This window comes from Candidatus Ozemobacteraceae bacterium (genome assembly GCA_035373905.1).
Taxonomy (GTDB): domain Bacteria; phylum Muiribacteriota; class Ozemobacteria; order Ozemobacterales; family Ozemobacteraceae; genus MWAR01.
In genome coordinates this window covers 1-57,671 of record DAOSOK010000004.1, presented here as the reverse complement: position 1 = coordinate 57,671, position 57,671 = coordinate 1, and the positions used below count along the sequence as shown (strand labels likewise).

Below are 57,671 nucleotides of genomic sequence, written 5' to 3'. Positions count from 1 at the left end.
ATGCTCGACATCCTGTATATCTGGGCACGCCAGCCGCGGGGTCCGACCTGTCTCGCCCAGCTCTTCAACCAGCCGTTGTCTCTCCTCGAGCGGCTCAAACTGCGTCGTCCAAGTCTTTCGTCAGAGGAGCGGCAGAAGAAGGCCGAGGAGTTCAGGCATCATTTCGACCGTCTGCTCGAGCTGTTCAGCGACCCCGGCTGCCTCAACCTGCTGTCTGAGTTCGCCCTCAAGAACTACCAGGACCGCGAGGCGATCCTCCTGACCGAACTGATCGGTTCCCAGACCGAGAAGTTCCTCGCCTGGCTCCGGCATTTCCGGAAGCACCACGCCTGAACCGCCCGATCGCAAGAACCTAGAAGGAGTGGTTGAGCGCCCATTCCCAGCGGCGGTATCGGCGGTCGCCGCCGGCGGCTGCCTCGATACGCCTCCAATCCAGGTGGCTCGCGACGATGTCCACGCGGGGAGCCAGCTTGTATTTCATCGTCAGCAGGATTCCCTGCATGTTGTTCCGCTTTTCGTAGGCGACGAAGTTTCCGGGCACCGCATCGGCGCCGGCCTGGAAATACTGCGAAATGACCTGGAAGCGTCCCGCGCGTTTCATCCTGCCGAGCAGCAGCGTCGCGTTCCAGGCGTCCCCGCCCCGATGGAGGGGTCCGGGACCATCAGCCAGAAAGTTTCTCGCCCAGTCGAACGTCACCCGCACCTGAGAAGGCCACTCGGCGGCGACGTATCCGTTCACGATCCGATATCCGGGGGCCGTCGTCCGGGCCCAGCCTGCCGTGTCGATGCCGTACTGGAACCGGTCGATCCGCCACTCGAGCTGCGTCCGGCCGGCCTTCGGCTGTCCCATGGCGCCCATGACATACAGCCGGTCGCCCCTGAACCGGAGATCCCGGTGGATTTCGAAGGCGCCGCCGTGCCAGACGGCCTTCCTGCCGAGCCCGCGCGCCGGATGCTCGAGCCAGAAGCCGTCCCAGTAGATGTCGTTGTCCCACAGTAGCTCGCTCTTGAATTTCAGAAACGGCACCTGCGTCCGGCCGATCCTCACGGCCGTGCCATCCGGCAGCGACCATCGGCCATACAGATTCACGAACTGGAAGTCCCGGACGGTCAGGATGCGGGTTCCTTCGCGGGAAAGCGTCTTCAGTGACGACGCGAGATGACTGTTGTCGAGCGTGGAGAGCGACACATGCCACTCCCGGTCTCCGTCGGTCCGGAAGAGGTTCAACTGAGCCTTGGAGGCGAAACTGTGTTTTTCCTTGCCGGCCCCGGCGTTCGGTTCGGTCATGGTCTTCACCATGAACCGGTGGGAAAGGTCGCCGCTCATGAGCACCAGCCCCTCCCCCGGTTTCGCTTCCGCAACGCATCCCAGCAGAGCGAAGCCCGCAAGAAACCAATATATATTTATATATATAATATATTTTCCAAAGGAGGTGGCGGTCATAGATGTCATCCTTTGAGTGGCGTTGTATCCGATCGGCCGGCGCACGATCAACCGGCAGAAAAGCTCCATTCAATCACTACTATATGCTATCTCGTGCAATCTTGACAACTTTTTTCCTTCACGACCGAAAACGACGATGCCGGGTTTTCCGTTTTCGCGGAAAACCCGGCATCTGATCGAGCGAAGCCGGAACGGCTGCGCCGGAAGGAGTTTACTGGGCGCCTGTCGCCGCGGCCCCGGCCGTGATGGCTGCTTTGGCGAGATCCGAGTTGAGAATCTGGAGGCCGAACACCATGCCGAAGATGCCGACGGTTTCGATGATGCCGAGGGCGATGATCAGCAGACCGAAGCCCTTGCCGCCGTTCTCGACCATCGCGCGAATGCCGGCGGCGCCGATGAGGCCCTGATACCAGGCGGAGAAGAGTTCGATGATGCCGGTTCCGAGGGCGACGCCGAGGCACAACAGGGCGTTTTCCGGGTTGCCGGCGACTTTGATCATGGTCAGCATGACGATCATCGCATACAGCGTCTGGCTGATGGGCGCCGCAACCATGATGATGTACTGGAACGACAGGTTCTTGCCCGCTTTTCCTTCGCTTGCCCAGGCGCCGGCCGCCGCCGTGCCGGCAGAGACGATGCCGAGACAGCTTCCGATGCCGCCAAGGCCGAGAACGAGACCACACGCAAACTTGCCAAGCAGTTCAATCATGGTTTCAGCTCCTTACTTTTTGCCGAACGGGTCGTATACGCGGCCCGTCCATTCCATACCGAGATGATTCGAGAACTCGAGAAGGTTCAGCCGCACCCCGTGCGCGAAGATCGCGACGAGACCGAGCGCGAAGTTCAGCAGGTGGGCGGCGACCAGGATGACCGCCACGAGCAGCAGGGGAAGCGGCTTCACCATCTGGTTGAAACTCGCCGCCAGCACGCCTCCGGCCAGCCCGACGGCCCAGAGGCGAATATAGCTGATGATATCCCCGAGGAAGCCCGCCGCGTTGAGGGCGACGGCGCCAAGTCCTTTGCCGACCGCCGCGAACAGGTTCCACGAAAAGTCCGTGAACAGGACGATCATGACCAGGGAGACGCCGAACAGCGGCAGCATCCAGGACGGCGCCGGGCTCCCGTTCACAAGCACTTCGACCAGCGCCCACATCGCCCAGATGAACAGCACCCACCCGGCTTCCGCGATCGTCGCGAGGCCGAGCGCGGCGCGCCGGATCTTCCAGACATGCGCGACCGTCAGGTGAACGGCGCCGATCAGAAAACACAGCTGCTTCAGGAACAGTTCGTCCTTCTGCTGGTCGCCGGTCAGGATCAGCGCTTTGTTCATCAGCGGCGCCCCGAACCAGGCGTTCGTCAACACTCCCCACCCGGCGACGCCCGCGAACAGGATCGTGAACAACGTCAGGACCTGCTCCGGCACGCCCCTCGAAATCAGGGGTTTCCGAGCCGCCAGCAGGGCGACGAGCGCCACGACGCCGTATCCGGCGTCCGCGACGAGCATGGCGGTGAAGATCGTGAGGAACGGCAGGAACGCCGGGCTGATGTCGGCCTCGCGATACCCCGGCGTAACGCCGAGCAGGGAGAACAGACACTCGATGGGGCGCACCCAGGGCGAGTTCGCGAACGCCGTCGGCGGCGCCTCGTCGTCCGCCGGCGCCTGGGTCACGACGCCGACGGGAAGCCGGGTTCCCTCGAGAGCGGCGTGAAGCGCCTCGACCCGGTTTGCGGGCACCCACCCCTGCATGATGAAGACGGGACCTTCTTCCGCAAGCCCGGCCTCGACGTTCTGGAACGAGATGCGCTCTTTCAGCTCGGCCAGGTAGCTCCGCACGTCCTCTCGGCGCATGGCGAGCTCGCGGAGCTGACCGGACAGGCGCCGTTCCTCCTCCTTGAGAGTGGCGAGCGCCGCCTCGATCTCCGAGGCGTCCCGCGGCGGGACGGGAACCGCCTGCGCGGGCGGCCTGACCTCGACGGGACCGCGGCTCACGGCAAGCAACGCAGACACGCCGTCCGACACGCCGGCCTCATGCACAATATCTGCAAATATAGAATCTTGAACATACGCCGCCGGGCAGGTGCAAAAACGGACGGTAAGGCCCGCCGCGGCGAGTTTTTCCAGATCGGTCTGGCTGATACGGCCCCAGGGCTTCACCTGGGCAAGTTCGCGTTTGAGTTCCTGGCGGTCCGTGTGGAGGCGTTCGATCAGCACGAGCTGGGCATGCACCTCGTCGATCAGCCGGGCCGGAGTTCCCGGCGGCGCCGCAACGGTGTCGACGGCCGGCTCGACGGCGTCGATGGCCTGGAGGGCCTTCTCACCACGCGCCAAGTCATGCGCCAGTTCGGCGGACGGCTTCACCGCATCGGGGCGAGCCGGTTCGACATGCACGACCCCGGCGGCGAACAGGGCCGCAAGAACCGCCTGGCGATCACCTTGGCGGGCCGCGATATACACGCGACGCATTTCCTGAATCATGCGCCCTCCTCGCCGCCGGCGGATTTTCCCTTGGCGATCTTGGAGCGGCCGACGCCCGCGGTCTGTTCCTCGGCGAGATTGATCCGGATCGTGCGGATGTTCTCCTTCGCGCGGGGAATCATCACTTTTTCGAAGAGGTTCACCCGCTGGGTGACCTTGCGAAGCTCGGACTGGAGCAGTCGTTCCTGCTCGACGAGGATTCTGAGCCGTTCTCGCTCCTGGAGGAGGTTCTTCACGAACTCGACGCCGGCGTCGACCCAGGCCGGCATCACGAGCCGGCTGTAGGGGGCGACCTCGTATTCGACCTGCCGCAGAACAGGCAGACGGATGCCTGCGACGTTGATTTCGCCGCGCTCGAGGCTTTTCACGCGCACCAGATCCGTGACGCGGCCGGGCAGATCCTCGCTGAAAAGGATGAGCCACGGCTCGATCTGGCGGACCATGCGGTCGATCTCGTCCCGAATGCGCGTGCGCTGCGTGCGTACCTTCAGAATCTCCATCTGGATCTGCTGTTTCTTGAGGAGAAGCGTCGGCAGAAATCGCTGGAACAGGGCCAGCGACCGTCTCTGCTTCAGCAGCTCCGGACGGGTCTTCTTGATCTTTTCAGCCATCTGCGACGGTCTCCGGCGTTACTGGGCGGCGGGGGCGGCGGTCTCGACACCGGCGCCGGTCTTCTTCGGCCAGTATTTTTCGCACAGCGCCGACCGGATGCCGGTCTCGCGCGGTTCGAACACCTCGGCCAGAAGCTCCCAGCACCGATCGAGGGCGACGGTGAGGGTGTTGTTGACCGACAGATCCATCATCCGCTGCTCGAACTGCTCGCCGTATCTGAGCAGTTTCAGGTCCCACGGCGACATCTCGAAGCCCATGGCGCGCTTTTCACGCGTTTCGCGGCATTTCGAGTAGAGTTGGATGCAGCCGTCCATGATGGCGCGGTGGTCGTCGCGGGTGCGGCCGTTGACGAGCTGTTTGAGCCGCGAGAGCGAGCCGAAGGGTTCGATCCAGCCGCCCTTGAGGTAGAACTGGCCCTCGGTAATATAGCCGGTGTTATCCGGAACCGGGTGCGTGACGTCGTCGCCCGGCATCGTGGTGACAGCCATTGTCGTGAGCGAGCCGCCGTTGTCGAACACGACGGCCTTCTCGTACCGCGAGGCGAGCTGGGAATACAGGTCGCCCGGGTAGCCGCGGTTCGACGGGATCTGCTCCATCGTGATCGCGATCTCCTTGAGCGAGTTGGCGAAGTTCGTCATGTCGGTCAGCAGCACCAGCACGCGCTTTCCCTGCACGGCGAACCGTTCGGCCACGGTCAGGGCAATGTCGGGAGTGAGCATACACTCGACGACCGGGTCGGACGCGGTGTGGACGAACATGATGGTGCGCGAGAGGGCGCCGCCCTCCTCGAGCCGCTGCTTGAAGAACAGGTATTCGTCGTATTTGAGGCCCATCCCGCCGAGCACGATGACGTCGGCTTCGGCCTGGAGGGCGATGCGCGCGAGCAGTTCGTTGTAAGGCTCGCCGGGAATCGAGAAGATCGGCAGCTTCTGGCCCTCGACGAGGGTGTTGAACACGTCGATCATCGGAATGTTCGTGGCGATCATGCGGCTGGGCATGAGGCGCACGGCCGGGTTGACGGCCGGGCCGCCGACCTCGATCAGGTTCTCGGTGAGCGTGCTTCGGCCGTCGCGCGGCTCGCCGCCGCCCGTGAAGATGCGGCCGAACAGGTCTTCGGAGAAGCTGAAACGCATCGCCGAGCCGAGGAAACTCACGCGGTCGCCGGTGGACAGGCCGCGGGTTCCCGAGAAGACCTGGAGCGAAACGTCCTCGCCGGACACCTTGATGACCTGGGCGAGCGAGCGGCCGACGCGGCCCTCGATGATGGCGAGTTCCTCGAAACCGACGTTGGTCGCCTTGAGCATGGCGACGTTTCCGGCGATGCGGTCGATGCGGGTGTAGTATTTACGCATGGGCAGCCTCCTTGTCGGTCTGCAGGCAGGATGCGATCTTCGCTTCGGCATCCTTCATGGCATCCGAGCCGCTCTTCGCGTAGTTCCAGTTGCGGAACTGCTCGGTGAGCGTGAAGAACGTGTCGCGGGCCTCGTCCTTGTTGGCGAAGGAGAATTCGTGCCCGAGGACGCGGCAGACGCGGCCGAACAGGTCCTGCTGGCGCTCGGGGGGGCAGGCGGCGTCAACCTCATCAAACGAGTTCTGTTGCAGATACACCGAATCGAGGAACTCGCCCTTCAGGTAGACGACGTAATCGTCCATCGAGGTGCCTTCCTCGCCGACGACCTGCATCATCTCGAAAACGGAGCGGCCGCGCCGCAGGAACGAGCGCGCCCAGGCGACCTTCTTCTCGTCGATGATGCCATGGTATTTCGACCAGGACTCGAGCGGGTCGATCGCGGGGAAACGGCGCGCGTAGGAGCGGGCGTATGACAGACCGAGGAACGAGCCGACGACCTTGAGCGTGCCCTGCGTGACCGGCTCTTCGAAGTTGCCGCCGGCGGGACTGACGGCGCCGCCGATCGTGAGCGAGGCCTCGCGACCATCGCGCAGCTTCACCGAGCCGCCGCGTTCATAGAAGCGGGCGATGGAGCTTTCGAGATAGGCCGGGAAGGCCTCCTCGCCGGGGATCTCCTCGAGACGGCCGCTCATCTCGCGCAGAGCCTGGGCCCAGCGGGAGGTCGAATCGGCCAGCAGGAGCACGTGGAGCCCCTGGAGACGGTAGTATTCGCCGAGCGTCACGGCCGTGTAGACGGAGGACTCGCGGGCCGCGACGGGCATGCTGGACGTGTTGCAGATGATGATCGTGCGCTCCATCAGCGTCTTGCCGGTGCGCGGATCGGTCAGGTGCGGGAACTCGCGCAGCGTCTCGACGACCTCGCCGGCGCGCTCGCCGCAGGCCGCGGAGATGACGACGTCGACCTCGGCATGGCGGCTGGTGATCTGCTGCAGCACCGTCTTGCCGGCGCCGAACGGGCCGGGAATGCAGTAGGTGCCGCCGCGCGTGATCGGGAAGAAGGTGTCGATGATGCGCTGTTTCGTGACCAGGGGGGTCACGGGCAGAAGCCGCTCGGCGTAGTGCGTCAGCGGGATGCGGACGGGCCAGCGGTTTATCATATTGACCGAAATTGTTTTCCCGTCGGCGCCCTCGAGTTCGGCGATCGTCTGTTCGACCGTGTAGGACCCCGCTCCGACGAGGCTTTTGAGCTTCCACTCGCCTTCGAGATCGAACGGGGCGAAGATGTAATGGTCGAAGATGCTTTCCTGCACTTTGCCGAGCGCGTCGGCGGCGCGAACGGTCGAACCGGCCTGCGCGAGGGGGGTGAACTCCCATCTCGTCTCGCGGTTCAGCGGCTTGAAGTAGTTGCCGGGCTCGAGGAACTTGCCGACCTTTTCGGCAAACACCGGCAGGGGGTTCTGCAGTCCGTCGTAGATCTGGCCAAGCAGCCCGGGCCCGAGTTCGAGAGAGAGCAGCTCGTCCGTCACATCGACCGTGTCGCCGACTTTGAGACCGCGGGTCAACTCGAAGACCTGCATGTCGGCCCGGTTCCCGCGGATGCGGATGATTTCGGCCATCAGCCGAACCCCGTCGGCGCGGTGGCAGTAAGCGACGGCGTTCTGCCGGACAGCGCCGTCGAACTCGGCGGTGACCATATTTCCAAATATCGTTACGATGCGTCCGGATACGCTCACAGGACGGTGACCTCCTCGAGTGTCTTGAGCGCCGTGGCCCGGTCGAGAGCCGCATACCGGGACAACAGCCTGAGTTTCAACAGGTAGAAGACGAGTTCGTCGATCTCGAACGAGTAGCGGGTCGATTCCGAGGCGAGAAAGGCGCACCGGGCCTCGTCGAGCTTGTGCTCGCCGGTCATCGGGTCGGCGGCGTTGTGCCATTCGGCCACGAGCCCGTCGTAATCGAAGGCCGGGGCCTCGGGCGGAACCGGGCGTTCCTTTGCCGGGGCGGATTCCGCAGTATCACGGGCGTTCGCCAGATACACGGCGAGGGTCATTTCCCACGCGCTCCAGCGCTGAAGCAGCCTGGATCCGATGACGAGGCCCGTCCGGCGCATGAACTCGAACCAGGCGAAGCAGACGCTTTCGTGCCAGGCGACTTCCTCCTCCCGAGACGGCCAGACGGCGACCCGTTCCCGGATGCAGTCGGGGAGAAGCTCCATCAGATCGGCCGGCGGCTCGGACAGATGCCCCACCAGGCGGCTTTTCTGCATTGCGCGCAGGGCCGGTTCGACGGAAAAGCAATCCGCGAGAATGTCGAGCGCCGGGTTTTCCTCGGCGCGCATGGCCGCAAGCACCTCATCGAGGCTGCACGGGGGCGGCTCGCCGAACCCCGGCAGGGGCGGCAGGGCGGAAAGGAGGTAGTAGAGTCGCGCGCTCACGGTTGCGACTCAGGCTCCGGCGTTTTCGGACTTGTCCAGCAGAGCGCGGAGCTGGGGCGCGATCAGACGGCCGAAGGCGTCGGCGACCGAAGTTTCGGTCAGTTCGATGACTTCGCCGGAAGCGGTGTCGCGCAGGGTGAATCCGGCCGACTTGAGCGTCTCGCCAAGTTTCACTCGGCCGTCCGCGGTTTTGAACAGGTCGCTCAGCGCGGCTTGGGTCAGTTTCGCACCGACGACGGGGCCGAGCGCCGCCTCCCATTCGCGGCCGGTCTTCTGGGTTTTCAGGAGTTCCCGGAGGGAGGACTCGACGACGTCCGCCGCCGACAGTTTTTCGGCGACGACCGGCTGGAGAAGGCCACGCGTCAGGTTTTCCAGGCGCTTTTTGACGTCGAGAACCAGGTCACGGGCGGCAAGCCTGAGCTCGGCCTCGACCTTCTGCCGGTGCCGGGCGATCTCGGCCTCCCCTTTCTGGACCATACGACGGGCCGCGGCCCTGGCCTGCTCTTTTTCGTGGTCGGCTTTCGCCCTCGCATCGGCCAGGATCTTTTCGGCCTCGCGGCGGGCGGCTTCGATTCCGTCTTCGCGAAGCTGCTTGGTGAAGGTTGCGACATCGATACCCATGGCGGAAACTCCTTCGGTGACCTGCGGCCTTTGAAATCCGGGCGAACATCATGACCGGGTTCGGGGTTTATACCATACCCCCCCTTCTCAGGGCAAATCCGGGGGGGTGCCCGAACGATCGCAACCGCGGGTCCGATAGCCTCAAAATCCCTATGGGACTATTGAGTCCTGCAGAATGAAAACCAACCGTTCGCCCTGAGCCTGTCGTAGGGCAAAATGAGGAACCATCAGCAAGTGGTTGTTCGTGTTTCGACAAGCTCAGCACGAACGGGGACACGAAGCTGGTTTTTGATACGCAGGACTCAATAAGACTTTTGATGTCCCTTCATTCTTCAATCGTCTGTAGGGGCTGGTTTCAAACCCGCTCCTACAGCGCAATGGCGAAATACTGTGGAGATCATCCCGAACGCGGACAATGGGGTAAAGGTTGCGATCGATTTTGCCGATGATGATACCGAATCGTCTGGACCTTTCGAGGAGGTTATTCATGAACCGTGGAATTCGAGCCGTCGTCCTGGGAGCTCTGCTGGTAGGTGCCGGTCCCGCTCTGCACGCCTCAGCCGCGTTCGGTATGCAGGCGAACGCAGGCCAGGCGGTCCAGGTCGTCAAGACCGTTCCGGCAGATATGGCCTCCGACGTTTCGGCCACCACCCCCCTGACGGTCGAGTTCGGCGGGGCTCTTTCGCAGGCGTTCTACCAGACGATCAATCTCAACCTGTTCAAAAACGGCCAGCCCGTCGACGGCGAGCTGTTTTACAATCCCTCCGCCCGCCAGGTGATGTTCAAGCCCAAGGCAGGTCTTCAGCCGGGCCAGATGTACACCGCCCAGCTCAGTTTCGGCGACGGCGTGAGCGGAACGGCCGAGAAGATGTGGAACTTCCGCGTTTCTTCCTCCGGGAGCCAGCGCTCGGCCGGCGCGCAGAATGCCGTGAACGCTCCGATGCAGGCCGCCGGGGCTGCCGCGATGTCCGCCCCCATGGGCGGCGCAGCTGCGGCGAGACTGCTGATCACCAACGCAAACATGTCCAGCGGCGTGATCAACCCGCAGAATCCTCTCGAAGTCAGCTTCAGCGAAGCGCTTGACATCACTTCCCTCAAGGACGCCCCGGTGAAACTGATGTGTAACCGGGAAACGGTCGGCGTCGATTACCGCCTGTCGCGCGACCTGAAGACCCTGACGCTGGTTCCCCGCCAGCCCCTGAAGTCCGGCAACGAGTATGGCATCGCCATCAGCCAGACGCTCGCGGGAAGCTCGGGTGCCAGGCTTCCGAAGAACACCATCATTCCCTTCCGCATCGGCGGAAGCGGTTCTGGCAGCGTCGACGTGGTCGTTCCCGACAACGTTCTCGAGGAAGCGCCCAGCGACGCCGCTCTGCCGGTCGCTGCTCCGGCGCGCCGCCAGGGCCTGGTGAACACCGCATCGTTCGACGCCCCCGCGGCCGACGCCTACGGCGACGTCGCAATGCAGGCGGCGATTCCCCTGAAACTGGTCGGCATGTCGCCGCAAAGCGGCGCCGTCGTCACCAATCTCAGCCAACCGGTGACGGTGGCTTTCAACCAGGAAGTCCGGCCTGAAACCCTGAACGAGTTCACCTTCCGGGTCGAAGACGATTTCGGCCCGGTGCCCGCGAAGATCCAGTATCTGAGCGGCCAGAAACGCGCGGTGCTCACCCCCGTCGGCGTGCTCGACGCAAACCGCTCGTATCGCGTGATCATCACCCAGGGCGTGACCGACATGACCGGCCGCCCGCTGCAGAACGCCCTCGCCGCAACCTTCGCGACCACCTCGCCCGCCGCGGCTCCCGCCATGCCCGAAGCGTTTGCCGCGGCGCCCGTGCGCCGCGCGCCCGCCGCCGCGAAACAGGCGGCTCCCCGCCGCGCCCAACCGGTGATGCGCGAAACGATCCAGGAATCCAGGGAACTGGAAGGCTTCGATGACGAAGCGGCTCCCGCCGGGAACAACGCCGCCATGGAAGCGGACGCCGACTGGAGCGCCCCCGCTCCCCGCAAGGCGGCGAGAACCGCCGTTCCCCGCAAGGCTGCGCCCCGCGAAGCCCTCTCCACCTTCAAGGTGACCGGGATTCTGCCGGCGGCAAACGCCGAGCAGGTCGCCCGCAACGCCAAGATCGTCATTCACTTCAGCGAACCCGCCCAGCAGAGTACCGTGAACCCGATCAACATCTCGGTTTTCGGCCGCCAGGAGCGTGTCGAAGGGCGCGTGTCCTACGACGGCCGCCAGAAACGCGCAGTCTTCATTCCCGCCGCCCCTCTCGACGCGGATACGCAGTACAAGGTTCTCATCAGCGACAAGATCAAGAGCCAATCGGGCGAGCAACTCGTCGCCCGCTATTCGTGGCAGTTCACAACGCAGAACGAGCGCCAGGCCCGCAGAGCAACTCTCGCCCGGCCCCGTGCCGCCGAGGCCGACTCGGCGTTCTACATCCCGCTGGCCGATGGTCGCGCCCCGATGCCCCAGTCGGCCGCCGCCGCCCGTATGACCACGTCCGCCGGCTCGGCCGGAACCGGTTTCGTCTACGTGCCGGCGAACCACTGGGTGTTCAAGTCGCTCAAGCGCGTGATCTCGAAGGGGCTCCTGCCCGGCATGCCGTTCTACGATGCCTCGAAGGTGACCCGGTACGAGTTCGCGAGCGCCGTCCGGTCCGCTCTCGACAACCTGCGCTCCATGAGCGGCCAGCAGAAAACCAAGCTCCGGGTCGGCGACCTGGTCGAACTCGAGCAATTGATCATCGCGTTCCGCGGCGAACTGCGCTCGTTCAGCGTCGATACGGCCTGGTTCGAGAACTTCCTGTCCAGCCAGGGCGTCAGCATCGCCGACGTCGAACGGCGGGTCGGCCTGAACAACGGCTCGCGGGCCGGCTGATCCGGCTTTGCCGGCAGGCATCCCCCACCGCATGGAACCGGGAACCTTCCTCGCACGGGAACTTCCCGGTTTTTCCCTTTCCCTGACGACGAACCGGCTCGAGACGGAAGCCTACCTCTCTATCGAGTCGTTTCCCGATTCGTTCGATGACAAAGCCGCCTGTCTGACCATCCAGAACGCCCTCAACGAGCGCATCCTGTTCGGGCTCGATCGGGGTTTCGTCACGAACGAGCTTCCGCGCCTCATCGCACGGCGCATCACGTTTCCGCCGAGAAAAATAGCAACAGGAATACAACCGCTCGACGGCGAACCGGCGCATATCGACATCCTCGTGCCCCGGCCGTCGATGGAGCACCTGACGCGCCCGGACGGAACGCTGGACTTCAAGACGCGCGACCTGTTCCGCAGCGTCTCGACCGACGAGATCATCCTGGTGAAGCGGCCGGCCACGAAGGGCGAGTCGGGCCACTCGGTCTTCGGCAAGCCGATTCCCGCCGTTCCCGGCAAGGACAAACGGGTCGTGGCGGGGCGCAACGTCGTCCTGAAGTCCGACGGAACGAACGACATCGCCCGGGCGGCCTGCGAAGGCCAGCTGACCGTCGAGTCCGGGATGAACTCGGTCACGGTGCATGTCACTCCTGTCATGGTCATTCCGGGCGACGTCGATTTCGGTACCGGCCACATCAGCTTCAAGGGCTCGCTCGTCGTGCGCGGTTCGATCCGGTACGGGTTTTCCGTGACCGTGACCGGGAACCTGCGCGTCGACGGCATGATCGAGGCGGGCACCCGCGTCACCGTCGGGGGCGATCTCGACGTGGGCAAGGGCATTCTCGGCACGGCCGGGAAGGTCGAAGACAAGAACGAAGTGAAGGTGTTCGGCAACCTTCGCGCGCTGTACGCTGAAAACGCCTGCCTCACGGTGCAGGGCGACCTCTTCCTGCGCTCAGCCCTCAATTCGCGCATCAACGTGAACGGCGAGGTCATGATCGAAAAGTCGCTCAGCGGCGGCGAGCTCATCTCCTTCCGCTCGATCACCGCAGGCGAGCTGGGAAACGCCGTCGGCGTTGAAACCCGCGTCTCCTGCGGCGTTTCGCACACCGCCCTCAGCCGACTGAACCTGGTCGTGAAGATCATCAACGACATCCGGCGCCAGCATTACGAGGCCGAAAAGAACCTGCTGTTCGTGAAGAACTTTCCGGAAAAACTGCCGCCTGGCAAGGCGGAGCCGCTTCGGACCAGCCTCGAACACAAGGTCGCCAGCCTGAGCGACCAGATCACCAAGCTCGAACTGAAAAAAGCCGACCTCGCCCTCGTCCTGCTCGAGGAAACCCGCTCGACGATCTCGGCCGGCGTGTTCCGGCAGGGCGTCATTCTCTCGATCCGGGCATCGCGCATGACCATCGATTCGGACCGTTCACTCCTGACGTTTTACCAGAAAATCCCGGAGGAGCGGATCGAATTCACGCCTTACATCCCCGGCAGCAGGAAGTCGACCAGGCCGAGGCCCTGAGGGAGCGCCACCGGTGTGCCTTCCGGTCCGGCAACGACGCCCTCCCACGTATGCCCTTCGAGGAGCCCCGTTGCTTCCCAGGCGGAGGATTCGTTCCAGAGAATGCCCAGCCTCGCATCGAGCTTGTCGACATGCGTCCCGTGCCCCTCGAAGCGGAACTCGAACGGCGTCCGCAACGGTTCTCCCGAAGGGGCGGTCCGCACGGGGAGTCCTGCAAAACCTTTCGGCATAACGGATTCAGCCGTCCATCGGGATTCGAGATCCCAGCGGTCCGGCTGCCCGGCCGCGTGGCGGTAGCGAATCGACACGCTCGACGTTGCGGCGGATCCGGTTTGCCGGGCCACCAGCGCCGTCGCGTTGACGAGGATGCCGGGCGCGGTTCCGTCGAAGCGGGCGGTCATGCTTGCCAGGCCGGCCAGGTAGGGAACGCCGTATCCATACCGCACCGCCCACGGCAGGGTTGCGATGAGTTCGGCCAGGGGAAGATCGGCAACCCGGGCTTCGATGCCCCAGTCGGGTTTCAGCCCGGCCGCAAGCGCGACGGCTCCGCTGAAGGAGGCGGGGAACCCGATGAACCGGCTGTTTTCATTCTCGATGTGCAGTTTGTCGTCGAAGAATTTCCAGGGGGCGTTCAGCTCGGCGAGCGGCAGATTGAACCCTGTCAGCACGAACACGACGCGGTCGAATCGTCCCTGGAACCGGCCCGCGAAGCCGATCTTCGGCTGGACCATCCAAGTCCCTCCCGCGGTGACCCGTCCGTTCACGAAGAGCGGCACGGTGTCCCGCCAGAGCGGACTGAGCCATTTCGACAGCACCGTCAGATCGACCCGCATTTCGGCAAGCGTCCCCTCGGCGAAGACGCCGTCCCGTTTCACCGATACCTTCAGTCCGCTATCGACGGGAAAGCCAAATATATTTCCTTCTATTTTTCCAGACAGAGCCGCCCTGGTCGAAGCCAGGTGTCCATCGAAGGCCGCGGCGGCGAACTCGGCGCCTTTGAATCGGACCGACAGTGAGAACGAGACGGGCTGGAGACCGTTCGTCCGTGATGCCGGGTCGATCGCGAACGATGCGATCGTGACCTCGACCGGCCCCGATGCCGCCGGCATCCAGTCGATGCGGCCGAGGCGGACACGGTCGATGCCGACCGGAAGTTTCAGATCGGCCTGGCACGTCGGCGGCGGCAGTTCCGGCAAAGCGCCAAACCAGGGCGGCACCGGCACTCCTCCCCACAGTTTGAGCCAGGGGCAATCGAGCGTCCCGATGACGAGACCGCGCCGTGGGGCCTGGCGCAGGTTGAACGAGATTTCGACCGGCCCCGCCACGAATCCCGTCCGCGAGCGACGCACCATTCCCTGGACGCCGTCGATGCGCAGGGCTTCCAGCACCGTTCCGGTCACCCGTCCGAGCTGCATGTCGGCATCGAGGTTCTGAGCGGCCATCATCGCCCCCCAGCGCACGACATACTCGTTCCCGGCGGCCGACGACAGCGCGCCCCATGCGCCAAGAGCGGCGAACAGAACGACGAGAACCAATCCGAGCATGAGGCGGAACAGGCGCATGTCCGCATGATGCCTGATCGCCGCCTTCAATGCAAGGCCCTACCAGAACGAGCGCATGAGTTTCCCCTCATGCCCGGTATGTTGAAACAACAACGAATCACAGAGTCATGGAGACACTCCGTTGTAAAAACGAGGTTTTCAGGAATGTACCCATAGATGGAGGGCAGATGTAAAACCTGATGAAGAGCAGATAAGAGCGAACGTCTGAAGCGAGCTTTTTTTCGCCAGGGATGGGAAACGCCGGGGCAAGAAGGTTTTCAGGGTTTCATCTGCGAAATCTGCTTCATCAGCGTCATCTGCGGATTGGTTCTCAAAGTGAAACACACATACCAGACACGGAGGAAAAAACGCATTTTCGGGCGCTTCGTAAAGCGCTCGGGGAAGAAAAAACGGGAGAGGCAGGTCAGCCCCTCCCGCGTGGTGGATCAGATTGTCAGGGCGGATTCAGGTGTAATACAGCCAGTCCCTGGTCGCGAGATCGTATTCGAAGAGTTCGCTCGGCGCGAAGTAGATCGGCGTTTCGAGGTCGACACTGGCCTGCGAATCGGAACCGTGGACGAGGTTGTGCTTGGTGTCCAGGGCCATATCGCCCCGGATGGTGCCGGGTTCGGCCGCGAGCGGATTGGTCGCTCCCATCAGCTTGCGGACAATATCGATGGCGTTTCGGCCTTCGAGCACAAGCGCCAGGCACGGCCCGGAAAGCATGAAGGCGACGAGCGACTCGTAGAACGCCTTTCCCTTGTGGCAGGCATACTGGCGCTCGGCCTGTTCGCCGGTGATGCGAACCATTTTCATGCCGACGATTTTCAGCCCTTTAGACTCAAAGCGGGAGATGATCTCTCCCGCTTTGCCGCGCTGGATGCCGTCAGGCTTGATAAGAACGAAGGTTCGTTCCCTGATGTTGTCTGTGGTCATTCTTCCTCTCAGTTGTGGAGCTGAAAAAGCATCGTGGCCCGCGTGCCGCGGGAACTCGACTGGACGACGGCCCTGTCGGAGATGCCTTTCATGATGCACAGTCCGCGCCCGCGCTCGAACAGCAGATCGGAAGCCTCGAGCGAATCGATGTCGACGTCATGGACCATACCGTTGCCGAAGTCTTCGACGACAATCACGAATTCCGGACCCTCGATCGAAAACTGCAGATCGATGAAGCCGCCGTCACCGTTGTAGGCATGCTCGATCGAGTTCATCAGCGCCTCTTCGAGTACCAGAACGACCCGGTTGGTGCGTTCTGGGGAAAGGCAGAGATGGTCGCAGATTTCGCGAAGCGTCAGCACCGCGTTCGCCATGTACATCCGTTCGGCAGGGATGCGCATGTGAACAGACAGGCCCTCCGGGGACATGCTGACCGTGCTGCTTTCGCCGGCTTCGTATGCCTGAACGAGCGTCATACCCGTACCCCTCCGGCTTCGCCGGATCATTCCTTCGACGCGATGATGCGGATGACGTCTTCTTTCGTCTGAGCCTTCTTCAGTTCTTCGATGAGATCCTGGTAGCGAAGAAGGCGAGAGATGCGCGCCAGAAGTTTGAGATACAGGCTGCCGGACTCGATGGGTGCGGCAAGCAGGAAGATCAGATGAACGGGGTCACCGTCTACGGAGTTGAAGTCGACGCCTTTTCCACAGCGGGCAAAAGCGATGGACACTTCGTTGACCGTGTTGGCACGGGCGTGAGGAATGGCGATCCCGGAACCGATCGCGGTACTTCCGAGCTTCTCGCGGTCGAGAACGGCCCGAACGAAGGAGGTGCTATCTACGACCTTGCCCGATGACGAAAGCATCGTCGAGAGGCTCGCGATCGCATCGTTCTTGGAACCGGCGTCGAGATCGAGATTGATGAAGTTTTCCTGGAGCAGTTCCGATATCATCTTTTTTTCTCCTGCGTAGGCTCGATTGCTGTCTTTGTTCAAGCAGGATTCATGCCAAGTTTGGAATACGTGATGTACAATCTTTTTCACGCCGGATACGTGTATTTTTTTCACATCCCTCCTCTCTCGTGTTTTTTTCACACATCCTCTTTCCGGAAAACGTACCATCCCGGAACGCCGCATACAGAGGAGCGGCCTTGCGCCCATCGCGATTCAATGCGTTTTCAGCCCTCTTCATCGAGACCGTGCTTTTTCAACTGGTGTCGCAGGGCGAACCTGGTCAAGCCGAGGAGTTTGGCCGCCTCACCTTTTTTGCCTTCGCACTCCCTGATCACGTCCTGCACGATCCGTTTCTCAACGGAATCCACGTATTCCTTGAGATTGAACCCGGGGGTTTTCCAGGGCCGGTCGGACGGCAACACAGGCGCCTGGGTCATGGCGGGCCCACGCCAGCTCCGCATTTCCTCGGGAAGGCTGACGGGTCTGATCTTGTTCGTCGTTTCGAGAAGGGTCGCACGCTCGATGATGTTCTTCAACTCGCGCACGTTGCCCGGGAACGCGTATTTCTGAAGGATCTCGCAGGCCTCCGGTGAAAAGCCGGAGATATCCTTCGAAAATTCGCGGCGGAACTGGTCGAGAAATGCGCGGGCGAGCAGCAGGATGTCGTCCTGGCGTTCCCGAAGGGGAGGCAGGAAGACGGTGAAGACGTTCAGCCGGTAGAACAGGTCGCGGCGCAGGCGACCGTCTTCCATGGCCCGCTCGAGATCGGCGTTGGTGGCGGCGATGATGCGGACATCGACCGAGATGTCGGTCGAGCCGCCAACGCGCCGGAAGCGTTTTTCCTGGAGGACGCGCAGCAGCTTGGCCTGCAGATTCGGATCGAGATCGCCGATCTCGTCGAGGAAGAGGGTTCCCCTGTCGGCCAGCTCGAAGAAGCCTTTTTTCTGCCGCTGGGCGTCTGTGAACGCGCCTTTTTCGTGACCGAACAACTCGGATTCGAGCAGGGTGCCTGTAACGGCGGCGGCGTTCACGTCGATGAAAGGCTGGCCGGCCCGGGTGCTCTGCTGGTGGATCTGGCGGGCGACCAGCTCCTTGCCGGTTCCGGACTCGCCCCGGATCAGCACCGTCGTCCGGTCGCTCTGGGCCGCCATCGCGATGTGGTCGCGCAGCTGCTTGATTTTCAGGTTGTCGCCGAGAATCTGCGCGAAGTTGTTTTCGACACGCTCGCGAATGTACTGCAGCTGATTTTTCAGCAGCGACGTCTCGACGATCTTCCTGATGAGAAGATTCACTTCCGCCAGGTTGTAGGGCTTGGAGAGATAATCGTATGCCCCGCGTTTCATCGCGGTCACGGCCGTCTCGACGTCGCCGAACGCCGTCATCACGACGACGGGAACGTTCGGATCGAGCTGCTTGATTTCCAGCAGGAGATCGAGGCCGTTCGCGTCCGGCAATCGAACATCAAGCAATATAATATCTCCGCCTTTTTCAGAGAAGTAGCGGATGAAATCCCGGCCGTTCGGGAAATCGAAAATCTTGTAGCCCTCGGCTTCCAGGGACTCCCGGAGGGTCCACCGGATCATGTCCTCATCGTCGACAACGAGAATCTCAATGGCCATGAATCAGCCCACGAGCCGCGCGCGACGCACGGCCGCGACGATTTCGGGCCGCAGTTTCTCGCCCGAGTGCTGGAAGAGCGTGAGGAACGTCTGGTAGAGGCTCTGCGAGCGGCATTCCATGAGAAGCCGGAGGATGTGCCTGCACAGGCCCGGTTCCTGCTGATGGAAGGACCGCGCGACCATCGAGAGGGCTTCGCGGGTGCCGATCTTGATCAGAGCTTCGGCGGCGGCCTTGCGCGCCCGGCCCGAAAGATCGCCCAGCAGCTCGTTGAGGGCATCGAGATCGGCCTTGTTCTGGGTTTCCAGGTATTTCACCTGATGGACCGCGGCCCGGACGGCGCCGTCGTCGTCACTCGCCAGTTCCTCGATGTGCTTGAGCGCATCGCTACCGCCGAGACGGGCCATCGAGAGCACCGCCTGGTAGCGCACCAGCCAGTGGGCATCCTTCATCGACGCCTTCAGCAAGGGGATCACCTCGGAACTGCCGATCCCGCCGAACGCTTTGAGAATGCCGCTCCGCACCATCGGGTCGCGGGCTTCGGGAAGGATCTTCTTGAGCATCCCCATGCCGCGGGGGTCGCCGATCTCGGCGAGGGTTGCGAGGGTCTCGAGAACAACCTTCTCGTCGGCGTCGTTCATCAGGTTGATCAGCGGTCCCATATCGTCGAACTCGAGATATCGGAACGCCACGGCGACGGCTCGGCGCGCGTAGGATTCCTTGTGCGAGGCGAAGGCGAACATCTCTTCCTTCTTGTTCCAGCCCATGACTTCGTAGAACGGGATCGGCGGAAGCGCCGGCCGCAGTTTGATCGGTTTCCACTCGCGGAAGTCGAACAGCGGAATGGCGAGGCGGTGGACGTCGTCATCCACGTAGATCATGAAATCGCCGGCGACCTCGGAAAGCGCCTCGGCCGTATAGACCGCCTTTCCCGCATGGGAAACGGGACCGAGCGGGCCGCGCTTGATGCGGGCGATTTTTCCGCTGGAAATGCCGACGGAGAGTCTGGCTCTGGCCGCCTGGAGGGCGGGCTGGGACTCGAGAGCCTTCTTGAACCGACGTACGGCATCGAACGCGCAGACGATCGCTTCGAACACCGGGTCGTCACGCTCCTCGTCGATGCCGAACAGCCACAGGTGGTCGAATTGACTGGTCAGGTAGACGCTGTAGGGGAACGGCGCCTTCTCGGGCGACAGGATCGCCTCGACGCTCGCCAAGGTCTGGGCCCAGGTTTCCTGGTCGGTCTGGAGCTCCTCCGGAAGCCGGATCTGGACGATGACGGCCACGCCCTGTTTCACGGAAACCTCGGTGGGCGGCGGCACCTGGTCATCGAGGAGGAGACGATATCTCAGATCCTCTTCCGAGCCGACCTGGACGCTGTCGATATCGGCCAGGGAACGTGCGTCCCCGGCCTGTTCCGCCTTGAACCGGCGTTGTCGCGCCGCGGCCGAAACGGCCTGCGGGGGAACGTCGACACCCGCCTCCCGGGACACGCCCGGCGGTTCGTTCGGCGCCCCTCCTGCCTGTCCAGCCGCCGCCGATGCGGCGTTCATCGCGCCGGCGTCTTCGGATTCGGGCCGGGCCGGATTCTCGTCGACCGTATACTCTTCCTGGTCGTCAAGGGAAAACATGACAAAGACCAGCAGAATAACGATAACGGCGACAACCACCATGAGAATCGAGTTCATCTGCGTTCCTTTCCCGTCACCGGTCGCGATAACCCAGGTTCCGGACCCAGGCATCCTGCTTGCGCCAGTTCGGGCGCACCTTGATCCAAAGCTGTAAATAAATATCACGCCCGAGAATCCCGTTCAACCGTTCGCGGGCGAGAGAACCGATCGCCTTGATTCCTTCTCCCTCGTGACCGAGAAGGATCTTGCGGTGACTTTCCCGTTCGATGACGAGATGGGCCTCGATGAACGTCTTTCCGTTCTCCCGCTCCTTGAACTGCTCGACCAGCACGGCAACCGAGTGAGGAACCTCGTGATAATACTTCTCGAGAATGACCTCGCGGATCGTCTCCTCGGCGATCTCCCGCTCGGTCTGGGACGTGAAAAGTTCGCCGTCGTAGGCGTGCGGGCTCGGCACGAGCACGTCGAACACGGCTTTCTTCAGCCGGCCGAGACCGGTGCCTTTTTCCGCCGATACGCTGAACGTGCCTGCGAACGACGCGAACGCCGCGTATTCTTTGGCGACGCCGTCGGGATCGGCTTTTTTCCGCTCGTCGAGTTTCGTCAGGACCAGATACAGCGGCACATCGCTCCCGAGCCAGGCAAGGAGATCCTTCAGATGGGCCGCATCCTCTTCGGGGCTGATGTCCGTCAGATCGACCAGATACAACGCACCCTGGAGCCCCTCGGCGGTCGCCTCGATCTCGCGCGCCATGAAGGCGTCGAGGCGATTTTTGATCGCGTGAAGGCCCGGCGTGTCGCAGAAGACGACCTGCGAGACCCCTTCCGTAAGGATGCCGAGGATCCTGCGCCGCGTGGTCTGCGGGCGTTTCGAGACGATCGACACTTTCTCGCCCACGAGGGCGTTCACCAGCGTCGACTTGCCGGCGTTCGCCCGGCCGAAGACGCCGACGGCGCCGAATCTGGTTTCCTTGTTTCCTTCGCTCATGGTCGTCTCCTTCGGCGGTCAGAGGGCGCCGGACGGGTTGGCAACGGCAGGGAGACCGGCCGATGCGGAGGCCGGGGCGGGGGGCGCCGCAGGCTGGGGTGTCACCGGCGCCGTCGCGGAGGCAGGCGCGGTCGATGTCCGATTCGCGGGCGCGGCGGCGGCTGTCTTTCCTGCGGGCTGCTGAACGCCCAGGAAGGCGATGATGTTCTGGGGAACCGGAGGATCGAACGCGAGCCGGTTGATCGGTGACACAACCTGGATCCAGACGGGGCTCTTGTTCGAAAAGAAGAACGGCTTCCCGGTCTCGTCGAAGAACCGCGTGAACTCGCGCGGCGCGGTCTTCTTCCAGACGATTTGCCGCGCCGTTCCGCCGTACAGCACCAGCCCGCGGCCTTCGCCGATGAAGCTGATCTCCTGGCGCCCCTTGTCGTCGATGACGCGCATGTTGGCCATCTGGATGACGACGGTCCCGGGGGACACCGGCTTGAGAGTCACGCGGTCGAGCTGCTGCGCCCCGTTCATGTACCGATCGTAGCGGCCGGTGCGCGGGTTGAATTTATATGAAGCGGTATAGTTCCCGTGATACCGGATCGAAACGCCGTTGCAGGCGATGTTTCCGGCCGTGGGATTCTCGCCGTACGGCAGGGGCAGTTTCTGATAGGGAAGCTGCATCGGGTATTTCTGGTTCATCACCTCGATCAGCTTCTGCGGCTTTGTGTAGAGATTGTGCGGGGCCTTGCGGGAATTGTCGCGGAAGAAGGGCGTGCCGTTGCTGATCTCGTCGATCGAGAACACCTTCTGCTCGCCGATGTATTTGTAGCCGTTCGGACTGCCCCCGCAATGCACGTAGAGGGCGTTCACTTCGAGCGCCCGGTCCACGAAGTATTCCCGGCAACTGCGTACCGGCCCGACGATCTCGGGCACGTGATAATACAGCGCCATGAACCTGGTGATGCCGCCCTCGACCGGGATCTCGTAGACCACCTCGGCCTCGTGCATCGCGGTCTGGGGGCGGGCCTGGTTGTGATTCTCGATCATGATCGCGAGGGGCCGCATGCCGGGCGTCTCGCGCACCTGCGGATCGGAACCGCCGGTCCAGGGTTCCAGCGGGGTGAACGCGGCCGGCGCCTGCGCGACCGGACTCGGAAGCTCGGGAAACGAAGCAGGCGGCGGCGTGACGGCGACCGCGCCGCTTGCCGGCACGACACCCGCAGCTGGAGGAACGGGCTGCGCGGCGATTCCTGCGACGGTCGCCTGCGGCAGGAGGGTGCGCACCCCAATCGGGTGAAAGAACGCGCGCCGCCGGGCGACAACGTCTTCGGGAGACGGGGGAGCGTCCAGCACGGCTGTTCTCGGGCCGCTCGGCCCGGAAGCCACAGGCAGCGGCTCGCCAGCGGCGACGGCCGCATGCGGGGATATCGGCGCGGAAGGCGCATGCACGGCGGGGGCGATCGCCGACGCGGGGTTCGGGGCGGGGGCCGGGGTCTGCATGACCTCGAGATCGCCTTTCGACGGGCTCAGGGGCATGAGCATGACGCCCGCCCGGGCGGCGAGGGCGCGCCGCTTGATGAAATGCGGATACAGCCTGTGACAGTCGGCCAGAATGCGCGACAGTCGATCGCTGTAATAGATCGAGAGGGGACTCGCCTGCTTCTCGAACTCCTTCGCCCGCGCGTCGAGCCAGTTCAGCATGTCCATCACTTCCTGCTCGGCTTTCGGATTGGCAAGCAGGACGGAGCCGGAAGCCCCGTCCGCCGCGCGTTCCAGCTCCACCTTCACGGCCGCAGCGGCGTCGCGCACGTCGAGATACTGTTTCATGTCGTCGAATCCCTGGGCCGAAACGGGCGCTCCCGCCAGGTTCCAGAGAAACGCCGGCAGCATCGCCGCCAGGGATCGCCATGACCGGTTCTTTATATATATCATACGCTCTTTTTCCTTCGTCCCGTCAGTGGGGAATCGTAAACTCTTCGTCGGTTTGGGCCGGCCGGAGGGTCTCCTGCGCGGTTGGTTTCACGAGGCCGCCCGAGATGACGAGTTTCATCGCCTCCTCGATGCTGAGGTTCATTTCGATGATCTTCGTCCGGTCGACGATCAGCAGGAAGCCCGAGGTCGGATTCGGCGTCGTCGGAACGAACACGCACAGCATGCTCCGCCCTTTGAATCCATCGGTGACCTCCGCCGGAAAATCTCCCGTCACGAACCCGACGACCCAGCTGTCCTCCTTCGGATACTCGACAAGCACGACGCGCTTGAACTCGCCCTTGTGCTGTTGCAGGACGACGTCGGAAACCTGCTTGACGCCGACATACAGCGACCGGACGACCGGCAACGACTCGAGGGACCGGTCGACCCAGGTGAGAACCCGCTGCCCGATCACGTTCTGAGCGATCCGGCCGGCGACGACGAACAACAGCGCCGTCGCGATGAGGCCGAAGCCGGGAATCCGCAGGCCGATCGCTCCGCTCACGGCATTTCCAAGGATGCCGTCGGCGAAAATGAACAGCTGATAGATGATGAACAGCGTCACGAAGGCCGGAACGACCAATATAACGCCCGTGATAAAATAGCTCCGCAGGATGTCGTGGAGCGTCTTCAACCCGTTGAGAACGAGCTTCAGACCGTCCTTGAAGCGATCCCTGCCGTGACCGATCATGTTTTCTTCTCTCCGCGTTTTCCGTCACCCGGGTCGATCCGGACCTTCAGCACCCGCCTGCTGTCGGCCTGGAGAATTTCGAAGGTGCAGCGGGCGATCCCGAGTTTTTCCCCGGTCTGGGGAATGCGACCCGCCGTTGCCAGTATAAGCCCATTCAGGGTCGATGCGCCTTCGGTTTCGATAAATTCTATCCCAGTTTCCCTCCGGAAATCCGCGAGGCTCATATCGGCCGGGGCGGTCAGCGTGCCGTCGTTATTCGCCTTCAGGCTGGTGACGGGCTCGTCGAGCTCGTCCTGGATCTCGCCGAACACCTCCTCGAGCAGGTCTTCGAGCGTGACGAGGCCAGACACCGAGCCGAACTCGTCGAGGATGATCACCGCGTGGAAGTTGTCTCGGCGCATTTCCCGGAGCTGCTCGAATGCGTTTTTCATCTCGGGCGAGAAGACGGCCGGCGACAGGAGTTCTCTGAGAGACGCGGGCTGCCGAGGGCGCAGGAACAGGTCCTTGAAATACAGGAAGCCGATCACCTGGTCGATCCGGCCCTCGTAGACGGGAATGCGGGAATACCCGCCTTCCATCACCAGCTTCCGGGCCTTTTCTATCGGAGTGCTCACGTCGAGGGCGACGAGCCTGGGCCTCGGGATCATGATCTCGCACAGCCGCGTGTCCTTCAGGCCGATGATACCGCGCGCCATGCGGGTCGGCTTCTCCCGCAGAACCCCCGAACTCGCGCCCTGGCTCAACAGAATCAGCAGCTCATCGCGTGAGATGTTCCTGCGCTTCCTGCTTCCGGCCACTCCGAGGAGCCGAATGATGCCGCGGGTGAACCAGGTGACCGCGACGATCGGAACGCTCAGGATCCGGTCGGAAGCCTTCACGAGCGGAATGAACCGCGTCGACATCTCGAACGGCTTCGCGACGAACACCATCTTGGGAAGCAGTTCGCAGAAAATGAGGATGAATACCGACATCGCGATGGTTCCGGCGGTTACGAGAGAGGGCCGGTAGTAATGAAGCAATTCCGTCCAGACCGACGTCGCCACGACCATCGTGAGGTTGATCCCGATCAGCGTCAGCGCCAGAAAACGCTCCGGCTGGAGGATGATCTTGAGCAGCGCCCGCTCCGCGACGGCATCCGGCTCCTGCGCCTGGTGCTTGATCATCTCGAGATCGAGACTGACGAAGCCCGTTTCGATACCGGCATAGGCACCGGCAAGGAAGAGGCAGGCGGACACGAGGGCCAGCGAAATCAGTATCGTCATTTCCCACTTTCCGGGACGTCGCTCCGGCTTTCTATTCGATGAGATCGTCCGGCCCGAGGTCGGGTTCCGGCTCCGGAGCTGGCTTTCGGGTGACTCTCAGTCTCAGGATCCTGTTTCCCTTGAGCTCGACGACCTGGAAACAGGCCTGCGGTTCGTCCAGTTTCTCGTCGCGGCGCGGAATGCGGCCAAGCTTTTCGAGAACGTACCCGCTCACGGTCTCGGAATCCTCGTATTCGAGCTTGAGGCCCAGTTCGGTCTCGAGATCGGCGATGCCGTACCGCGCATCGACGCTGAAAACGTCGGGCCCGACCTCGATGATGGGGGGAAGCTCGTCCTGGTCGTACTCGTCGATGATTTCGCCGACGATCTCCTCGAGGAGATCCTCGATCGTCACGAGGCCCGAAACGCCGCCGTATTCGTCGACGACGACGGCGAGATGCATCTTTCGCTTCTGGAACTCGCGCAGCATGTCGTCGAGCTTTTTCGTCTCGGGTACGAAACAGACCTGCCGGAGCAGCTTGGTCAGATTGAAATTGTCGCGCATCTCCTCGTATCGCATCAGCAGGTCCTTCACGTAGAGAACGCCGACGATCTTGTCCAGGGAGCCGTCGTAGACGGGGAAGCGGGAATGGCCGTCCTCGCGCAGGAATTTGAGAAGCGCGTCGAGAGACGTGTTGATCGATATCGCCATGATGTCGGGACGGGGCACCATGACCTCCCGCACGAGTGTGTCGCCGAACTCGAACACGGAACTGATCATTTCCTTTTCGTCGCGCTCGATGATGCCGACTTCTTCCCCGAGCGAAAAATAGCTGTCGATCTGGTCCAGGGAGGTGGCGGAACCCAGCTTGCGATTCCAGTCCGCATAGGACGGAACCAGTTTTGCCAGGGTGACGTTGATCGCCGTGGTGAAGGGCGTCAGGAGAAACATGACGAGCCGCAGGGGCTTGACGACGACCCGCGCGAAGCGCTGGGCGTTGAAGATCGCGACGGTTTTCGGAGTGATCTCGCCGCAGATGAGCAGAAGGATCGTCATCATGCCGGAGGCAATGGCCACGGAAACGTGAGGAGAAGCCCCAAGCGGGGAAGAGGCAAGCCACGCGACCTTGGGCAGTTCATCCACGAGGAACGCCGTGGCCATCGCGGTGGCGGCGACGTTGACGAAGGTATTTCCCAGCAGGAGGGTGATGAGAAGCCGTTGCTTGTCCCCAAGAACGGTCAGGATCTCACCGGCCTGGCCGTCTCCCTCGTCTTCGAGCTTTTTCAGCCGCAGGGGGGAAAGGGAGAAGAAGGCCGTCTCGGTTGCGGAGAAGAAAGCCGAACAGCAGAGCAGGAGACAGAACACGAGAACGTAGACGGGGTCGGTCATGGCATCGGCACCCCGCATGCCTGGCTCCGTGGCTTGCGATCGCAGGAAGAGGCCCCGGGGTCATCCATTGAGATGCCGACCTCCGGTTTTCCCGGCCCGCTTCGGCTTTTCCGAAGCCTGGGTTCCGGCGTCCGGCGAAGGTTTCCGGCCGGCGGGCCGCGCTTTTTTTTCCACCCGTGCGATCAGAGTGGCGGGGCCTTCCGTCTCGAGCCCCTTTAGGAGCTTCCTGTCGCATAGATAGCGGCAGATGGCCGCTTCTCGATCGCGCATTCGGAGCTGTTCGCCCCGGGTGTCGTGATCGTAGCCCTGCAGGTGAAGGATACCGTGGATCAACAGGAAGGCGACCTCGAGGCCGATCGAATGGCTGAGCTTTTCCGCCTGTCTGGCGGCGGTCTCGACGCTGATGACGACGTCGCCGATCGCCCGTACGCCGGTTTCCAGCTCGTCGTCCTCGATGGGGAAGGACAGGACATCGGTCGGCCGGTTGTGGCCGAGGTAATCGTTGTTCAGCTTCTGGATGAAATCGTCGTCGCACAGGACGATCGACAGCTCCACGTTGTCGGGAGCATCCTCGAAGCGAAGTATTTCAACTGCTATACTTCGAATCCTGGAGATATTGAATTTACTCTTCTTTTGCCGGTTGCTGATGAGGATTTCCATCGGCGCCTCCCTTCGGCTGGTTCGACAGCTTGCCGGGGTAATCGATTCTTCCATGATACATGGAAGTGAGGACGCGAACAAAGGTCTGCTCGATGCGTTCGATGTCCTTGAGCGTCAGGTCGCTCTCGTCGAGCTGGTTCTCGTCGTTGAGCTTGTTTTCCACGATCTTCTTGACCAGCCCCTCGATGCGACTGTGGGTGTGCTGGGACAGGGTGCGCGAGGCGGCTTCCACCGCATCGGCCATCATGATGATCGCCGCTTCCTTCGTCTGGGGCTTCGGGCCGGGATACCGGAACCGTTCTTCGCTGACGGTCTGACCTTCCGTGTCGGTCTTGGCCTGCTCGTAGAAGTAGCTGATCAGCGTCGTGCCGTGGTGCTGGGTGATCAGCGACACGACCCGCTCGGGCAGGGCGTATTCCCGCGCCAGGTCGGCGCCGTCGCGGATGTGGCCGACGAGGATGAGGCTCGACATGTAGGGGGTGAGCTGGTCGTGCTGGTTCGTCGTCGTCTGATTCTCGACGAAATACAGCGGCCGTTTCAGCTTTCCGATATCGTGGAAATACGCGCCGATCTTGGCGAGCAAACCGTCGGCGTTGATCTCGTTCGCCGCCGCCTCGGACAGGTTGGCGACCATCATGCTGTGCTGGTAGGTGCCGGGGGCCTCCTCGGCGAGGCGCTTCATCAGAGGCTGTGACAGGTCGGCCAACTCCAGGAGCCGCGAGCCGGTCGCCAGGGCGAAGAAGCTTTCGACGTAGGGAAGCACTCCGTTCGCGGCGATGCCGGCAATGAGGCCATTTCCGAAGGCGCAGGAGACCATGATGCCGATACTGCGCAAATTCGAGATCGTCACGCTCTCGCCGTCAAGCATCAGCAGGCCGAGGAGCGCGACCGCGTTGGCGAAGCCGGCTTTCAGGCCGGCCCAGCCGATCATGCCGCGCAGGTTTCCCTCCTTCGACGAGTGCAGGACGAGGGTGCCGAGAATGCCGCCGAGAAGGCTGACGATCGCAAGCCGCGCGTTGGCTTCGGTGAGGATGAACAGCAGGATTCCCAGGAGCATCTGATGAAACAGGGCCAGCTGGAAGTCGAGGAGCAACACCATCAGCAGACCGATCGCGGGAAGCGGGGAAAGCAGGAGGCAGATTTCCCACTGGTCGTATGCGCTGCCGACGGCGATGACGATCTTCGCCAGGAACAGCGTGGCGATCCAGAGGCCGGCCGTCAGCCGGAACAGTTCCGACTCTTTCAGGATCTGGTGGCGTGTCAGGCGCAGGTGCGCGAGACAGATCAGCGTGAGAAGGGCGGCGAGCAGGAGGTTGCCGATCAGGGCCAGCACCCGATTCTTCTGGAGCTGTTTCTCGAGCGTTTTGAGTACGTATACGTCGTCGGCGCTGACGATGACGCCGCGGTCGACGATCTTCTGCCCCTTCTGGAAATTCCGTTTCACCGGCGTTACGGAGCGGCTGGCAGATTCGCGCCGCGCCCGGGTCGCCTTCTCGTCCTCGATCGAGTTTACCATCAGGGCGTTGCGGACGATGTCGGTGAGCACCTTCTTGAACGGCGCCTGGCCCGGCATCGTGTCGGTGTTTTTCTTCACGTCGGCGCGGACCGAGTCGAGAGTGCGGGCGCTGATGATCGTCTGGTTGTAGTTCAGCAGCATCTGGCGTCCCGTCACGTTCACCCGGTCAATCTCCGCGGAGGAAAGCGCAAGCGACATGCGAAGGCCTTCTTCGTCGAGAAGCCTGTCGGATGGGAAGTAACTCGCGATGACGTCCTGCCTGAGGTCGGTCGGCTCCCGGTCCCGCCAGTCATGCGTGAAGCGGCCCAGGCTGCCCATGAACCGGCTGAACCGGCTCAGCATCTCGGCTTCGGCATCGTCGATGTGGGTGATGACGGGCTCGACGCGCTCTTCCTCGAGGCGGCGAAGCTCGGCGGTCTTGCGTTCGTCGACGAAGCTGATCGCGCGCGGCGCGACGATGGTCTTCGGCGCTTCGTGGCCCTCGATGACTTCGGGGCTGAACGAGTTGAAATCGATGAACAGGATCAGGACGACCGCGGCGAAAAAGACGGCGAACTCGCGGATGAACAGCTGCTGGCGCTTGGCGGGGAGATCCAGCCATCGCAGGAAGTTCGTCAGGATGAAGGCGGTGCGCTCGCTCACGACAATCCCCCTTCCTCGCCGTAATACGCTTCGTATGCCTGGATGATGCGGCGTACGAGCTCGTGGCGGATAACGTCCTTCTCGCCGAGATCGATGAACGCCATGCGCTCGATTCCGCCGAGGACTTTGCGCAGCGTGAAGAGCGACGAGTCCTTCGGCGCGGGCAGATCGATCTGCGTCCGGTCGCCGGTTACGACGACGCGGGAACCGTATCCCATCCGGGTGAGGAACATTCGCATCTGCTTGTCGGTCGTGTTCTGGGCCTCGTCGAGAACGATGAACGCCTCGTTGAAGGTTCTGCCCCGCATGTAGCCGAGGGGGGTGATTTCGATGGTGCCCTGGCGAAGCAGCTGCTGGAATCTGGAGATGCCCAAAAACTCCTGAAGCGCGTCATACAGCGGGCGGAAATGCGGATCGACCTTTTCCATCAGGTCGCCCGGGAGATACCCCAGCTTTTCGCCGGCCTCGACCGTCGGCCTGGAGAGGATCACCCGCGTGACCTCGCGTTCGCGCAAGGCCTTGACCGCCATCGCGCAGGCAAGGAACGTCTTGCCGGTGCCGGCGGGCCCGATCGATACCGTGATCTCGTGCGACCGGATCGCGTCGAGATAGGCCTGCTGCATCGGCGTCTTGGCCCGGACCGACCGGCCCGAATGCGTCATGAGGATCTCAGGGTAAGAATCCCCCGCGGTACGGGCGCCGGGTTTCTCCTCCGCGCCCTTCCCCGCCTCAGGGGCCGGAACCGTCGCCTCGGGTTTCCGGTGGTTCGCGTCGTTCTCGGCCTGGCACTCGCCGAGCAGGCGGCGCATGTCGGCGGGGCTCATGCCGCCCTCGGTCTCGATGCGTCGGGTCAGGGCGTGGATGAACCGCTTCACGAGCCTGATCTTGCCGGGATCGCCGCCGACCAGGAGCTGGTTGCCCCGTGCCCGCACGTTCACGTCGGAAAGACTGCGCAGCAGGTCGAGGCCGCGCGAATCGCCGGCGCCGAGCATGTGCCGGCACACATCCTCGTTGAGTTCGAGAATCACCTCGGGCCTGCTCATGCGACGATCGCCACTTCCCTGTCGGCTGGTTCCAGCGTGATCCGGCCGAAACCGCCGCTCTGAAAGCGCTTCACCAGGTCGAGCGCCGCCCGGCGTTCGTCTGGCACCCCGCCCCGGGCCACGAAGTTCATTCGGCGCGCATATATCGGAAGATATACATCGAACGAGCCCGCGGCCTCCTCGGTGAAGCCGGGCAGGGCGCCCGCCGATTCGATCGTCGCGAGGATCTCGCAAAGTTTGCGGGCCCGCGAGGACTGGTCCTCGTCGTTTCCGGGCACGGTATTTATAAGTCTCAATATATCTCCCCGTTTCAGGAGGCCGAAATCGAGCACGCCGGGAAGGTCCAGCAGTTCGAGGCTCCCGGGAAGTTTGATCCATTGAATGTCGCGGGTTACGCCAGGCAGGTTCGCGACGCGCGCGGCCTTGCGGCCGGCGAGCGCGTTGATGAGCGTCGACTTGCCGACGTTCGGAATGCCGATGACCATCAGGCGCCGCATCCGCCGGACCGAACCGGCGGCCGCGGCGGCTTCGTCCGTAAAGGCGCGAAGCCGCTGAGCAAGATTTTTGACGGATGCGGGCTTGCGGGCATCGAGGGCGAGGCACGGCTGGCCTTCCGCCTCGAACCGGCGTATCCACTTCGTCGTCTGGTTTTCGTCGGCAAGGTCGGCCTTGCCGAGGACGACGAGCGAGGGCTTTCCGAGGCGCTTCACGAGCCCGGGAAGCCTCGAGGAAAGCGGCATCCGCGCGTCGAGCAGTTCCACCACGAGATCGACGACCGGAATGAACCGTTCGATCGAGCGGAACGCCTTGCGGATATGGCCGGGGAGCTCCCTGTTCATCTGCGCATCTCCGGCCGTCACCCCTCCTGACCGGAACCGGGGCCGCCCGCCGATGAGGGAAGCCGTTCGGAATGCGGATAGACGGGATGCGGATAGCTCCGGATCGCGCGGAAACGGCCCGCGGGCCAGTACAGCAAAACGGCTTGGCCCTTGAGGTTTTTCAGGGGCATGGGCCCCCAGTAGCGGCTGTCGGCGCTGTTGTTGCGATTGTCGCCCATCACGAACAGGCTGTCCGTCGGCACCCGGGTCTCGAAATCCTGCCAGGGCGGCTCGGCGATATACGGCTCGTTCAGCGGAACCCCGTTCACCGAGACGATCCCCTCGATGATCCGGATATGGTCGCCGGGCAGGCCGATGACGCGCTTGATGAAATCGCGCGGCGCGGCGTTCGGGTTCTTGTCGGGGTATTTGAACACGACGATGTCGCCACGCTTCGGAAGGGCGAACCAGTATCTCGGACCGAACGGAATCCGGCCGTCAAGCGACAGATCGGCCACATACGCGAACCGGTTGACCAGGATGCGGTCGCCGGCGCGGGTGAGCTCGTTCGTCACCGGGTCGCGTTTCTCGCCGAGAAGCGTCGGCTCCATGCTTCCCGTCGGTATCCAAAACGCCTGTAAAACGAGGCTCCGGATGATGAGGGCGAGCAGGAAGGCGATGAAAACGGTCTCGTTCCACTCGCGGAACGAGGATTTGTAGTGCATGGTAAAGCGGCACTCGTCCGCGACGGTTCCGTCGGGGCGGGTGATGCGGACGGCGATGTCGTTCGCGCCGTTCCGGAGGGTGATCGCCGTTTCGAACCGGCCGCGCTCGGGCGGCGGCAGGGGAAAGCGCAGCGCCGACCGGCCGCGCGGATGCTGTTCCAGGGTCAGCTGGAAGTCATCCGGCAGCCGGCCGGACACCGTTCCCAGGATGGTGAGAGCGGACTCGCTGAGGACGTCATCCGGATCGAGACGATCGACGGCAATGGCCGTCGACTGACCCGAACGGACGGAAACGCCGGCGATCCCGACCGCCTTTGCGCCGGCGACACCTGTCACCGGCGACAGGGCATCGTGGCTCACTCCTCGGCCTTCGCCACCATCAGCTTGTCTTTGACGCGGGTCTTCTTGCCGACGCGATCGCGCAGGTAATACAGCTTCGCGCGGGCGGCCTTGCCGCGGCGGACGACCTTGATCTCGGCCAGGTTCGGCGAGTTGAGCAGGAAGGTGCGCTCGACGCCGACGCCGTAGGAGATCTTGCGAACGGTGAAGTTTTCGCGGAGGCCGGCATAGCGGCGGGAGATCACAACGCCCTCGAACGCCTGGAGGCGTTCCTTGTCACCTTCGCGAACCTTGATGGCGATGCGCAGCGTGTCGCCCGGAACGAACTCCGGAACGCTCTGGCGGTTCTTCATGTAGCCGCGTTCGATGCTTTCGATAGTGGGATTCATGCGTATGCTCCTTCAGGATATTGGATGAACCGGTTCCCGGTTCAGGGGGTCGTTGGTGCGGCGAGAGGCGCCCGGACGGCCGCGCCGGCGGCGATCGCCGCCTGGAGAGCCTCCCGGTCTTCTCTCGTGATTTCCCGGGAAGAGAGAACATCGGGACGTCTGACGGCCGTCGTCAGCAGGGCCTGACCGCGACGCCACTCGACGATGCGCTCGTGATGGCCTTCCATGAGCGTCGCCGGCACGCCCCGCCCTTCCCAGGCGGCGGGGCGCGTGTACTGCGGGTGGTCGAGAACACCGGTGTAGAACGAATCCTGTTCGACGGACTCCTGCCTGCCCACGGTGCCGGGAATCATACGCGAGACGGCGTCGACGAGCGCCATCGCGGCTATTTCGCCCCCCGTCAGCACGTAGTCCCCGACCGAGATCTGCAAATCGAACTCGGATCTGATGCGCTCGTCGAAGCCTTCGTACCGGCCGCAAACGAGGATGAGCCGCGGACAGCCGGCAAGCTCGCGGACGAGCTGCTGGGTCAGCGGGACGCCCTGCGGCGTCAGGCCGACGACGGCCGCCGGCGGGCCGGCGCGGCGCACGTCGCGGATGCAGGCGGTCAGAGGCCCCGGCTTCAGGACCATGCCCGGGCCGCCGCCGAACGCCGTGTCGTCGACCGTCTTGTGACGGCCGTCGCCGTATTCGCGGAACGAATGTATATCGATATCTATAAGTCCCTGGCGTCGAGCGGCCCCGAGCACGCTTTCGTCGAAAACGCGGTCGAAGATGCCCGGCAGGAGGGTGATGATATCGATCTTCACATGTGTTCCTTCGTCAGTCCACCGGAATGTGCCGCTCGAGCGGCTCGGTCAGGCGGATCGTGTGGGTCTCGCGGTCGATCGAGGCGAAGTTCGCGCGCCGGTAGGGCACGAACACCTCGCCGGCACGCGGTGAACGCACGACGAGATACGGGGAAGGCACTTCGCTGACCAGGGATTCCACCACGCCCTCTTCATCGCCCTGCGGGCCGACGACCTTCATGCCCTCGAGCTCGTCGGGATAGAAGGCCCCCGGAGGCGGAGGAACGCGGTCGGCCCGGTCGATCACGAACTCGCCCGGCATCAGCGTGCGGGCGGCGTCCATGTCTTCGATGCCTTCGAAGCTCAGGTCGATCTGCGCGGGCGACGAGGTCTGCCGCCAGTCGACGACCTTCAGCCTGACGATCGGCTGGCCCTGCCTGCGCAGGTTCAGCTCGGCCCCGGGCGCGAACCGCTCGGGGTTGTCGGTGTTCATGGTTATCCGCACCCAGCCCTGGAGGCCGACGGCCTTCGCGAGACGGGCGATGACGACCGGGCCGGCGTTTCCCGCGGGGGAATCGGCCGCCGTCTCGGCTGCGGAAACCAGAATCTTCGCCATGGTCAGACCAGTTCCATCATGACGCGCCGTTCACCCGGGAGCGAAGCCGCTCTCAGGATCGTGCGCAGCGAATTGATGGTCCGGCCTTTTTTCCCGATGACTTTTCCGTTGTCTTCGGGGTGGACCTGGACCTCGTAAACCACGGTCCCATCGCCTTCGATCGCCTTGACGTTGACTTCGTCAGGGTGCTCGACGAGGGCGGAGACCAGGTCGTGAATCAGTGCCTGGGCCGAATCGTGAGTCACGTCGGACACGCTCCTTTGTCAGATGAAGAGCGCCGTTCAGGCGGTCTTCGTCCACTCGAGGCGGGTCTTGCCGTTCTCGGAGATCTGGTTCTGGCGAATACCCTTCTGGCGGAGAAGAGCGCGAACGGTCTCAGACGGCTGGGCGCCGACCTTGAGATACTCCATCACTCTCTCTTCGTTGAGGATGATGTGAGCCGGCTGGGCAAGCGGATTGTAGTGACCGAGGTTCTCGAGGCTCTTTCCATCGCGGGTCTTGCGACCGTCAACGGCGACGACGCGATAGCAGGGCCGATTCTTGGTGCCCAGCATCTTGAGGCGGATAGTGACTGACATGCGTATGTACTCCTTTTCGATCGTTCCTGCCGGGCAGTGCCGGCCGGCGTGTTCCAATTCTTACGTTCTTCCACCGAAGAATTTCGAAAGCCGCGAGCTTTTCTTGCCCATGGCCCCGAGGCTCTTCATCATCTGGCGCATCTGGGAAAACTGCTTCAGAAGCGCGTTCACACTTTGAATATCGTTGCCGCTGCCGGCCGAGATGCGCTTGCGCCGGCTTCCGTCGATCATGTCGGGGAACGAGCGCTCTTCGGGAGTCATCGAATGGATGATCGCCTCGAAGCGTTTGAAGTTCTTGTCGTCGAACGAGAGCTGATCAAGCCCCGGCACCGACGAGAAGCCCGGGATCATCGACAGAAGCTGGCTGAGCGGCCCCATGCGCTTGATCTGGTTCAGCTGGTCGAGAAAATCATTGAAGTTGAACTCGGCCTCGCGAAGCCGCCGTTCCATGTCCTTCATTTTCTCTTCGTCCATCGTGGCCTGGGCCTTCTCGATGAGCGTCATCACGTCGCCCATGCCGAGGATGCGCTGGGCCATGCGGTCGGGGTGGAAGGGCTCGAGGGCCGAGGATTTCTCGCCGATGCCGACGAACTTGATCGGCTTTCCCGTCACTTCGCGGATCGAGAGAGCCGCGCCGCCACGGGCGTCGCCATCGAGCTTGGTGAGGATGATGCCGGTCAGTTCGAGCAGGTCGTTGAAGCTCTTGGCGCTGTTGACGGCGTCCTGGCCGGTCATGGCGTCGACCACGAGCAGGATCTCGTGCGGCTTCGTCGCCTCTTTCAGCTCGCGAACCTCGTTCATCATCTCGTCGTCGATGTGCAGGCGACCGGCGGTGTCGATGATGACGGTGTCGAGGTCTTTATCGCGGGCGTGCTCGATCGCGGCACGGGCGATCTCGACCGGGCGCGTGCCGCTGGGCATCGTGAACACCGGCACATCGAGCTGCGAACCGAGCACTTCGAGCTGCTTCACGGCGGCCGGGCGGTACACATCGCAGGCGACGAGCAGGGGGGACTTATGATCGTTCTTCCGGAGATGCAGGGCCAGCTTGGAGCAGGTCGTCGTCTTGCCGGAGCCCTGGAGGCCGGCCATCAGGATGACCGTGGGCTTCTGCGGGGCGACGGTCAGCTTGGCGCGCTCGCCGCCGAGCAGGACGACCAGTTCGTCCATGACGATCTTCACGACCTGCTGGGTCGGGGTGAGGCTCTTGAAGATCTCGACGCCGACAGCTTTCTCCTTCACGCGCTTGGTGAACTGCTTCACGACACGGAAGTTCACGTCCGCCTCGAGCAGGGCCATCTTGACCTCGTTCAGGGCGGCATCGATATCGGCCTCGGTAAGCTTGCCGGAGCGGCGAAGCCGCTCGAAGACGGCGGCCAGCTTGCCTGAGAGATTCTGAAACATGGTTCACGCCTCACATACAACGAATGAAATGAAGAATAGGAAGAGCCAGTATACATGAAGAGGGCGGGCAAGTCAAGAAAGGCGGGTACCCCGCCGGGTTTTCGACGCCGGCTAAACTCGGTTCGTCATCGGCTTTTGCAAGTTTGACGATTTTGTATCTTGACACGACGCCAGCATTGTGCCATTATTGCCCCCGATCCGCAATAATTCAACATCTAGGCACGAAAGGGGATATTCGCCATGCCGACGAACGACTGGTTGATCGAAGAGGAGATGATGTCTCCGAAGAAGCGCTGGGAAGACGTCGACGAGGATGAGAAGGACGAGGAAGACGAAGACCTCGAAGACGAAGACCTCGAAGACGAAGATGAAGAAGATTTAGAAGACTTCGACGACGAAGAAGACGAAGACTTCGACGATGATGAAGAAGATCTCGAGGACGACGAAGACGAAGACTTCGACGACGATGACGAGTTCGACGACGAAGACGAGGAAGACGAAGACTTCGAGGACGACGAAGACGAAGATTTCGACGACGACGAAGACGAAGATTTCGACGACGAGGAAGAAGAAGACGAGGACGACGAGGACGACGAGTAAACCGTCGCCCGCTTCCGGTTCTCTCGTCCGGCTGCGTGAGAAGCCCCGCCGCAACGGCGGGGTTTTTCATTGCACGGAATGCGGAAGACCTGCCGCGGATGAAAAACGGCGCCGGATCCATGGCGGGATCCGGCGCCGTTCGTCGCGTAACGCTTCGCTGCGGCTACCGGTGCAGCCAGTAGCGGGCTTTTTCCTCCTCGAGGAGGGCGCCGAGTTCGTGCTCGGAAATGCCGAGGTCGCGAACATCCTGGCGGTTCACGAGCCAGAGCCAGTCATCGTGATTCCAAGCGCCGTTCTTCATGTGCACGAACTCCCGCAGTTTCCCGATGAGGAGTTCGCGCGGCGTCAGGGGCTGCGAAACGGGCACGGGCTGTGCGGCGACCGGTTCGTCGACGCGAACCGCATTTCCCGCCCGGCCGTGGAAGGCATACACCTTCAGCCCTTCGCGCTTGCCGAGTTCGATCAGATACTCTTCGCGAACCATCGCCTGGAAGAGGCGGTACATGGAACCCTTCTCGTTTTTATCCAGGCGGTTCTTGAACAGATCGCGGTTGACGTCGTTGGCCGTGAAATCGTCGCGGACCTCGATGTACCGCATGATCTTCTTCACGTTCTTCGAGATCACCTGGTGCAGATGGATGTTCCGGTCGTTGTCGCACCGGCGCTTGTTGCGGGTACCCTCAACGACGCCCTTGCAGAATGGGAGCTCACACGTTCGCTTCCGTCCCATGGATTACCTCTTTTTGCCTTTTCGCCATCGTTTCATGTATGAAATGCACGGCGTGACCTTGCGGATCACGACCGGTGCAAGTGTAACCGAGCGCAGTCACCTTGTCAACGATTTTCGCGGAAGGGCACCAACCCGTGCATTCGCCGCTTCCGGCCGTTGCGATTGTCGATGCGGCATAGTATAATTCCCGATGAATCTGGGGGACCCCGGGAGGTCAGGATGCCGCAACTCCGCAAGGATCCAGTCACCAAGCGCTGGGTGATCATCGTACACGAAAAGGCCAAGAGCCCGAAGGATTTCCCTTCGGCCAAACCGAAGGCCCAGACCGGAAAATGCCCGTTCTGTCCGGGCCAGGAGGCGATGACGCCCCCTGAAGTCATGTCCTACCGCGAGCCGAACACTCTCCCAAACCAGCAGGGCTGGCAGGTGCGCGTCGTTCCGAACCGCTACCCCGCCCTCCAGATCGAAGGCGATCTCGACCGAACCGGCCTCGGGCTCTACGACATGATGAACGGCGTCGGCGCCCACGAGGTCATCGTCGAGACGCCCGTTCACGATCAGGGCTTCGAAGCATACTCGAAACAGCACGTCCTCAAGATCGTCAGCGCCTACGCCGACCGGTACCGCGACCTCAAGCGCGACAGACGGTTCCGCTACATCCTGCTGTTCAAGAACTCCGGCGCCGCCGCGGGGGCGAGCCTCGATCATCCGCACTCCCAGCTGATCGCGACCCCGATCATCCCGAAGCGCGTCATGGAGGAGGTCGAAGGCGCCCGCCAGTATTACTACTACAAGGAACGCTGCGTCTTCTGCGACATCATCCGCCAGGAACTGAGCGCTGGCAACCGGATCATCCACGAGAACGAGAGTTTCGTCGCGTTCGCGCCCTTCGCATCCCGTTTCCCGTTCGAAACCTGGATCGCCCCCAAGGATCACAAGGCGTCGTTCGGCGACATCGAAGAGGCAGAACTGGACAACCTTGCCGAGATGATGAGCGGCACCCTCCGACGTCTCATCAAGACGCTCGACCAGCCGCCATTCAACTACATCATCCATACGTCTCCTTGCGACGAGCACTGCGCCGACTACTTTCACTGGCATATCGAGATCATGCCCCGACTGACGAAGGTCGCGGGCTTCGAATGGGGCTCGGGCTTCTACGTGAATCCGGTTCCGCCCGAGGATGCGGCGAAGTATCTCATTCAGGCGTCGCTCGACGAGGAGCAAACCGGCGAACCGGGAGTTTCCGCCGATGCCCCCGCCGTAAAATCCGGCACGAGTGCGAGGTAGCCAATGCCGCAGCTGCGAAAAGACCCTGTTCTCAAGCAATGGGTGATCATCTCCCCCGAACGCGGGAAACGGCCGCACGATTATCCCGTCCCGACCGGGGCGCCCGACGACCAGGCCGAATGCCCGTTCTGTGAAGGCAACGAGCGGATGACCCCCGGCGAGACGATGTCCTTCCGGAAGGCCGGCACGGCCGCGAACGAGAAGGGATGGTGGGTCCGCGTCATCCCCGACCGCGATCCGATTCTCGTGCCCGCCGGCGACGCCGGCCGGGAGGGCATCGGCATGTTCGACGCGATGAACTCGATTGGCATCCATGAGGTCCTCGTCGAAACCCCGCAGCACACGCAGACCCTGCAATCTATACCAATAGATATGGTCCGCGAGGTCATCTGGGCGTATAAGCAACGCCTGCTCGAGATCAAAAAAAACCCGCGGTTCAAGCACCTGATGATCGTGAAAAACAGCGGCAGGGGCGTCTCGAACTTTTCCCATGCCCACTCGCACATCATCGCCACCCCGATCATCCCCAAGCGGATCGAGGAGGAGCTCGACGGCGCGCGCGAGTATTTCCATTATCACGACAGATGTATATTTTGCGATATTCTTCGTCAGGAGACCGAGCAGTCCTCGCGCATCATCCTCCAAGACGCGCATTTCATGGCGTTCTGCCCCTTCGCGTCGCGGTTCCCCTTCGAAATCGAGATCATTCCCAAGACGCATCAGCCGTTTTTCGAGAACATCGACAACGAGCATGTACACTCGTTCGCCGCGACGCTCCAGGGAGCGCTCAAGAGACTGGAAGCCCTTCTGCCGGGCATTCCGTTCAACTTCGTGCTCCACAGTTCCCCGTGCTCCGAGTCCTATCGCGACTTTTACCACTGGCATCTCGAGATCATCCCCAAGCTGACGAACGTCGCCGGCTTCGAATGGGGGTCCGGCTTCTACATCAACCCCACCCCGCCCGAAGACGCCGCCGCCATGCTCCGGGACGTCTCCATCTGACGCACCCTCGAAAAAAATGTAACTTTTCCGCCGTTCGACGGTAGATACGGATGATTCATTCCGTGAAAGGAGTCCACGCCATGCGAGGGTACAAATGGCCGGCGATCCTTTTCGCCACGTTGTTCCTGACCGGCGTTCTCTGGGCCATGCAGGTTCCGTCCGCCGGCAAGGTGAACTGCAGCGCGCTCAACGTCCGAACCGGTCCGGGAACGAACTACACGATCGTGACCGTGATCTACCAGGGCGACTCAGTGTCGATCGTCGACGTCGTGGGCAACTGGTATCAGATCAATTTCCAGGGTTCCACCAATAGGTACGTGTACAAGAGCTACATCGACGTCACGTCCTATACCGAGGTATCCGACGACGAGGCCGCCAAGCGGCCGACGACCACCCTCGGCACCACGGATCCCAAGCGTCCGGAATCGGCCACACCCGACCTGCGCAGCCTCCCCCGCAACGATTTCTGAGATGGATTCCGCACCCTCGCCATGACCCTTCCGCCCCGGCCAACGACCACCCCGAGGCAGGCATCGAACCGGAGCGGTTCGGTCCTGATTCTTGCGGGAGGCGTCATGTTCGCGCTTCTGCTCATCGGCGGCTATTTCATCCAGTATATGGTGAGACAGAGTCGCGCGGGCCACAAGCAGGCACAGCAGCGCATCACGGGCGTGCTGGCCAATTCCCTCGCGCAACTCGCGGCTCAGAAAATCCAGCACGACATTCTTCTCAGAACGGACCACCCCCTGGTCACCTATCTCCGCAAGCCCGCGGGCTCGATGGGCGAGCTTTCGCGCACCGCCAATCCGCCCATCGCGCTCGACTCGGGCACCCCGGATTTCTCCAACGTCGTCAGCGAGCTGATCAAGCCGCTGGCGGCTCACGGAACCTTCAATTACGAGATCCGGTATGAATGCAGGCAGAGCGATTTCTCGACAATCTCCCCGAAGTTTCCCCGGGAGAAATCCGGCATCATCCACCTGTACGTGACGATCAGGTACAAGAAAACGAACGGCCCGGAATACCCGGAAGACTACCACTATGCACTTCGGGTCAAGGTGACGGCCGCCATCATCCCGGTGCTCTCGAAGTTCAATCTGTATGTCGAGGATGCCCTGGACGGCTCCCCGACCCGCTCGCCATGGCGTTTCAACCTCGCCGCCACGGATGTCACCGGCAATCTCCAGACCGGCTCTCAGGTCACCCCCTGGGTTCTCTGGAACGGCGACGATCAACTCTCCCTCAGCAGCCTCACTTTCGACAGCCTCGTCCAGGGAAAGCGCGGCCTCATCTATCTCGGGGGCGGAAGGGTGTATCTCAACCTTGCGCGCGGCTGGCCCAGCCCGGGAAAATTCGCCGAAGGCTTCCAGCTGTTCAAGAGCGGCAAGGGCGACGGACTGTACACGATCGAGTGGCTCGATGACGGCGGCGAGATCGCCCTCCTCGGCTGGGATCAGGGAACCACGTTCGACACGACGTCGTCGGGCGCCCGCGAATGGTGGGGATTCATCGCCAACTCCAAGCTCGCCTCGCTCGCGCGTTTCAACTCGATTTTCCGCCTGTACGGCACCGACTCGAAGAAGTCCCCGACGCTCGTGCTCGGCGAGGTGTTTCGCTCATATATCACCGCGAAGGCGATCAAGGACGTTCGGAAGCGCTTCTCGCCGGATTTTCTGAACTACATCCCAGGCGATTCGGGGAATCTGACCTACTGGCAGGAGTATCTGACGCCGATGCCAATGCCGGAAAACGACAATATCTCCACCTTCACCACCCTCATCAAACCGGCAGAACGCGCCTCCTTCTTCGACCCGTCATCGGCGGAGTCGCTCAAGCGGTTCAACCAGAAATACGCCAGCAATCTCGCCTACAGCCCCTACAATCTGTCTATCGCCGTCATGGTCACCAACAACAACCTGGCCTTCCCTCTCCAGAGCCTCCAGACAAGCCCGCTCATCACGCTCATGAATTCGAATCCGCTTCCGCCGGCGGACATGATGCATGCGATCCCGGCCCCCTTCAACACTCTCACCGGGGCGACCAGCCTCAAGTCCATGGCGCCCTTCATCACGGCGATGAACGTGCCGGGAAAACGCACCAGTTGGACGCTTCCGGCCAGCAACGCCCCGCAGGACATCTGGAACAACCTCCGCGACCGCGGCCTGCTCAAGGGCAACAAACTCGACCTCAACGGCTGGGTATACGTGCCCGGCGCGGCGGATATGGTGATCAAGGATAATCTCGACGTGATCAGCAACGGCGGGATCGTGCTCGAAAAGGGCAATATCCTCATTTCCAACAAGATCAACGCCACCGTCGGTTCCGAGTTCAAGGTCCTCCAGCTCGTCACGCTCGACGGCGACATCACCCTCGACATCAACGGCCCCGTCCAGGCCGCCCTGACCGCGCCGAAGGGGCGCGTCACCGTGACCGACAACGGCCGGCCGCAGATCAAGGGGGCCGTCGCCATGAAACGGTTCGACATCTCGAGCGCCTCGCAGGGCGCCGAGCTCGAATACGCCCTTCCCCTCGCCGCTCTTCCCGAGCAGACCGCCGACGAGATGTCCGAACAGGACCTGCTCTCGTTCACGCTCAATCCGACGCCCCTGCAACTGAAATGAACAAGAAGAACGCCTTCACCATCACCGAAGTCATGATCGCCGTTCTCGTCGTCGCGGCGTGTCTCTCCCCCATCTTTTTCATTTTCTCCCGGGGAGCGGCAGGCACCCAGCAGACCCGCGACGAGGTGCTCGCTTACACCTACGCGACCGAACTTCTCGATTACGCCCTGTCGAAGTCGTTCGATTCGCCGTTCCTCGCGCCGGGAACACGTGATGCGAACGCTCTCGAGGTGACGCAGGCGGACGGCTCGAGCTTCGTTCTGAAAGCCGACGAGCGCTTCGAGAGGAAACTCTCGGTCGTCATCCCGTCGGTTCCGGCGACGGTGCCGTTCACCTACAAGGTCCTCATCGCGGAGGTCGCCTGGAAAACCGCGCAGGTCAAACGGAACATCTCGATGAGCTGCATGATGTACAGGAACCGCTGAACCATGAAACGCCGAGCATTCACCCTCGTGGAAATCGCCGTCAGCGTGCTGCTCGCGTCGATCGTCGTCTACGCGCTCAGCCGCCTCCTGTCGAAAGGCATGGAAACCTCGACGAAGGGCGCCGCGCACCTCACGAACGTCCAGTCGACAGCGATCCTCCTCTCCCAGATCGAAGACGACGTCCAGCGCGCCGTCGATCTTTCTTCGATGCAACCCGGCTCCGAAGAGCCCTCCGCCAAGATCGGGATTCTCGAAAGCGATGGAAGCGGGCTGTCCCAGAGCTCGATCATCTACGAGCGCCCGCCCTCCAACCGGGGTCTCATCCGGAAGCATATCCCAACGTCGGGAACCTCTGAAGAATACGTCTACTGCCGCGAACTGCTGGTGCTCGACACGAAGTTCACCCGTGTCGACCTGCCCGACAACCGCATGGGATTCCGCGTTCATCTCAAGATCGGCACGCCGCCGAAGGGAACGGAGGTCTTCGAGGTGAACCGGTTCATCTACTGCTCGAACCACGCCAGCAACAGCCTCGTCCCCGGATGGGAACCATGACGGACCGCCCCGGGTCTCATCCGCCCGAGGACGCCGAGATCGTCAGGCAGGTGCTCGCCGGCCGGGTGGAAGCGTTCGGCGAGCTCGTGAAGCGGTATCAGAGCAAGATTTACATGATGGCGCTGTTTCACGTGCGGCGGCCCGCGGCGGCCGAAGACGTCGTCCAGGAAGTCTTCATCGCGACGTACCAGAGCCTCGGAAGATTCGACCAGTCGCGTTCCTTCACGAACTGGATCCTGAAAATAGCCACCAACCACTGTTACAAGGCGCTCCGGAAAAAGGCCCCGGTCCCGCTTCCTGACGCCGAAATCCCGATCTTCTGCGACCCCCTCGACGAACAGCTCCGGCGCGAGCGACAGGAGACGGTGGGGGCGGCGATGGCCCGGCTTCCCGATGATTTCAAGCTCGTCGTCTGGCTGTTCTACTTTTTCGAACGATCGTACCAGCAGATATCCGAGATCCTCGAAATTCCCCAGCATCTCGTGAAGATCCGGCTGTTCCGGGCCCGGCGCATGCTCGGGCAGACGCTTCAGAAGGAAACCCTCGCGGATTCGCCCGCCGCACTCGGAAATGAGGGTGAATAAGTGTTCGATGAATGTAACCGTCGGTCGTTTCAGGGAAAGATAAGAACGACAGGATGAACGATATGAACCATTTCGACGAGGTAAGGTGCTGCGAGTATCTGGACGGCGCGCTGCAGGGCAGCGAGCGGGCCGCCTTCGAGCGCCATCTCGGCGAATGCGGCGCGTGCCGGGCGATGATCGACGAAGCCCGCCGGGGCCAGGCCGATCTGAAGCGGCTGCGCCTCCGCGAAGGCCCCGACCTCACGCCGCGCATCATGGCAGCCGTCCGGGGTCTTCCGGTTCCGGTCCAGGCGGTGCCCGGCACGGCTGAAACGGCCGGCGGCGCCCGCCGTTTCATCGGCTGGCTGTCGGTTCTCGCCACGGCCGCCCTCGCCGGGCTGCTGTTCTTCTCGACTTCCCGCCCCGTCTCCGACGGGCCGGGCGGCACGCGGACCTCGTCGCAGGCCCGGACGGCGCTGGCCGGGAAGCTCGACGCGCCCGTCGGCCTGATCTCCGCAGAAGGCCGCTGGAGCGCTTCGACGAACCTGACGAACGGCCTCTTCACGGAACCGACCTCCTTCACCACAGGAAGCGACGGCCATTTCGCTCTCACGGTCGAAACGAGCGGCCGGATCGACCTTCTCCCCGACTCCAGGCTCACGATCGACAACGAACAACTCCGGCTCGAGGCCGGGGCCGTCAGGTGCAATTTCGCATCCGGTCAGCCTGCCATCCGCCCCCTGAACGCCGGGGCCGTTTCGATCAAGGCCGTCAACGCGGCATTCGGCGTCAGGATCGCATCGAATACCGCCCGCGTCGATCTGTTCGAAGGGAAGCTCACGCTGAGCATCGCCTCGGAGCCGCCGATCATTCTCACCCCGGGAACCCGCGCGGTCTGCGGCGAACGGGTCTCTCTCGAAACGCTCGCCGAACCCGACATCCGGGCATGGGACGCCGTCCCCTCGCCGCGCACGATCGACACCGCCATCCCCGCCGTCGCCTCTGAAACGGCGACGCCGTCGGCGGTCATCGGACAACCGGAGTTCCCGCAGCCCACTTCGGCCGCCGTCGTGGCCTCCCCGACACTCCAACCGGCATCGGCAACGGCATCACCGGCCGGCGTTCCCGACGACCCGCTGTCCACCCTCCTGGACCACCAGCCCGGAGCCAACTAGCCGTTTTTCAAGGCCGTGCTGAAAGACTCCACTCCTGGTTTTTATATATACATATTCATATTATATCTGCGGCATCTGCGCACCTGCGGATGCCGTTTCCTTTCCGGAACATTGATATCGCCGGCGAAAAAACGGCGCGGAGCCTGAAAATCCGGCCCCGCGCCCGTGTTTTTCCCCGGAAAGGTCAGCCTGCAGCCTGTTTCTCCTCGTGCGCCGCTTCCATGTAATACAGCACGGGCACGGCGATGCGCGCCAGGAGCGTGCTTGCGACCTCGCCGGCCATCAGGCTGATGGCAAGCCCCTGGAAGATCGGGTCGAACAGGATGACGGCGGCCCCGACGACGACGGCGGCCGCGGTGAGCAGCATCGGCCGGAACCGGACCGCGCCGGCCTCGATCACCGCTTCCGAGAGTGGAAGGCCCTCGGCGCGCTTGAGCTGGATGAAGTCGACCAGGATGATCGAGTTGCGCACGATGATGCCGGCGCCCGCGATGAAGCCGATCATCGAGGTGGCCGTGAAGAACGCTCCCAGCGCCCAGTGTGCCGGCAGGATGCCGACGAGGGTCAGCGGGATCGGCACCATGATCGTGAGCGGCGTGACGAAGTTCTGGAACCAGGCCGTCACCAGGATGTAAATCAACAGCATGACGACGGCGAAGGCCAGGCCGAGGTCGTGGAACACCTCGTAGGTGATGTGCCACTCGCCGTCCCACTTGAGCGAGTAGGTCGAGGTGTCGGTCGGCACGCGGGTGTGCCACTGGGTGACCTTGCCGCCGTCGGGCGCGGTGAGCTTTTCGACCTCGCCGATGAGGCCGAGGATCGGGTAGACGGGGCTTTCTTCGGCGCCCGCCACGTCGGCGACGACGTAGACGACGGATTTGAGGTTCTTGTGATACCGGCTTTTCTGCTCGATGCCGGAGACGGGCGTCACGAGCTCGCGCAGGGGCACCTGCCGGCCGGTCGCCGGCGAGGTCACCTGGAGCGAGAGGATCGACTCGGTGCCGGTGCGCACGCTTTTCGGCAGACGCACCAGGATCGGGACGTCCTCTTTCTCGCGGGGAAGCCGCATCAGACTGACGGCGGCGCCGTCGACGGCCACGCGCACCATCTTCGCGATCTGTTCGGCCGAGATGCCCAGCATGGCGGACTTCTCGCGGTCGACCTCGAACCGCACCTTGTGCTGGTCGTCCTCGATATACGTATCGATATCGACCACGCCCGGCGCCTTGCGGAACAGCTCCTCGACCTGCCGCGCCAGGACGGCGGCCTTGTCGAGATCCGGGCCGTAGACCTCGGCGACCAGCGTCTGGAGGACTGGCGGGCCGGGCGGCACTTCGGCGACCTTCACGTTCGCGCCGTACCGCTCGGCGATCTTCTGCAGTTCGGGCCGGACGCGCACCGCGATCTGGTGGCTCTGTGCGGAGCGGTGTTCCTTGCCGACGAGGTTCACCTGCAGATCGGCCACGTTCGAGCCGCGCCGCAGGAAGTAGTGGCGGACGAGGCCGTTGAAGTTGTAGGGGCCGGACAAGCCGATATAGCTCTCGATATCGACGACCTCGGGAACGGTGCGCAGATGCGCCGCCAGAGCCTGCGTTGCCTCGGCGGTGCGCTCGAGGGCGGTTCCCTCGGGCATGTCGATGATGACCTGGAACTCGCTCTTGTTGTCGAACGGCAGCATCTTCACCTTCACGAACCGCAGGGGCACCATCGCCACCGCAGCGATCAGCAGCACGACGATGCCGGCGAGGAACCAGTTCCGAACGCGGGGATTGTCGATGAGCGGGTGCATCATCTTCCGATACAGTCTGGTCGTGAAATCATCCGTGTGATGGCCGTGCGACTCGCCCTCCCCGCCAGGCTTCTCGAATGAAAGGAAGCGGAGAGCGGCCCAGGGCGTCACCATGAAGGCCACGATCAGCGAAAACACCATCGCGGCCGAGGCGCCGACCGGGATCGGCCGCATGTACGGCCCCATCAGGCCGCTCACGAACGCCATCGGCAGGATCGCGGCGATGACGGTCGCCGTCGCGAGGATCGTCGGGTTGCCGACCTCGTCGACCGACTCGACCGCCACCTGCGCCGGGTCGCGGCCCGCGTTCGACTTCATCGCGAAGTGGCGCACCATGTTCTCGACGACGACGATCGCGTCGTCGACCAGGATGCCGATCGAGAAGATCAGGGCGAACAGGGTGATGCGGTTCAATGTATAGCCACCGACGTAGAACGCCAGCAGGGTGAGGGCGAGAGTGACCGGGATCGCCGTCGCGACGACGCCCGACTCGCGCATGCCGAGGGAAAGCATGATCAGGAACGCGACCGAGATCGTGGCGAGGGCCATGTGATACAGCAGTTCGTTCGACTTCTCGCTCGACGTCTCGCCGTAGTTGCGGGTGACCTGCACGTGAACGCCTTCGGGAATGACGCGCCCGTGCATGGCTTCGATACGGCGCTCGATCTCGTGCGTGATCGTGATCGCGTTCGTCCCCTGGCGCTTCGCGACCGATACCGTCACGGCCGGGGCGGAAGGGGCCTCGAGATCCGCGGCGGAAACGTTCTTCACCTTTCCGGCGGCTCCGGGGCCGAAGTCGATGAACACGTAGTCGTCGTTTTCGCCGGGGCCGTCCGAGACCGTCGCCACGTCGGCCAGTTGGATCGGCCGGCCGCCGCGCACACCGACGACGAGACGGCGCACCTCTTCCGCCGTCTTGAAGAACGAGCCGGTTTCGATCAGCAGATCGCGGTCGCCGCGGGTCGTGCGGCCCGAACCGAACAGCTGGTTCCCGGCCGAGAGCTGCTGCATCAGCTCGAACAGCGACAGGTTGAAGCCGGCAAGCTTCGACGGGTCGAACTCGACGCGAACCGAGCGCGGCCGGCCGCCGATCACGGTCAGTTCGGACACGTCGTCGATCGACTTGATTTCGTCAGCTGCCTGGGCGGCGACGCGCCGGAGCTGGTAATGATCGTACTGGCGGCTCCAGAAGGTCAGCGCCATGATCGGCACATCGTCGATCGAGCGGTTCTTCACGAACGGGCCGACCGTGCCGGGCGGGGCCTTTTCCTTGTGATGTTCGAGCTTCTCGCCGAGCCGAGTCAGGGCGCGTTCGAGGTCCTGGCCGACCTTGAAGCGGACGATCAGCATCCCCTGTTCGGGGCTCGAGGTGCCGTAGAGATACTCGACCCCGGGAATCTCCCAGACGAGTTTCTCGAGGGGACGGATCAGCCGTTCCTCGACTTCCTGGGGCGTCGCGCCGGGCAGGCCGACGAAGATGTCGACCATCGGAACGACGATCTGCGGCTCCTCCTCGCGTGGAGTCACGACGACGGCAAAAGCACCGAGTATTATTGTAAGCAATATAAATAACGGAGTGAGTTTCGAGTTGATGAATTTGCCGGCAAACCGGCCGGAAATGCCAAGTTCCGTCATGCGTCATCTCCCTCCTGCGGGCGGCGTGGCGAGGAACCGGTCGCCCGGCCTGAGGCCGGAGAGGATCTCGATGCCGCCCGGCATCGTCCGGCCGGTCCTGACGAGCCTGTAGACTGGCTTCCCGTCGCTCTCGGCCCAGACGCCCTCGAGTTGCCCGCGGGTCTCGACCGCTGCGGGCGGAACAAGAAGCACGGTCTCGGTGCCGATGACGAACGCCCCGCGGGCATACATGCCGCTCCTGAGTTCCGGCTGTGCCGCGAGGGCGATCTTCACGATGAAGGTGTGCGAGAGGGCGTCGGCGGACGGCAGGATCTCGGCGACGACGCCGGAGAAGGCGCGGCCCGCGAGGGCGTCGATGGTGACCTCGACCTGCATGCCTTCGCTGATCGACGCGATGAACCGCTCGGGCACCATGGCCTCGAACCGCAGCTGCGACGAATCCTCGATCGTCAGCAGGGGCACGCCGGGGGCGGCGAGCATGCCGGGTTCGATGCGGCGGGCCGTGACGCGGCCGCCGAAGGGCGCCGTAACCTCGGCAAGGCTTTTGATCGTCTCGACCTTGCTGATGCCGGCCTGGGCCTGCGACATGCGGGCGTTCACGGTCGATTTTTTCGCTTCGAGCGAGTCGATCTGCGCCTGGGCACCCCGCACCTGGGCCTGGGCGGAAGTGAACGCCGCCTCGGCCTGGTCGTATTCCTGCTTGCTGACCGACTTTTTCTCGAACAGTTCCCTGATGCGCTGGAAGGACGACTCGGCGAGCTTCAGCCCGGCGTCCGCCTGCTGTTTCTGCGCCTGGGCGGCCTGAAGACCGCGATCGATCTCGGTCTTCATCGCTGCCGCTTCGGAAAGCCCCGCGCGGGCCCCGGCCAGGTCAGAGGCGACGTCGCGGGCGTCGATCTTCACGACGGTTTCGCCGGCCTTCACCGTGTCACCCTCGCGCTTGAGCACTTCGAGGACGTTGCCCATGACCTTGCTGGAAAGCGTCGTCACGACCTTTGGCTGAATGTTCCCGATCGCCTCGTAAACCAGGCTCTGCTCGACGTTCGCGGCCGTCTGCCAAGTTTCCTGCGCCGACAACGGCGCACCGGAAAACAGAAGCGTCATCCCGGCAAGGCCGGCGATACAAAATTTTATAGCCGTATTCATACAATATTCTCCCGTCTTACGGCATCAAGCCGTCTATTGATACACTATGTGATATATGTGTAAAACACCCGTTCGCCCTGAGCCTGTCGAAGCCTGTCCTGAGCCTGTCGAAGGGGGCGAAAGCCTATCGTGCTTCGACAGGCTCAGCACGAACGGGAATGCGATTCATGATCTGCGGATTCACTTCTCAACGGCATTCGCCTGGTCCTGGAGCAGGGCGCACCGCTCGAGCGTGAGATCGCCGAGGGCCATCTTCAGGCGCGCTCGGCTGATCGAGTAGTCATACAGCGCTTTCAGGTGATTCATGCGGTGCGACAGGAGACTGGTCTCGGCCCCGAGCAGGTCGCTCATGATCGCCAGCCCCGCCGTATACCGGTCGCGCAGGATGCGGAGGGACTCGGTGCTGTTTTCCACGGCTTCCCGACTGACCCTGATCCGTTCGAGCGCGTTGTTGATACTCGTCACGGCCTCACGGATCTGGAGATGGATCCCGTCCTTCAGGGCCTGCGCCGCCAGCCTGAGCTGGCGCGCCTGGGCCCTCGCCCCCGCGGCCTTGTGGCTCGCTTCACCGCCGTCGGCGATATTCCAGTCGACGCGCGCGAACACCATGCTGTTGCCGTGGCCGTCGCCGTCGAAGCCGTCGCGGTTGTGGTCTGCCGCCGCGCCGAGCACGACGTGGGGCCGGACCGCGCCGCGGTGCATGCGCTCGCTCTGCGCAACGGCGTCGGCGCGCTTCAGCAGGGCAAGATAATCGGGGCGCTTGCGCAGGGCGATATCCAGAAGCACCGCGGGCTCCTCTCCGCAGGAAGTGCATTCTTCCAGGAGCAACGGCATGGTCAACTCGTAATCGGAAGCGGAGGCGACGCCCATCACCGTGGCGAGGCCTTCGAGGGCGAGCCGATACTGGTTCTGCATCCGAAGGCTGGTTTCCTGGTTTTGGGAATGGTGTACCTTCGCCTGGAGGAAGTCCGACTCGACGGCGCGCTGGGCTTCGACGGCGGCCTGCGCATTCTTCAGGCTCTCGGCCGACATCTCGCAAGCCTTCTCGGCCACCGCAAGGCTCTCGCGGGCGAGCACAACCCCGAGATACGTGTCGATCGTGCGAAAAATCGTCTCCTCAGAGGCGTGCGCCGTGTCCTGCGCGGCCGCATCGAGGCCGAACCGAGCCGCGCGCTCCGCGTGGCGGTCCATGCCGCCGAGATGGAGCGGCAGGACGACCTGCGCACCGATCTTGAGGTTGTTCACCGCATCGGGGTCGTTCAGCCGGTCGGGCTGGAAGTCGGCCATCGCGATGCGGCCCTGGTCAAGACGAGCCCCGAAGGCCATCATCGGGCTGTCAAGCCGGGTATCGGACACGCCGGCCGTCACTTTGACGCCGCGCATCGCCCGGGCCTCGCCGATCTTTTCGCGCGCCACGCTCTCGCCTTCCCGTGCGGCGCCGAGTGCCGGGCTGTGATCCAAGGCTTTTCTCACGGCCTCGCCGATCGACAGGGGCTCGGCGGCAAAACCGGGCATTGAAACGCAGGTCAGACAGAGCATGGCGATACACAGGCGATCGACACGGGACATAACTTCCTCCTGGATTCCTCTAGAGATTCGAAGCTGATCCTATATAACCATGATTTCGCTATCAGCACAAACCGTGCCACGGCAGCCAAAGTCCAACGACATGCTGATCCCAAGCATTTCTCAAAGTCTTGCCGGCGTCACGATCACGACAATGCAGCCTGTCTGTCGACTCCCGCAGACGATAAGCCGTTTCGCGTTTCCATTATTGAGTCCTGCAGAATGAAACCAACCGTTCGCCCTGAGCCTGTCGAAGGGCGAAATGAGGAACCATCGGCAAGTGGCTGTTCGTGCTTCGACAAGCTCAGCACGAACGGAGACATGAAGCTGGTTTTTGATATGCAGAACTCAATAGTGGCGGGTCTGTCGAAGCACGAAAAGCTCTCACCCCTTTGCCGAGCTCGGGTTTGGCTTCACAAGCCCGGCCCAGCTGGCGTGACAGCAAAACCTCGACGCGATCCGCGCGCGGGCAGCATTCAGAACCATGCAATACCTACACGGTATCTATGCACATACTGCGCACTCGCCTGACTCCGGCGCATCGCGCTCGTTCGAAAATCGCATCGCACCGAGGATTTCAACAGCTGGCACGCCTGTTGCTATTTGGGCTTCTGTCGCGGCTCTGCCGAGTCAATGAAGCACCGCGGCGCATCACCGCATACGGAACAGTATTCCACCATGACAAAGGAGACACGTTATGACACTCGAATTATCCCAGGCGAATTTCGATCAGGAAGTAACAGCGGGCAACATCCCCGTCGTCGTCGATTTCTGGGCCCCCTGGTGCGGCCCCTGCCGGGCGTTCGGCCCGACCATCGAAGAAATCGCGAAAGATTTCGAAGGAAAAGTGAAAGTGGCCAAAGTCAATGTGGATGAGAACCAGCAGCTGGCCGTGCGGTTCGGCGTAATGTCGATTCCGACGCTGGCGTTCTTCCGGGATGGAAAACTCGTCAAGACGCAGGTCGGAGTCATGCAGAAACACGCCCTTGCCCACGAGATCCATGGCTGCCTGCTAGCAACGGCCTGAAACCGATCGAACGACGAACGTCCCGATATCTGCAGTTCGTCGTCCCCGAACCCGCCGGGGGGCGGAAGTCTCTTGCGCTTCGACGGGTTCGGCATCATTTATGGCTGAAGCGCTCGACGCCTCTCGACGCCGCTTCTATGACAGGGAAACCCTTTCAGATTATCTACGGAAGGGGTCCCACGTCGGTGTTCACCGTGACGGAGCTCTGATCTCCTATCGTCATCGTCTTGTCAATCGGGTTCATGCAGTCGATCCGCAGCGAGACGAGGTATTTCTTTTTCGTCGTCGTGCCAACCGCGCCCGCGCTCGATACGTGGACCCCGGAAAGCTCGTCGATGGCCCACGTATCAATCCTTACCTGGTCGACGTCGCCGACGAGGATTTTCCTGCTCGCGACAGCAAGGGCAGGGTCAAACGCCGTCGACAGGCCATACGCCCGATCGGGTAGCGCTCTGGTGTCGTAGGCTTCGTCACGTTCCCGGAGGAAAATACGCGAAAGACCGTTGATGGGAAAGTCGGGACCGGGCCCCATGACGACCTCGATCCACGTGACGACGCCGGATGTATATGAATCGATATCCATTTCGGGAACGCACACGGGGAATCGCATCAAGACGGTCTCGGCAGCCGACGAACGCACCACGCCAGTTTTCGTCATAAGATCCATGGCGTTCGAGCTTTTGACGACCAGGTTCCGCAAGCGGCCCGAATGGTCATAGGTTCTCTTTTCCTTGTAAGAAACCACGATCTGCCGCCCCCCGGACCTGGCGATCGTCGTCGGATAACTCGTCTTTTTCAGACGCATCGAGATCGCTCGGGTTCCGTTGCGCAGTTCGGTGATCGCCTTCTGGAGCCAGAAACCCTTGCGCGACTCCCGCCGGGCCTGGTCCATGATCCGGTATGCGACCCCGAACACGAGGGAAACGAGGGCGACGGCGATCATGACCTCCATCAGCGTCATGCCGCGGGCCGGCGAGCATCTTCCCGGATGCAGGTTCATGGCCCGATGCCTCCGGTAAATCGGGATATGATGATCTGCTCCTTCACGGAGTCGGTATGCGTCAGGCCGCCCGTTCCCTTCACCGTCGCGGTCACCTCCAGTTCATATCCGTCCTGAACCATGCTCATCCCGTCGAGCGAACTGTCGAGGCGAATCGATGTGAGTTGATATTTTCCCTCGACGGGACACGACGAATCGTCGACGGAGGAGGCATAGAGCGACCAGTTTTCCCCGGCAGGCTTCGTCAGGCGGAGTTGCGGGTGGAGATCGCTTTCCACATCGGGATACGGAACCGTCGCCCCGGCCGCGAAGGCTTCGTAGGTCTCCTTCGGCAGGAATCGCAGCTTCAGCATGACGTGCTGAAGGGCGGACTGAGCGAGGTAATACGCCTGGAGCTGGCCGAGAGTCTTCTTGTTCTGCAGCGAAAGATTGGTGTTCGAGCCGACCAGCATATACATAAATAGCATTATAGAAACAGCAAAAAAGAGCACCACCGCCACCGCCATTCCCCGTCTGCTTTTCACGTTGCGCCGGCGTTCCATCGTCATTCGTCCAGGTGCGATTTAATCGCAACAAGATGGAGGGCTTTCGCCTGGGGATCCTGGAGAGGGTCGGTGCCTTTGTGGAGAGACCACCGGATCTCCAGCATGAGCTTCTTCATCACGGAATACTTGCCGTCGGCATCCTTGGGGGTCAGCTTGTTCGGCATGAAGGTGCTGATTCCTTTGCCGGGGATGTCGATCGCAAACTCCACTTCGTCAAGATCGACGCATTTGAGGCGAATGCGGTACAGGAATCCCTTTTTGTCCATGAGTAGGCCGTCGCCCACATAGCTTCCGACCGTCCCACCCTCGTATCCGGAGCCAAATAGGCGCGGCATCAGCGCATTCAGAATCGTCTGGACGGCCGGTACGGCTTTCGGGTCCTCGAACCTGGCCGGATTGCCCGCCCGGATAGCCCGCCACGGAATCTGGAACATCAGGGTATCCATGATGAACTTCGCCTGCGAGATCGCGACGGCCTCGGCGTAGAACCGCTCGGTCTCGCGAACGGCCGAGTTCATGAACTGATAGACCGGAAGCAGGAGCGCCGCGAGGATCAGGACCGCGATCATGATCTCGATGAACGTGATTCCGTGCCGGTCAGGCTTCCGGAGCCGGGGCGGCAGAGAGAGGACGGCCGGCCCGCTTTCGCGAATCAGGCCGGCATCTCCTCGCATATCGGCATGAAGGGGCAGGCGTCCGTGCGATTCCTTCGCCATGTTCGCGCAGGACCGGCGGCAGGTGAATCCCCCAGCCGCCCCCCGCATGCACCTCCGTTATTGTATTTGTATTGGAATATAGAGCACCTGCCGGTTTCCGGCGAGATCCGCAGCCTCGATGAACAAGAAGGGCTTTTCCGGCAGTTTCACCTCGGCCAGCTTCAGCTCGGCCGGGTTCTCCTGGCCGACGAGAGCCGGCTTTTCCCCGGTCCCCTCGCAGAGGCCGAAGCGCACGGTCTTTTCGTCGACCTGCTGGTTATCCTGGAGCAGGGGCTTGAGCGTGACGACGGCCTCTTTCGCGAGGCGCAGGGTCGCTCGCTCTGCAGGTACGATCATCCGCGCTCCCAGTTCGAGGCCTTCGACGGTCACGCTCTCGTCATCGCCGGCAGTTCCAAACAGCTTGCCGCGGCAGATCACATCGGCATGCTTCGGAAGCGGGTATGCATGCACCGGATTTTCGACCGGATACACCGTTCCCGATTCGCCGCCCGCAGTGATCTCGAGGCCGCACACCGGGGGGGTAATATCGGTCACGATAGTGGACAGGCTGCGACTCGCGTTCACGAATGTTGTTCTGAACCGGTCGGCGGCGATGCGGTATTTCATCGGCCTCGCGATCGTGATCGTGACGGCTCCGGATTTCGTCGGGTCAAGCGGGATCACCTTCACCTGGTTTTCAGGAAGCTCGTCAGTGAGAGAAGCAAGCATGCTGCGATTCTTGGCGACGTCCTCAAAAAACCAGCGTACGGACGCGCGCCCCGTCCATTCTGCATCCGGGAGATCGGTGCCATTCCAGGTGGCGGGCGGCTTTTCCCCGAAAATCTCGGAATTCGCCATCAGCAGGATCGGAATATCCTCGCTGATCGTTGCAGGAACAGGGTTGCCGCCCTCCCCCGCGATGTCGACCGGCACCAGCGGGCTGACGTGCGGCGGCTTCGTCGGGATGGTGACCCCTTCGAGCCAGGGCGTCTTGGACGTATCGATGATGGGGGGCTGGGTCCCAGCCGCCGGCTCCTGGGCCGGAGCGGCGGCCGCGATCGAGAACACAACACCAACAGCCAGTATCAGTGAAACAGGACGCATCTTCGACATGTTCCCCTTTTCGTTCGTCGGTTATTCGTTGCGGCCGCCTTCAACGGCCATCTGCGTATTGACAACATACAGCGGCAGGCGAACGACGGTCTTGTTGCCGTCCTTGTCGGCGCCTTCCATCACGAACTGATATTCGGGCTGATCCTTATATTCATTCCGGGGATAGTTCGGGACGCGGAACATGTACGAACTATCGTCTTTGTCGACTTCGGTCCCGTCCGTCGTTTCGATCCGGCAGACGGCTCCGGCCGCGGTCGTGCACTTGTCGCCGTTGTCCGTCGCGAGGGCAACGACGATGAATGGCACGTTCCGGCGGACGAAAATACCCTTGAGCGAGCTCGTGGCGCCGACTTCGGTCAGGCGCGTCTGCGTTTCCGCATCGAGCACCTTCATGGCGACGGTGGCGGCAACCTTCGTCTCGTCTTTCCCGACTTCGTTGAACAGGGGCCCCTTCACGGCCACGGCGGCCGTCTTTTCGGCGGGCTTTCTGTTGACGGGAAACTCGGAAATCGCAAGCATGCTGGCGCCCTTCAGCGCGTCGGAAACGGGCGCCGCTGGGTCGAACTGCCCCTTGGCAGCGAGCAGCTGCTCGCTCAGCTTCTGCTGAAGTTCGGTCTCGTCAAGCGCCGCCTGGGTGTTTCCGGCGGCTTCCTGGAAGACGGCCCACACGTTCGGGCTGGTCACGTCATGGCAGACCACGCCGGTCGTCTGGGTAGACGTCACGCGCTGGCTGCCCGCTGCAGCGCTGCCCGCCGTTCCTGCGGATGTACCAGAGCCGGCGCTCGACGCCGACTGTCCCTCGCTTCCGGACGTGTTCGAGGCACCGCCGCCGCTGCCGCTGACCTGGCGGGCGCCGCTGTTGCCGACCCGATACTCTCCGGGCTCGGGAAACTCGCTTTCGCTCGTCGCCTTGTTGTTGTTGTCGTTGGAAATGGTCTGAACCGAGCCATCGGCACCGACCCGGTCCGTCGTCCAGTTGATGGTCGGCGGCCCCTCGAACGTCGCGCCTGCCGGCGCACCCATTCCCTGCGGAGTGTCCTCATACAGGAGAGTGTGCTCCTGCCGCTTGTAGGGCTGATCTTCGAGAACATGCACTTCGGTGCTGTCGGGATCACCGCCACGGAAGTTCGCGGGCAATGCGTTGTCGAACTGGAGATTCATCTCGGGACTCTGGATCGCCGGGGTCGTCGCTCCTGCCGCAGGTTGCATCCCGGTAGCCGCTTCGGCCGCACGGCACGTGTCGGCCTGCACAAGAAGACCACACACGAGGACACCAAGCATCAACATGTTTCTCACGGCATTCTCCTCCACCATAGAAATGAATTCTTATATCGGCATTCAATCGATAGGCGAGGCACTCGTTCCGAAGATCGCTCGCTACCTTCATTTAAGATCATACGCTCATAACTGTCAAGTTTTCATTCATTGAATACCATGTGCCTATCCAGAACGCCGGATACTGCCTTCCGGTTCATTCCCATTTTTGCAGCCCACTTCAGAATACCTTGTAAACTTCGATTTCGTTACACCTCTTTTCATGTGCTTCTGCTGGAAATGTGTTATCCGGTTAATGTCGGCCAGTTCATCCGGTTGATGTCGGCCACTTTGTCCGGTGGAAGTCGGCCACTCCATCCGGCACGAAGTTGGCCAGGTATCCGGTGTAGGCCGGATACACTGGCCGACTTCCCGGATTGGGTGGCCGACATGCCGGATAACCAGTTGTGATGCGGATATTACGAGATGTTTCGAATGTTCTTTCCGGAGAAGGGAAAACCAGCTCTTGGTTTTCCCTTCCCGGCCCCATCCCTTTCCTTCTCAAAAAATCCTCTCCTGGCTGGTTTTCGTGCCCCGCACCCCATCGAACTGGTTCAGTTGCTATCATTCTCGTCCCCACGAAAGGAGACGAAGAACATATGGCAGCAGAAAGGCTTTCGATGAGGAAGATTAAAGATATCTTGCGATTTACAATTCTCCACGGGCTTTCACAGCGTCAGGTTGCCGCTTCGTGCAAAGTCGTTCACAGCTCCGTCGGCGAATGCCTCAGGCGCTTCAGGGCAAGCGGCCTGACGATCGATGCCGCTCTGGCACTGGATGAAACACTCCTCGAACAGCAGTTGTATCCTCCGGTTCCAGGAGCGCGCCCCCCCATCCCCACGCCGGATTGGCCCACCCTCTATCTCGAATACCGAAATGACAAGGACCTGACCCTCCAGGGGCTCTGGGAAGAGTATCGAGAGCAAACACCTCATGGCCTCGGTCGCACACAGTTCTGCGAGGGTTTCCGGAGGTATACGAACACCTTGAAAGCCTTCATGCGACAGGATCACCGCGCAGGTGAAAAGGTGGGTTCATCCGAATCTTGCGTACTTTTCACGACAACTTGAAAAAGTGGACACGG

At 62.5% G+C, this 57,671-nt stretch carries 53 protein-coding genes (1 of these 53 running past the window's edge); 14 read left to right on the top strand and 39 right to left on the bottom strand.

Going from position 1 to position 57,671, the window contains the following annotated elements:
• Positions 1-333: the end of a hypothetical protein gene (locus PLU72_02705; protein HOT27071.1), read on the top strand. The gene continues 2,526 nt to the left of window position 1, outside the view; 333 of the gene's 2,859 nt are visible here — the last part of the coding sequence; the start codon falls outside the window, past its left edge; its stop codon occupies positions 331-333.
• A gap of 19 nt (positions 334-352) precedes the next feature.
• On the opposite strand, the gene PLU72_02700 is transcribed toward PLU72_02705, so the two are convergent.
• From PLU72_02700 to PLU72_02665, 8 genes are all read right to left on the bottom strand, one after another.
• Complete coding sequence (locus tag PLU72_02700) at positions 353-1,444, bottom strand: hypothetical protein (GenBank protein ID HOT27070.1); 1,092 nt, start codon at positions 1,442-1,444, stop codon at positions 353-355.
• Between the two features lie 211 nt (positions 1,445-1,655).
• Positions 1,656-2,153, bottom strand: a complete 498-nt coding sequence (locus PLU72_02695; GenBank protein HOT27069.1) for a V-type ATP synthase subunit K — start codon at positions 2,151-2,153, stop codon at positions 1,656-1,658.
• A gap of 12 nt (positions 2,154-2,165) precedes the next feature.
• Positions 2,166-3,920, bottom strand: coding sequence for a hypothetical protein (locus tag PLU72_02690; GenBank protein ID HOT27068.1), 1,755 nt, complete (start codon positions 3,918-3,920; stop codon positions 2,166-2,168).
• Positions 3,917-4,531, bottom strand: a complete 615-nt coding sequence (locus PLU72_02685; protein ID HOT27067.1) for a V-type ATP synthase subunit D — start codon at positions 4,529-4,531, stop codon at positions 3,917-3,919. Before PLU72_02685 ends, PLU72_02690 begins: the two co-directional genes overlap by 4 nt.
• Before the next feature lie 18 nt (positions 4,532-4,549).
• A complete protein-coding gene (locus PLU72_02680) occupies positions 4,550-5,884 on the bottom strand; it encodes a V-type ATP synthase subunit B (protein HOT27066.1) in 1,335 nt (444 codons plus the stop codon).
• Complete coding sequence (locus PLU72_02675) at positions 5,877-7,616, bottom strand: V-type ATP synthase subunit A (GenBank protein HOT27065.1); 1,740 nt, start codon at positions 7,614-7,616, stop codon at positions 5,877-5,879. The genes PLU72_02680 and PLU72_02675 overlap by 8 nt, the downstream gene beginning before the upstream one ends.
• Complete coding sequence (locus PLU72_02670; protein HOT27064.1) at positions 7,613-8,317, bottom strand: hypothetical protein; 705 nt, start codon at positions 8,315-8,317, stop codon at positions 7,613-7,615. Before PLU72_02670 ends, PLU72_02675 begins: the two co-directional genes overlap by 4 nt.
• A 9-nt stretch (positions 8,318-8,326) precedes the next feature.
• Entirely contained in the window at positions 8,327-8,938 is a 612-nt protein-coding gene (locus PLU72_02665; protein ID HOT27063.1) for a hypothetical protein, read from the bottom strand.
• Positions 8,939-9,425: 487 nt separating this feature from the next.
• On the opposite strand from PLU72_02665, the gene PLU72_02660 reads away from it, so the two are divergent.
• The gene (locus tag PLU72_02660; protein ID HOT27062.1) at positions 9,426-11,819 is read left to right on the top strand and encodes an Ig-like domain-containing protein; all 2,394 of its coding nucleotides are present in this window, start codon (positions 9,426-9,428) and stop codon (positions 11,817-11,819) included.
• A 31-nt stretch (positions 11,820-11,850) separates the two neighbouring features.
• Positions 11,851-13,329 (top strand): FapA family protein, encoded by a 1,479-nt coding sequence (locus PLU72_02655; GenBank protein HOT27061.1) that lies wholly within the window; start codon positions 11,851-11,853, stop codon positions 13,327-13,329.
• Here PLU72_02655 and PLU72_02650 read toward each other — a convergent pair.
• The 22 genes from PLU72_02650 to ffh all read right to left on the bottom strand — a co-directional run bounded on the left by PLU72_02650 (position 13,287) and on the right by ffh (position 35,796).
• On the bottom strand, positions 13,287-14,891 hold the full coding sequence (locus tag PLU72_02650) for a hypothetical protein (protein ID HOT27060.1): 1,605 nt from the start codon (positions 14,889-14,891) through the stop codon (positions 13,287-13,289). The two genes, PLU72_02655 and PLU72_02650, sit on opposite strands and share 43 nt — an antisense overlap.
• Before the next feature lie 444 nt (positions 14,892-15,335).
• Entirely contained in the window at positions 15,336-15,806 is a 471-nt protein-coding gene (ndk, locus tag PLU72_02645) for a nucleoside-diphosphate kinase (protein HOT27059.1), read from the bottom strand.
• 8 nt (positions 15,807-15,814) lie between these two features.
• Entirely contained in the window at positions 15,815-16,282 is a 468-nt protein-coding gene (locus PLU72_02640; protein ID HOT27058.1) for an ATP-binding protein, read from the bottom strand.
• Between the two features lie 26 nt (positions 16,283-16,308).
• Entirely contained in the window at positions 16,309-16,758 is a 450-nt protein-coding gene (locus PLU72_02635; GenBank protein HOT27057.1) for a PTS sugar transporter subunit IIA, read from the bottom strand.
• Between the two features lie 224 nt (positions 16,759-16,982).
• The gene (locus PLU72_02630; GenBank protein HOT27056.1) at positions 16,983-18,377 is read right to left on the bottom strand and encodes a sigma-54 dependent transcriptional regulator; all 1,395 of its coding nucleotides are present in this window, start codon (positions 18,375-18,377) and stop codon (positions 16,983-16,985) included.
• Between the two features lie 3 nt (positions 18,378-18,380).
• On the bottom strand, positions 18,381-20,063 hold the full coding sequence (locus tag PLU72_02625) for a HEAT repeat domain-containing protein (protein HOT27055.1): 1,683 nt from the start codon (positions 20,061-20,063) through the stop codon (positions 18,381-18,383).
• 16 nt (positions 20,064-20,079) lie between these two features.
• Positions 20,080-20,994, bottom strand: a complete 915-nt coding sequence (gene era / locus PLU72_02620; GenBank protein HOT27054.1) for a GTPase Era — start codon at positions 20,992-20,994, stop codon at positions 20,080-20,082.
• A gap of 18 nt (positions 20,995-21,012) precedes the next feature.
• Entirely contained in the window at positions 21,013-22,917 is a 1,905-nt protein-coding gene (locus tag PLU72_02615; protein HOT27053.1) for a DUF3048 domain-containing protein, read from the bottom strand.
• A 22-nt stretch (positions 22,918-22,939) separates the two neighbouring features.
• Complete coding sequence (locus tag PLU72_02610) at positions 22,940-23,647, bottom strand: DUF502 domain-containing protein (protein ID HOT27052.1); 708 nt, start codon at positions 23,645-23,647, stop codon at positions 22,940-22,942.
• Entirely contained in the window at positions 23,644-24,909 is a 1,266-nt protein-coding gene (locus tag PLU72_02605; protein ID HOT27051.1) for a hemolysin family protein, read from the bottom strand. Before PLU72_02605 ends, PLU72_02610 begins: the two co-directional genes overlap by 4 nt.
• Before the next feature lie 31 nt (positions 24,910-24,940).
• Entirely contained in the window at positions 24,941-26,296 is a 1,356-nt protein-coding gene (locus PLU72_02600) for a hemolysin family protein (GenBank protein ID HOT27050.1), read from the bottom strand.
• 42 nt (positions 26,297-26,338) lie between these two features.
• Positions 26,339-26,938, bottom strand: coding sequence for an rRNA maturation RNase YbeY (ybeY, locus tag PLU72_02595; protein ID HOT27049.1), 600 nt, complete (start codon positions 26,936-26,938; stop codon positions 26,339-26,341).
• A complete protein-coding gene (locus tag PLU72_02590) occupies positions 26,901-29,096 on the bottom strand; it encodes an HDIG domain-containing protein (protein HOT27048.1) in 2,196 nt (731 codons plus the stop codon). The genes ybeY and PLU72_02590 overlap by 38 nt, the downstream gene beginning before the upstream one ends.
• Positions 29,093-30,139: a PhoH family protein gene (locus PLU72_02585; protein HOT27047.1), complete on the bottom strand. Its 1,047-nt coding sequence runs from the start codon at positions 30,137-30,139 to the stop codon at positions 29,093-29,095. The genes PLU72_02590 and PLU72_02585 overlap by 4 nt, the downstream gene beginning before the upstream one ends.
• Positions 30,136-30,978: a 50S ribosome-binding GTPase gene (locus PLU72_02580; GenBank protein ID HOT27046.1), complete on the bottom strand. Its 843-nt coding sequence runs from the start codon at positions 30,976-30,978 to the stop codon at positions 30,136-30,138. Before PLU72_02580 ends, PLU72_02585 begins: the two co-directional genes overlap by 4 nt.
• Positions 30,979-30,995: 17 nt before the next feature.
• Positions 30,996-31,682 carry a signal peptidase I gene (lepB, locus tag PLU72_02575; GenBank protein ID HOT27045.1) on the bottom strand — a complete coding sequence of 229 codons (687 nt, stop codon included), beginning with the start codon at positions 31,680-31,682 and terminating at the stop codon, positions 30,996-30,998.
• Between the two features lie 356 nt (positions 31,683-32,038).
• Positions 32,039-32,410 carry a 50S ribosomal protein L19 gene (gene rplS, locus PLU72_02570; protein ID HOT27044.1) on the bottom strand — a complete coding sequence of 124 codons (372 nt, stop codon included), beginning with the start codon at positions 32,408-32,410 and terminating at the stop codon, positions 32,039-32,041.
• Between the two features lie 41 nt (positions 32,411-32,451).
• Complete coding sequence (gene trmD / locus PLU72_02565; GenBank protein HOT27043.1) at positions 32,452-33,219, bottom strand: tRNA (guanosine(37)-N1)-methyltransferase TrmD; 768 nt, start codon at positions 33,217-33,219, stop codon at positions 32,452-32,454.
• A 13-nt stretch (positions 33,220-33,232) separates the two neighbouring features.
• Positions 33,233-33,814, bottom strand: coding sequence for a ribosome maturation factor RimM (gene rimM / locus PLU72_02560; protein ID HOT27042.1), 582 nt, complete (start codon positions 33,812-33,814; stop codon positions 33,233-33,235).
• 2 nt (positions 33,815-33,816) lie between these two features.
• Positions 33,817-34,059 (bottom strand): KH domain-containing protein, encoded by a 243-nt coding sequence (locus tag PLU72_02555; protein ID HOT27041.1) that lies wholly within the window; start codon positions 34,057-34,059, stop codon positions 33,817-33,819.
• 36 nt (positions 34,060-34,095) lie between these two features.
• Positions 34,096-34,392: a 30S ribosomal protein S16 gene (gene rpsP, locus PLU72_02550; GenBank protein HOT27040.1), complete on the bottom strand. Its 297-nt coding sequence runs from the start codon at positions 34,390-34,392 to the stop codon at positions 34,096-34,098.
• 60 nt (positions 34,393-34,452) lie between these two features.
• Complete coding sequence (ffh, locus tag PLU72_02545) at positions 34,453-35,796, bottom strand: signal recognition particle protein (GenBank protein HOT27039.1); 1,344 nt, start codon at positions 35,794-35,796, stop codon at positions 34,453-34,455.
• Positions 35,797-36,054: 258 nt separating this feature from the next.
• Between ffh and PLU72_02540 the strand changes: the two genes are divergently transcribed.
• Complete coding sequence (locus PLU72_02540; protein HOT27038.1) at positions 36,055-36,396, top strand: hypothetical protein; 342 nt, start codon at positions 36,055-36,057, stop codon at positions 36,394-36,396.
• A gap of 163 nt (positions 36,397-36,559) precedes the next feature.
• On the opposite strand, the gene PLU72_02535 is transcribed toward PLU72_02540, so the two are convergent.
• Positions 36,560-37,126: a hypothetical protein gene (locus PLU72_02535; protein HOT27037.1), complete on the bottom strand. Its 567-nt coding sequence runs from the start codon at positions 37,124-37,126 to the stop codon at positions 36,560-36,562.
• Between the two features lie 219 nt (positions 37,127-37,345).
• Between PLU72_02535 and galT (PLU72_02530) the strand changes: the two genes are divergently transcribed.
• From galT (PLU72_02530) to PLU72_02495, 8 genes are all read left to right on the top strand, one after another.
• Positions 37,346-38,416 carry a galactose-1-phosphate uridylyltransferase gene (gene galT / locus PLU72_02530; GenBank protein ID HOT27036.1) on the top strand — a complete coding sequence of 357 codons (1,071 nt, stop codon included), beginning with the start codon at positions 37,346-37,348 and terminating at the stop codon, positions 38,414-38,416.
• 3 nt (positions 38,417-38,419) lie between these two features.
• Complete coding sequence (galT, locus tag PLU72_02525; protein ID HOT27035.1) at positions 38,420-39,418, top strand: galactose-1-phosphate uridylyltransferase; 999 nt, start codon at positions 38,420-38,422, stop codon at positions 39,416-39,418.
• An 80-nt stretch (positions 39,419-39,498) separates the two neighbouring features.
• A complete protein-coding gene (locus PLU72_02520; GenBank protein ID HOT27034.1) occupies positions 39,499-39,888 on the top strand; it encodes an SH3 domain-containing protein in 390 nt (129 codons plus the stop codon).
• A 105-nt stretch (positions 39,889-39,993) separates the two neighbouring features.
• Positions 39,994-42,039 (top strand): hypothetical protein, encoded by a 2,046-nt coding sequence (locus PLU72_02515; GenBank protein ID HOT27033.1) that lies wholly within the window; start codon positions 39,994-39,996, stop codon positions 42,037-42,039.
• The gene (locus PLU72_02510; GenBank protein ID HOT27032.1) at positions 42,036-42,464 is read left to right on the top strand and encodes a type II secretion system protein; all 429 of its coding nucleotides are present in this window, start codon (positions 42,036-42,038) and stop codon (positions 42,462-42,464) included. The genes PLU72_02515 and PLU72_02510 overlap by 4 nt, the downstream gene beginning before the upstream one ends.
• Positions 42,465-42,467: 3 nt before the next feature.
• The gene (locus PLU72_02505; GenBank protein HOT27031.1) at positions 42,468-43,019 is read left to right on the top strand and encodes a hypothetical protein; all 552 of its coding nucleotides are present in this window, start codon (positions 42,468-42,470) and stop codon (positions 43,017-43,019) included.
• Positions 43,016-43,603 (top strand): sigma-70 family RNA polymerase sigma factor, encoded by a 588-nt coding sequence (locus PLU72_02500; protein HOT27030.1) that lies wholly within the window; start codon positions 43,016-43,018, stop codon positions 43,601-43,603. The genes PLU72_02505 and PLU72_02500 overlap by 4 nt, the downstream gene beginning before the upstream one ends.
• Positions 43,604-43,665: 62 nt before the next feature.
• Positions 43,666-44,757, top strand: coding sequence for a zf-HC2 domain-containing protein (locus tag PLU72_02495; protein ID HOT27029.1), 1,092 nt, complete (start codon positions 43,666-43,668; stop codon positions 44,755-44,757).
• A 184-nt stretch (positions 44,758-44,941) separates the two neighbouring features.
• Here PLU72_02495 and PLU72_02490 read toward each other — a convergent pair whose 3' ends face one another.
• The 3 genes from PLU72_02490 to PLU72_02480 form a co-directional block, all read right to left on the bottom strand.
• Positions 44,942-48,181, bottom strand: coding sequence for an efflux RND transporter permease subunit (locus PLU72_02490; GenBank protein HOT27028.1), 3,240 nt, complete (start codon positions 48,179-48,181; stop codon positions 44,942-44,944).
• Between the two features lie 3 nt (positions 48,182-48,184).
• Positions 48,185-49,327: an efflux RND transporter periplasmic adaptor subunit gene (locus PLU72_02485; protein HOT27027.1), complete on the bottom strand. Its 1,143-nt coding sequence runs from the start codon at positions 49,325-49,327 to the stop codon at positions 48,185-48,187.
• Positions 49,328-49,507: 180 nt separating this feature from the next.
• The gene (locus tag PLU72_02480) at positions 49,508-50,896 is read right to left on the bottom strand and encodes a TolC family protein (GenBank protein ID HOT27026.1); all 1,389 of its coding nucleotides are present in this window, start codon (positions 50,894-50,896) and stop codon (positions 49,508-49,510) included.
• Positions 50,897-51,590: 694 nt separating this feature from the next.
• Between PLU72_02480 and trxA the strand changes: the two genes are divergently transcribed.
• Positions 51,591-51,920, top strand: coding sequence for a thioredoxin (gene trxA / locus PLU72_02475; protein ID HOT27025.1), 330 nt, complete (start codon positions 51,591-51,593; stop codon positions 51,918-51,920).
• A 163-nt stretch (positions 51,921-52,083) separates the two neighbouring features.
• Here the strand turns inward: trxA and PLU72_02470 are convergent, their stop codons facing one another.
• Genes PLU72_02470 through PLU72_02450 form a run of 5 tightly spaced genes read right to left on the bottom strand, consistent with a single transcriptional unit; the run spans position 52,084 to position 56,569 of the window.
• Complete coding sequence (locus PLU72_02470) at positions 52,084-52,920, bottom strand: prepilin-type N-terminal cleavage/methylation domain-containing protein (protein ID HOT27024.1); 837 nt, start codon at positions 52,918-52,920, stop codon at positions 52,084-52,086.
• Positions 52,917-53,462, bottom strand: a complete 546-nt coding sequence (locus PLU72_02465) for a hypothetical protein (protein ID HOT27023.1) — start codon at positions 53,460-53,462, stop codon at positions 52,917-52,919. Before PLU72_02465 ends, PLU72_02470 begins: the two co-directional genes overlap by 4 nt.
• 2 nt (positions 53,463-53,464) lie before the next feature.
• A complete protein-coding gene (locus tag PLU72_02460) occupies positions 53,465-54,229 on the bottom strand; it encodes a prepilin-type N-terminal cleavage/methylation domain-containing protein (GenBank protein ID HOT27022.1) in 765 nt (254 codons plus the stop codon).
• 9 nt (positions 54,230-54,238) lie between these two features.
• Positions 54,239-55,264: a hypothetical protein gene (locus PLU72_02455; GenBank protein ID HOT27021.1), complete on the bottom strand. Its 1,026-nt coding sequence runs from the start codon at positions 55,262-55,264 to the stop codon at positions 54,239-54,241.
• A gap of 30 nt (positions 55,265-55,294) precedes the next feature.
• Positions 55,295-56,569 (bottom strand): hypothetical protein, encoded by a 1,275-nt coding sequence (locus PLU72_02450; GenBank protein ID HOT27020.1) that lies wholly within the window; start codon positions 56,567-56,569, stop codon positions 55,295-55,297.
• Between the two features lie 617 nt (positions 56,570-57,186).
• On the opposite strand from PLU72_02450, the gene PLU72_02445 reads away from it, so the two are divergent.
• Positions 57,187-57,657 (top strand): hypothetical protein, encoded by a 471-nt coding sequence (locus tag PLU72_02445; GenBank protein ID HOT27019.1) that lies wholly within the window; start codon positions 57,187-57,189, stop codon positions 57,655-57,657.
• Positions 57,658-57,671 lie beyond the last annotated feature (14 nt).

Coding starts and splice junctions, on each gene's coding strand:
- PLU72_02700 (HOT27070.1), bottom strand. CDS start 1,444: ATGACCGCCACCTCCTTTGGAAAATATATTATATATATAAATATATAT.
- PLU72_02695 (HOT27069.1), bottom strand. CDS start 2,153: ATGATTGAACTGCTTGGCAAGTTTGCGTGTGGTCTCGTTCTCGGCCTT.
- PLU72_02690 (HOT27068.1), bottom strand. CDS start 3,920: ATGATTCAGGAAATGCGTCGCGTGTATATCGCGGCCCGCCAAGGTGAT.
- PLU72_02685 (HOT27067.1), bottom strand. CDS start 4,531: ATGGCTGAAAAGATCAAGAAGACCCGTCCGGAGCTGCTGAAGCAGAGA.
- PLU72_02680 (HOT27066.1), bottom strand. CDS start 5,884: ATGCGTAAATACTACACCCGCATCGACCGCATCGCCGGAAACGTCGCC.
- PLU72_02665 (HOT27063.1), bottom strand. CDS start 8,938: ATGGGTATCGATGTCGCAACCTTCACCAAGCAGCTTCGCGAAGACGGA.
- PLU72_02660 (HOT27062.1), top strand. CDS start 9,426: ATGAACCGTGGAATTCGAGCCGTCGTCCTGGGAGCTCTGCTGGTAGGT.
- PLU72_02655 (HOT27061.1), top strand. CDS start 11,851: ATGGAACCGGGAACCTTCCTCGCACGGGAACTTCCCGGTTTTTCCCTT.
- PLU72_02650 (HOT27060.1), bottom strand. CDS start 14,891: ATGCGCCTGTTCCGCCTCATGCTCGGATTGGTTCTCGTCGTTCTGTTC.
- ndk (HOT27059.1), bottom strand. CDS start 15,806: ATGACCACAGACAACATCAGGGAACGAACCTTCGTTCTTATCAAGCCT.
- PLU72_02640 (HOT27058.1), bottom strand. CDS start 16,282: ATGACGCTCGTTCAGGCATACGAAGCCGGCGAAAGCAGCACGGTCAGC.
- PLU72_02635 (HOT27057.1), bottom strand. CDS start 16,758: ATGATATCGGAACTGCTCCAGGAAAACTTCATCAATCTCGATCTCGAC.
- PLU72_02630 (HOT27056.1), bottom strand. CDS start 18,377: ATGGCCATTGAGATTCTCGTTGTCGACGATGAGGACATGATCCGGTGG.
- PLU72_02625 (HOT27055.1), bottom strand. CDS start 20,063: ATGAACTCGATTCTCATGGTGGTTGTCGCCGTTATCGTTATTCTGCTG.
- era (HOT27054.1), bottom strand. CDS start 20,994: ATGAGCGAAGGAAACAAGGAAACCAGATTCGGCGCCGTCGGCGTCTTC.
- PLU72_02615 (HOT27053.1), bottom strand. CDS start 22,917: ATGATATATATAAAGAACCGGTCATGGCGATCCCTGGCGGCGATGCTG.
- PLU72_02610 (HOT27052.1), bottom strand. CDS start 23,647: ATGATCGGTCACGGCAGGGATCGCTTCAAGGACGGTCTGAAGCTCGTT.
- PLU72_02605 (HOT27051.1), bottom strand. CDS start 24,909: ATGACGATACTGATTTCGCTGGCCCTCGTGTCCGCCTGCCTCTTCCTT.
- PLU72_02600 (HOT27050.1), bottom strand. CDS start 26,296: ATGCGGGGTGCCGATGCCATGACCGACCCCGTCTACGTTCTCGTGTTC.
- ybeY (HOT27049.1), bottom strand. CDS start 26,938: ATGGAAATCCTCATCAGCAACCGGCAAAAGAAGAGTAAATTCAATATC.
- PLU72_02585 (HOT27047.1), bottom strand. CDS start 30,139: ATGAGCAGGCCCGAGGTGATTCTCGAACTCAACGAGGATGTGTGCCGG.
- PLU72_02580 (HOT27046.1), bottom strand. CDS start 30,978: ATGAACAGGGAGCTCCCCGGCCATATCCGCAAGGCGTTCCGCTCGATC.
- lepB (HOT27045.1), bottom strand. CDS start 31,682: ATGCACTACAAATCCTCGTTCCGCGAGTGGAACGAGACCGTTTTCATC.
- rplS (HOT27044.1), bottom strand. CDS start 32,410: ATGAATCCCACTATCGAAAGCATCGAACGCGGCTACATGAAGAACCGC.
- rimM (HOT27042.1), bottom strand. CDS start 33,814: ATGGCGAAGATTCTGGTTTCCGCAGCCGAGACGGCGGCCGATTCCCCC.
- rpsP (HOT27040.1), bottom strand. CDS start 34,392: ATGTCAGTCACTATCCGCCTCAAGATGCTGGGCACCAAGAATCGGCCC.
- ffh (HOT27039.1), bottom strand. CDS start 35,796: ATGTTTCAGAATCTCTCAGGCAAGCTGGCCGCCGTCTTCGAGCGGCTT.
- PLU72_02535 (HOT27037.1), bottom strand. CDS start 37,126: ATGGGACGGAAGCGAACGTGTGAGCTCCCATTCTGCAAGGGCGTCGTT.
- galT (HOT27036.1), top strand. CDS start 37,346: ATGCCGCAACTCCGCAAGGATCCAGTCACCAAGCGCTGGGTGATCATC.
- galT (HOT27035.1), top strand. CDS start 38,420: ATGCCGCAGCTGCGAAAAGACCCTGTTCTCAAGCAATGGGTGATCATC.
- PLU72_02520 (HOT27034.1), top strand. CDS start 39,499: ATGCGAGGGTACAAATGGCCGGCGATCCTTTTCGCCACGTTGTTCCTG.
- PLU72_02515 (HOT27033.1), top strand. CDS start 39,994: ATGTTCGCGCTTCTGCTCATCGGCGGCTATTTCATCCAGTATATGGTG.
- PLU72_02510 (HOT27032.1), top strand. CDS start 42,036: ATGAACAAGAAGAACGCCTTCACCATCACCGAAGTCATGATCGCCGTT.
- PLU72_02505 (HOT27031.1), top strand. CDS start 42,468: ATGAAACGCCGAGCATTCACCCTCGTGGAAATCGCCGTCAGCGTGCTG.
- PLU72_02500 (HOT27030.1), top strand. CDS start 43,016: ATGACGGACCGCCCCGGGTCTCATCCGCCCGAGGACGCCGAGATCGTC.
- PLU72_02495 (HOT27029.1), top strand. CDS start 43,666: ATGAACCATTTCGACGAGGTAAGGTGCTGCGAGTATCTGGACGGCGCG.
- PLU72_02490 (HOT27028.1), bottom strand. CDS start 48,181: ATGACGGAACTTGGCATTTCCGGCCGGTTTGCCGGCAAATTCATCAAC.
- PLU72_02485 (HOT27027.1), bottom strand. CDS start 49,327: ATGAATACGGCTATAAAATTTTGTATCGCCGGCCTTGCCGGGATGACG.
- PLU72_02480 (HOT27026.1), bottom strand. CDS start 50,896: ATGTCCCGTGTCGATCGCCTGTGTATCGCCATGCTCTGTCTGACCTGC.
- trxA (HOT27025.1), top strand. CDS start 51,591: ATGACACTCGAATTATCCCAGGCGAATTTCGATCAGGAAGTAACAGCG.
- PLU72_02470 (HOT27024.1), bottom strand. CDS start 52,920: ATGAACCTGCATCCGGGAAGATGCTCGCCGGCCCGCGGCATGACGCTG.
- PLU72_02465 (HOT27023.1), bottom strand. CDS start 53,462: ATGGAACGCCGGCGCAACGTGAAAAGCAGACGGGGAATGGCGGTGGCG.
- PLU72_02460 (HOT27022.1), bottom strand. CDS start 54,229: ATGCGGGGGGCGGCTGGGGGATTCACCTGCCGCCGGTCCTGCGCGAAC.
- PLU72_02455 (HOT27021.1), bottom strand. CDS start 55,264: ATGCGTCCTGTTTCACTGATACTGGCTGTTGGTGTTGTGTTCTCGATC.
- PLU72_02445 (HOT27019.1), top strand. CDS start 57,187: ATGGCAGCAGAAAGGCTTTCGATGAGGAAGATTAAAGATATCTTGCGA.